We start from the raw sequence: 56596 nt of genomic DNA on the forward strand, positions 1-56596 counted from the left end.
TCCGCGACCTGGCCGGCATGATGCTCGAGCTGGCCGCCGAGTACCCGGAATACGCGGCCGGCGCGCAGAAGGTGCAGATCGTCGAGACCAGCTCGGGCGCCTACTACGGCGCCGGCTACCAGGACGTGCAGAACCGCGTGCCGAAGATCAAGAACACGATGCAGGACCTGGACTGGGCGCCGACCACCAACATGGCCGACGCCCTGCGCGGCATCTTCGATGCCTACCGCGGCCAGGTCGGCGTCGCACGCGGCCTGGTCGAGTGAACCATCCCCGGCACAGCAGTGCCGACGGGATGACCTATATCCGTCGCGACCCGGTGACTGCTCGTGTCATCTACAAGGCGCAGGTCATCCTCCGCATCCTCGGTCCGGGTGCGGCGCGCGCCTTCATGAGGACCATGAGACTGGACGCCGCCCTGATCGAGCGCGTGCTGGGGGCGCAGCAGCACGCGCTGCGGCGCTAGGATGCCGGACCGGCGGCGCCGGCAAGGAAAGCCCACAGCGGCGAATCCTCGCGCGTCGCCACGTTCAGCCGCATGCGCGTGGACGGCAGCTGGTCCGGCGAAAACAGGCTGCCCGGCGCCAGCAGCAGGCCCTGCTCCATGGCCTGTGCCGCCATTACGCTGGTATCCCTGCCGGCATCGACCCACAGGAACATCCCTGCCGAAGGCAGGCTCTCCAGCTTCAGTCCCAGCTCTTCGATGCGGCGGATGGCCTTCGGCCGCGCGCCGTCCAGGCGCGCGCGGATGCGCTCGAGGTGCTTGCGGTAGACGCCCTCCGCCAGGATCTTGTAGACCACCCGTTCGCCCAGATCGCTGGTGGTGAGGGTCGCCAGCATCTTGCGGTCGGCCAGGCGCAGCGCCAGTTCCTTCGAGGCCGCGATGAAGCCGACCCGCAAATTGGCCGCCAGCGACTTCGAGAATCCCCCCAGGTAGATCACCCGCCGCAGCTGGTCGAGCGGCGCCATGCGCGTGGCCGGCTGTGCCGACGGACCCGGGTGCAGGTCGCAATAGATGTCGTCTTCGACGATGACGAAGCCGTGTTCCTCGGCGATGCGCAGCACCTGGAAGGCCTTGGCTGCCGACAGCGAGGTCGAACTCGGATTGTGGAGCACCGAATTCACCACGAACAGGCGCGGCTTGTGCAGCGCCGCCAGTTCGGCCAGCTTCGCCACGTCGGGCCCATCTCCGAGGCGCGGGATGCCGACGACCTTCAGGCCCATGGCGGCAAAGGAGCCGAACATCAGGAACCAGGCGGGATCCTCGACGAACACGGTGTCGCCCGGCCGGCACAGCTCGCGCGCCACCAGGTCCAGGGCCTGGGTCACGCCCACCGTGGTCACGATCTGGTCCGGCGCGGCTTCGATCTCGAGTTCCGCCAGCTTGCGCTGCAGTTGCTGGCGCAGCGGCAGATAGCCCTGCGGCGCGCCATAGTTGAGCAGCATGGCGCCCGGCTGGCGGCCGATGGCGCGCAGGGCGCCGGCGATGCCGGGACCGTCCAGCCATTCGGCCGGCAGCACCCCGGCGGCGGAACTGGTCTGGCCCGGCGCCTGGCGGAACAGGTTGCGGATCAGCCAGACCACGTCCAGGGCCGGCGCCGGCGGCGCACCCGCCACCACCGCTTCCTTCAGGCCCGTGTTCAGCGGCGAACGCTCGCGCACGAAAAAGCCGGCGCCGCGGCGCGATTCCAGATAGCCCTGGGCCACCAGGCGGTCGTAGCTGGCCACCACCGTGAACGGCGAAACCCCGTGCGCGCCGGCGAACTGGCGGATCGAGGGCATGCGGGCGCCGGCGCGCAAGTGCTTGTCGTCGATGCGCGCGGCCACCGCGCGGACGATCTGGTCGGCCAGCGGCTCGCCGGAATCGCGTGAGATCCGGGCTTGAAACCCGGGGGCCTGGGAGACTGTGTTGGTCATTTCGCCATGACAGTGTGAGGGTTTATGCGGGTAACTGTATAGGTACTGTACTGCTCTTGAGGTCTAGCATAGCGCTGACCAGGTATTGACGCAATCGCCACAGGAGCCAATATGACACAGTCCACCCTCGCCTCACCTTCCTTGCAGGCGGCGCGCGACGAGCACCGCAGCGAAACCCGCGGCATGCTGCTCGGCCTGGCCGCGGTCGCCCTGTTCAGCCTGACCCTGCCCTTCACGCGCATGGCCGTGGCCGAACTCGACCCGCTGTTCGTCTCGCTGGCGCGGGCCGTCGGCGCGGCGCTGCTGGCCGGCGCCTGGCTGCGCTGGAAAGGCGCGCCGCGGCCGCCGCGCACAGCCCTCCCGGCGCTGGCCGTGGTGGCGCTGGGCTGCATCATCGGCTTTCCGCTGCTGACCTCGATTGCCATGCGCACCCTGCCGGCCTCGCACGGCGCGGTGCTGATCGGCGTGTTGCCGCTGTGCACCGCGCTGTACTCGGCGCTGCGCGGCCACGAGCGTCCTTCGGCCGGCTTCTGGGCGCTGGCCCTGATGGGTTCCGGCCTGGTGGTGGTATTCGCCCTGACCCAGGGCGGAGGCCGCCTCGAGCCGGCCGACTTGCTGATGTTCGCGGCGGTGCTGTCGGCCGCGGCCGGCTACGCGGAGGGCGGACGGCTGGCGCGCGACCTGGGCGGCCGCGAAACCATCTGCTGGGCGCTGGTGCTGGCGGCCCTGCCCAGCGCGGTGCTGCTGGCCGTGCTCGACCCCGGCCAGTTCGCGCGGCTGGGCGCGGTGGGCCTGCGCGCCTGGCTGGCGCTCGGCTACGTCACCGTGTTTTCGACCATCGTCGGCTTCTTCTTCTGGTATCGCGGGCTGGCGCTGGGCGGCGTGGCGCGGGTCGGCCAGGTGCAGCTGGTGCAGCCCTTCCTGTCGCTGGGCGGCGCCTGGCTGCTGCTGGGCGAGCCGCTGACCGCCGCCAATTGCGGCTTCGCCCTGGCGATCATCGGCGTGGTCGCAGCCGGACGCCGGATGCAGGTGCGCACGCGATGAGCCGGACGTAGCCGCGCGCAGTGGCAAGTCGTACAATACCGGCTCTTTATTACGTAATCTGGGGATTCCATGTCCGTCTACGACAAACTCAAAGAACTGAACATCACCCTCGCCTCGCCGGCCGCCCCGGCCGCGGCCTATGTCATGTATGTGCAGACCGGCAACCTGGTCTTCATCTCCGGCCACATCGCCAAGAACGCCGACGGCTCGCCGAACACCGGCCTGCTGGGCAAGGACAAGACCACGGCTGACGGCCAGGCCGCCGCGCGCTCGGTCGCCATCGACCTGATCGGCACCCTGCAGGAAGCCTGTGGTGGCGACCTGAGCCGCGTGAAGCGCATCGTCAAGGTGATGAGCCTGGTCGCCTCGACCCCGGAGTACAACGAACAGCACCTGGTCACCAACGGCTGCTCGGAACTGCTGGGCGAAATCTTCGGTGAGGCCGGCAAGCATGCCCGCTCGGCGTTCGGCGTGGCCTCGCTCCCGCGCGGCACCTGCGTCGAAATCGAGATGATCGTGGAAGTAGCGTAATCACGCAGGATGGGCACCCGTGCCCACCCTGCAAATTCCGGGGCGAGCCCACAAGGCAAGCTCCTTTTAACGAAGCCGCTCATCCAGCGTGCTTTATAATGGCCGACGCACCCCAGCCGTCCTTCTCCAGTGAGATCAGTATGAAAATCGAAAATCCCAATCCCATCCAGTGGCACTTCTCGGAACGCGCACAGCAGCTGCAAAGCTCGGCGATCCGCGAAATCCTGAAGATTACCCAGCGTCCGGAGATCATCTCCTTCGCCGGCGGCCTGCCGTCGCCCGCCACCTTCCCGGTCGAGCGCATGAAAGCCGCCTACGACAAGGTGCTGTCCGAAGCCGGCAAACAGGCCCTGCAATACGGCCCGACCGACGGCTACGCGCCGCTGCGTGAATGGATTGCGGCTTATCTGTCGACCCCGGACTGCAAGATCCTGCCCGAGCAGATCCTGATGGTGTCCGGCTCGCAGCAGGCCCTCGACCTGCTGGGCAAGGTACTGATCGACGAAGGCAGCAAGGTGCTGGTCGAGACCCCGAGCTACCTGGGCGCCCTGCAGGCGTTCTCGGTGTACCGTCCCGACTTCCACTCGGTCGAGACCGACGATCACGGCCTGGTGCCGTCCTCGCTCGAAGGCCTGGCCGAAGGCGCGCGCCTGCTGTACGCGCTGCCGAACTTCCAGAACCCGACCGGCCGTTCGCTGTCGATCGAGCGCCGCCGCGAGCTGGTCGAGACCTGCGCCCGCCTGGGCCTGCCGCTGATCGAGGACGATCCCTACGGCGCGCTGTCGTACAAGGGCGAGCCGATGCCGCGCATGCTGAACATGAACCCGGACGGCGTGATCTACATGGGCTCCTTCTCGAAGGTGCTGACCCCGGGTATCCGCCTCGGCTACGTGTGCGCCCCGCTGCCGCTGGTGCGCCGCCTCGAGCTGGCCAAGCAGGCCGCCGACCTCCACACCGCCCAGCTGACCCAGATGGTCGTGCACGAAGTGGTCAAGGACGGCTTCCTGAACGAGCACATCCCGACCATCCGCAGCCTGTACGCCAACCAGTGCCAGGTGATGCTGGACGCGATGGACGAGCACTTCCCAAACAGCGTGACCTGGACCCGTCCGGAAGGCGGCATGTTCATCTGGGTCGAGCTGCCGAAGCACATCGACGCCACCAAGCTGCTCGACCAGGCGATCGCCGCCCGCGTCGCCTTCGTGCCGGGCGCGCCGTTCTACGCCAACGATCCGGCCACCAACACCCTGCGCCTGTCCTTCGTGACCGTGCCGCCGGAGCGCATCCGTGAAGGCATCGCCGTGCTGGGCAAGCTGATCAAGGACCAGCTGTAATCTCCCCGCTTCGAGTGCGACTTTTGGTTGTCCTGGACGACCAAAAGTTGCGCCAAAGTCACAAATTTTTCTATCAAACAAGCAATACTTGCCCTCTGACAGTGCCCAACGATGTATGATTTTGAACGATCAATCATCGCGCAGCTTCACGAGGCACAGTATGCCCAACCTAGCCAGCGCGGGGCTGTCCACGCCCCGCAAGCCTGCCATTCTCATCGTCGACGACGCCGCGGACAATCTCGCCGTGCTGCGTACGATGATGCTGCGCCAGGGTTACCAGACCTTCGTCGCCACCTCGGGTGAGCGCGCCCTCGAAATCGCCCGGCGCATCCAGCCCGACCTGGTGCTGCTCGACGTCGTCATGCCCGGCCTGAGCGGCCTGGAGACCTGCCGCCGCATGAAGGCCCACCCGGCCACGGCGCGCATTCCCGTGATCTTCATGAGCGCGCGCGGCGAGACGGAAGACATCGTCGCCGGCTTCGACATCGGCGCCGCCGATTACATCCCCAAGCCGCTGCGCATGGAAGAAGTCTGCGCCCGCGTGCGCGCCCAATTGCGCCTGACCGGCGGCAGCGACGCCCAGAAGGAACAGGCGGACCGTCTGCGCATGATCGTCGACAGCATGGACCAGGGCCTCCTGATCGTCGAACGCTGCGGCCGCATCCAGTACGCGAACCCGGCCTGCGACCGCTACCTGGGCCATGCCGCCGACGAGCTGGTGGGCCGCTCGCTGGCCGAGCTGCTGGCCCAGCAGGAGAGCCATCCCGACGACTGCGCCGCGATGGAAGCGGTCGGCCACGGCACCCGCGAAGTCCTGATCCGCCACCGCGACGGCGGCCTGCGCGCGATGGACCTGACGATGACGCCGATGCACGCGGCCGACGGCCTGTTCGTCGCCCTGCTGCACGACATCACCCACCACAAGCAGTCCGAGGATGCGCTGCAGCGTGCCGCCATGCTGGACCCGCTGACCAGGATCGCCAACCGGCGCCACTTCGACAGCTTCCTGGAGCGGGAATGGCAGCGTGCGATCCGCAACGCCCAGCCGCTGTCGCTGGTGGTGCTCGACGTCGACCACTTCAAGCTGTACAACGACACCCTCGGCCACGCCGCCGGCGACGTCTGCCTGCAGAAGGTGGCCCAGGCGCTGCAGGCGCACGCCCTGCGCCCGACCGACCTGGCGGCGCGCTACGGCGGCGAGGAATTCGTGCTGCTGTTCGCCGAGACACCGCAAGAGGCCGCGGCCCGCCTGGCGGAAGCGATCCGCACCACGGTCGAAGCCCTGCAGTTGCCGAACCCGCGCTCGCCGACCTCGCCCTGGATCACGGTCTCGGTCGGCGTCGCGACCATCGTGCCGACCCAGCTCGACCAGATCGGCCAGCTGTTCGTCTGCGCCGACCGGGCCATGTATGCGGCCAAGGGGGGTGGGCGGAACCGGGTCGAGACCGCGGTGGCGGGGGCGGCCTGGGATGCGGTTCGGAATGCGGCGATGATGTAAGCACGCCACCGTCGTTCCCGCGAAAGCGGGAATGACGTTCATGGGCCAACGACGTCAGCGGACCTGCGGATACCCCGTAATCTCCGCAATATCCCGATAAAGCGGCTGCAACTGCTTATACATCCGCTTGTACACCTGCCGGTACAGCCGGTCATAAATCGACCGGTGCTCCGCCACCGGCTCGAACACCCGCCCCACCCTGGTCATGGCCGCCACCGCCGCATCGAAATCGCGGTGCAGGCCCAGTCCCACCGCCGCATCGATGGCCGCGCCCAGGCCCGAGGTCTCGTAGACGTGGGGGCGCGCGGTCGGCAGGCCGAAGATGTCGGCGGTGAGCTGCATCGCGCAGTCGCTCTGGGAGCCGCCGCCGGACACCCTCAACTCGGTGATCGCCACGCCGCTGCGCTTCTCGATCCTCTCCTTCCCTTCGCGCAGCGCATAGGCCAGCCCCTCCAGGATGGCGCGGTAGACGTGGGCGCGGGTATGGACGTCGCCGAAGCCGATGATGCCGCCCTTGGCCTCGCGGCCCGGCACGCGGATACCGGGCGTCCAGTAGGGCTGCAGCATCAGGCCCATCGAGCCGGGAGGCACGGTGCTGGCCATGCGGTCGAACAGCTGTTCGGGCGCGACGTCTTCCGCCAGCGCGCGCAGCTGTTCGTGGTGGCCGAACTGCTCCTTGAACCAGTTGACCATCCAGTAGCCGCGGAAGACCTGCACCTCGTTGCTGTAGGCGCCGGGCAGCGCCGCCGGGTAAGGCGGAATGAAGGGCGTGACCTCGGTATAGCGCGTGCTGGTGGTGTTGATGGTGGCCGTGGTGCCGTAGCTCAGGCAGCCCACGTGGGGCTCGCGGCAGCCGGCGCCGATCACCTCGCAGGCCTTGTCGGCGGCGGCGGCCAGCAGCGGCAGGCCTTCCGGGATGCCGGTGGCCTGCGATGCGTCGGAAGTCACCGTGCCCAGGCGCTCGCCGGGCTCGACCAGCTCGGGCAGCATGTGGGGCTCGACCGCCAGCGCCTGCCACTTCCAGTCGTGGCGGGCGGCCCAGCGGCGGCGCTTGTAGTCGAATGGCAGATAGGCCACCTGCGAACCGCTGGAGTCGGCGAAGCGCCCGCACAGCCGCCAGTTCAGGTAGCCGGACAGCAGCAGGAACTTGTCGGTGGCCGCCCAGATGTCCGGCTGGTGGGCCTTGATCCAGTTGATCTCGGCCTCGCCGCGGAAGTAATCGATGGTGCCGTCCACGCGCGCCAGCTTGAACGCCGCCTGCCACCACCAGGCGATGCCGGGCCAGGTGTCCGTGCGGCGCTGGTCGAGCCAGGTAATGGCCGGCCGCAGCGGCTTGCCGTCCTTGCCGAGATTGACCACGGTGCCGCGCTGGGTGGTCACGGCCACGCCCTGCACCGCGGCCTTGTCGACGCCGGGCTGGCCCCACAGGCCATGGCAGGCCTTGCACAGCGCTTGCCAGTAATCCTCGGGATCGTGTTCGGCCCAGCCGGGCTGCTCGGAAAAATATGCATCCAGCATAATTTGCGACTTCGCCACGATATTCCCGTTCAGGTCGAACAGCAGCGCGCGCACGCTCTGGGTGCCGTTGTCGATGGCGAGGATGGTCGGCTGGGTCGTCATTGCGCTGTCTCCTGCGGCAGCCCGTAGTGGGAGTTCCACAGGGCAGCATAGTTTCGTTCTTCTTCTTGCCAACGCGCGTCGCTCCAGCCCAGCTCCGGCCGGCAGATCGCGCGGACGCGCGGCATCAGCGCGGCGCCGCCCTGCTTCAGCTGCAGGCCCAGGCGGGTGCGGCGCAGCAGCAGGTCGTCGAGGTGCTGCACGGCTTCCGCGCGCGCGGCCCAGCGCAGCTCCGCCCACAAGGTCTCGGTGCCGGGAATGAGCTCGAATTCGTCCGCGCCGGCGGCGACCAATAATGCGCCGGTGGCGGCGCCGTACCGGCCTTTCAAACGGCGAAGCCGGGCGCCGCACAGCCGCTCGTGGCAAGCCTCGGGCGGCGGCGCGAACACCCGGCAGGGCTGCAGCTGGTCGCGCCAATCCGGCAACTGGGCGCGCACGCTCGCAAGCGCGTCGAGGGCGATGGCGCGGAAGGTGGTCAGCTTGCCGCCGGCCACCGCCACCAGCCCGTCCTCGCTCCAGACGCTGTGCTCGCGCCCTTCGCGCGAGGCCTCGGCGTGGCCGCCCGCGATGACCGGACGAACCCCGGCAAAGGTCGACAGCATATCGCCTTCGCCGATGCCGAGCTGGGGAAACTGGGCCTGCACGGCCGCCAGCAGGTAATCGAGTTCGGCCCGCGTGATGCGCGCCTCGGCATCCAGCGGCTGGGCGTGATCGAGGTCGGTGGTGCCGACCAATGTGACGCCCTCCCAGGGATAGGCGAACACCGGGCGGCCATCGTGCGGGTGCATCAGGCTCACGGCCTGGGACAGCGGCAGGCGCCAGGCCGGCAAAATCAGATGGCTGCCGCGCAGCGGACGCAGGCGCGGTCCCTTGCCGTGCAGGGCGCCGGACCAGGCGCCGGTGGCATCCACGACCACGCGGGCGCGGACTTCATGGCCGGCATTTCCGATCCCGTCATGCAGCAACGCGCCGGCCACCCGCCCCTGGTCGCGGATCAGCGCGCGTGCGGCCACGTAGTTCAGCGCCGAGGCGCCATGATCCATCGCCTCGCCCAGCACGCGCAGCACGAGGCGCGCGTCGTCGGTCTTGGCGTCGGTGTAGACGATGCCGCCGGCCAGGCCTTTACGTTCGACATTCGGCGCCCGTTCGAGAAATTCCTCGGCGGCGAGCCAATGCCGCTCGCGCCTTCCGGCCAGCAGGTCGTAGATGGCCAGGCCGGCCAGGAAGCTGCGGCGGCCGCGCTGGCCCTCGTAATGGGCGAAGGCGAAGCCCTGCGGCTCGACCAGCCCGGGCGCGTCGCGCAGCAGGCTTTCGCGTTCGCGTACCGATTCGCGCGTCAGGTGCAGGTGACCATCCTTCAGGTAGCGCAGGCCGCCGTGCACCAGCTTCGACGAACGGCTCGAGGTGCCCCAGGCGAAGTCGCGCTGCTCGACCAGCATGGCGCGCAAGCCCCGGCGCGCGGCTTCCAGCAGGATGCCGGCGCCGGTGATGCCGCCGCCGATCACCAGCAGGTCCCACTCCTGCGCCATCAGGCCGGGCAAGGCGGCGCGGCCGTCCCTCCTCCATAGCGCCGTCATGGGCTCACCAGTTTGCCGGGATTCATGCAGCCGCCCGGATCGAACTGGAGGAACACGGTGCGCAGCGCCTCCATGCCGAGCCGGCCCTTCTCCGCCTGCAGCCAGGGCGCGTGGTCGCTGCCGACGCCATGCTGGTGGCTGATGGTGCCGCCACTGGCGACGATCGCTTCCGACACCGCGGTCTTGAGGCGGCGCCAGCGCGCCAGGTCGGCGTCGTAATCGCCGGCCAGGCGCCAGATGAAGGTCGTGTACACGCTGGCGCCCTGCGGATACAGGTGGGACAGGTGGGTGTAGGCATGCACCTGCTCGCCATCCGCGGCCAGGGCATCGGCGGCGGCCCGCTCGACCGCGCGCATGCCCGGCGTCACGCGCGGCCAGTCGAGGGCCGTCTCGACGGTATCGATCGCATACCCGCGTTCCCAGGCCGCGTTGCGCAGGTAGACGTTGCGGAAGCGGTTCTTCTTCCAGCGCTCGCCCAGGCCGCGGCCCGCGTGCACGCCCTGGAACCGGCGCGCGAGCGTCAAGGCCGCCGCCAGGGCCGCGCGCGCCTGCTTGCGAGCGCCGCTGGCGCCGACCAGCAGCATGCACTTGCCTTCGCCCGCGCCACGCAGCCGCAGCAGTGTCTCCAGCAGGGCCACCTGCCGGGGATGCCCGGCCAGGGTCAGCATGGTCGCCGTCTCCACCGGATTGGACAGGCGCAGCATCGACAGCCCGAGCCGCGCCTGCACGATCGCGCGCACCGCCGTCTCGGCGCGCTCCCAGTCCGGCAGGAACACGGCGTGGAAGGCTTCGAATTCCGGCACGGGACTGATGCGCACCGTGGCATCAAGGAGGATGCCGAGCCGTCCTTCGGAACCCAGCACCAGCTCGCGCAGGTCGGGGCCGGCGGCGGACGCCGGGAAGGTCGGCAGCTCGAGCCTGCCCTGCGGCGTCTCCATGCGGCCGCCGGCGAACAGCTGCTCGATGCGGCCGTAGCGCAGCGACTGCTGGCCGGAGGAACGCGTGACGATCCAGCCGCCCAGGGTCGAGTATTCGAAAGATTGCGGAAAGTGGCCGAGGGTATAGCCCTGGGCGCGCAGCTGGGCTTCGAGGTCAGGACCGGCGACGCCGGCGCCGAAGGTGGCCAGCAGGGATTCGCGATCGAGGCAGGTGAGCGCGCGCAGGCGTCCCATGTCGACCGACAGCGTCGGCCTGTCCCGCGCCGCATCCAGATGGCCGCAGACACTGGTGCCGCCGCCGTAGGGCACCACGGCCGCGCCGGCGTCGACGGCGAAGCGGATCAGGTCGCGCACCTCGTCCGCGCTTTCCGGAAAGGCCACGCCGTCCGGCGCCGCCTCGATCCGGCCGTAGCGCAGGCGCAGCCAGTCGGGCAGGCTCTGGCCCAGCGCATGGGTCAGGCGCACGGCCGGCGTGGTGTCGACCAGCGGATGCGGCGGCAGGCGCGAAGGCGCGAGCTGCGCGCACACGGCCTCGAAGGCGGCGTCACGCGGCACGCTGCCCGGTCCCAGCTTCTGTTCGAGGAAACGCAGCGCGCCCTCGCCGATCGGCACCTCGATCGTATCGTCTCCCCAGCCGTTCCATCGCCTCATGGTTCTCCCATTGCATAGTTTTATATTTTGCAAGAAGATAAGCCATTCGCCTCCCCACGTATTGCGGATTCATGCCAAGCGCTTGTTCGAACATGCCACCGGCCAAAGGCCCCCTGCTTGCCCGGGTCACCGGCTCCTACCTGCAGCCGCTGCTCGAGACCGCGGCCGCGTGCGGCGTCGATGCGCCTGCGCTGGCCCGGGCGGCCGGGCTGCATGAGGGCGCGCTCGGCCCGCTGCCGGAATCGCTGGCGGCAAGCGACTACATCGACCTGCTCGCGGCCGGCGCCGACCTGACGCGGGATCCGCACTTCGGCCTGCACGTGGGCGAACGGGTGCGTCTTGGCACCTACAGCGTCTACGGCCTGATCCTGCTGGCCTGCGCCGACTTCGCCCAGGCCCTCGAACAGACCCAGCGCTACGAGCAACTGGCCCACGACCTCGGACGCTCGCGGCTCGAAGTCGACGCCGCCACCGGACTGGCGCGCTACACCTGGATCAGCCACTTTCCCGGCGCCAACCGCCATCTGGCCGAAAGCGTGTTCGCCGGCATCCGCACCTTCGGCTCCTGGCTCGCCGGCCGGCCGCTGGCGCCGGTGCGGCTGGCCTTTGCGCATGCGAGCGATGCCGATCCGGCCGAGTACGCGCGGGTGCTGGGGATGGCGCCGGCGTTCGGCGCCGAGGCCCACCTCGCCTGCTTCGACGCCGCCCTGCTGGCGATGCCGGTGCCGAACGCTGACGCCGGCATGTATCCGGTGCTGCAGCAGCATGCCGAGCGGCTGCTGAAGGAGCGGAACAATGCGCGCGAGGAGGAGCGCGGGCGCCACGGCATCGTCGCCCAGGTGCGCGCCTGCGTGATCCGCAACCTGGCGAACGACCGCGTGCGCCTGGCAAGCATCGCCGATGAACTGGGCCTGTCGCAGCGCACCCTGCAGCGCAAGCTTTCCGAGGCCGGCGCCAGCTTCCAGCAGGTGCTCGACAGCGCCCGCCATGCGCTGGCCCAGGACTACCTGCGCCAGCGCGGCCTGTCGCTGGCCGACATCGCCTTCCTGCTCGGCTACCAGGAGCAGAGCGCGTTCACGCACGCCTTCCGCGAGTGGTCGGGGATGAATCCCGGGGCCTGGCGCGAGCGGGCGCTGGCGGGTCAGGTCTGACGCGGCGCCAGGCGGCGCAGGTCATCTACCGCAGGCACGATCGCCAGAAGGCACAGCACGCAGGCCAGCGGCAAGGTCGCCAGATAACCGGCATGCTTGAAGCCGAGCGCCCCCACCAGTCCCCCGCTGAAGAAACCCAGCAGCAGCGACAGCAGCAGGCGCAGGCGCGCATGGTTGGCCGCCACCCTGGGCTGCGCCGGGTCGCGGTTCCAGTACAACATGCGGCCCAGTTCGATGCCGATGTCGGTGACGATGCCGGTCATGTGGGTGGTGCGGATCTCGGCGTGCGAGATCTTGGTGATCAGCGCATTCTGCAGGCCCATCATGAAGCACAGCAGCATCACCGTGGCCGGCACGAACAGGGCGTCGACCCCGGCCAGGCGCGCGCCCAGCACGCCGAAGGCCAGCAGCAGCATCGCTTCGAACAGCAGCGGCAGCGCATACTCGCTGGCCAGGCGACGGCGCCGCCCGTAATTGACGGCGAGCGCGGTGCAGGCTGCCCCCGCCAGAAAAGACAGTACGGCGCCGAGTGCATCCAGCGCCAGGTCCCAGGCGCCGAGGGCCAGGTTGTCGGCCGCGGAGGAGATCGCCCCCGTCAGGTGCGAGGTGTACTGGTGAACGGCAAGGAAACCACCGGCATTGATGGCGCCGGCGACGAAGGCGAGCGCCACCCCGAGGTGGCGGTTGGCGCGCGGGCTGCGCGCATTGCCGAGAAGGCTGCGGGCGTAGTGGATTGGCACGTCGGTAATATTACCGCATTCCAAGCGAAAGCAGCATCAGGCCGGCCTCGCTATAATTGACCTTCTCGCATCGATCACCCGTCCTGGTATAGCCGTGAACCCACATCTCGAAAGACTGCACCCCTATCCCTTCGAAAAGCTGCGCCAGCTGTTCGCCGGCGTCACGCCGAATCCCGAGTACGTTCCCATCAGCCTCGGCATCGGCGAACCCAAACACCCGACCCCGGCCTTCATCCAGAAAGCCCTGACGCAGAGCATGACCGGGCTGGCGAACTATCCGAGCACGCACGGCGGCGATCCGTTGCGCACGTCGATCGCCGGCTGGCTGGAACGCCGCTACGGGGTGCCGGCGCTGGATCCGAACACGATGGTGCTGCCGGTGAACGGCTCGCGCGAGGCGTTGTTCGCGATCGCCCAGTGCGTGATCGATCCGCGCGCGGGATCGAATAACGGCGCGAACGGCAGCGCCCTGGTGATGTGCCCGAACCCCTTCTACCAGATCTACGAAGGCGCGGCCTACCTGGCCGGCGCCGAACCGTATTTCGTGAATTCGGTCCCGGCGCGCAACTTTGCCCCCGACTACGACAGCGTGCCCGACGAGGTCTGGGCCCGCGTGCAGCTGCTCTACCTGTGTTCCCCGGGCAACCCGACTGGCGCCGTGCTGACCCTGGACGACTGGCGCGAGCTGTTCGAACTGTCCGACCGCCACGGCTTCGTCATCGCGGCCGACGAGTGCTATTCCGAGATCTGGTTCGGCTCGACCCCGCCGCTGGGCGCGCTGGAGGCGGCCCACCAGCTCGGCCGCAGCGCCGGCCAGCGCCCCTACGCCAACCTGGTCGTGTTCTCGAGCCTGTCGAAGCGCTCCAACGTGCCGGGCATGCGCTCCGGCTTCGTGGCCGGCGATCCGGACGTGCTGAAGAAATTCCTGCTCTACCGGACCTACAGCGGCGGCGCGATGTCGCCGCCGGTGCAGGCGGCGTCCTGCGTGGCCTGGAACGACGAGGCCCACGTGCAGGAAAACCGCAACCTGTACAAGGAAAAGTTCAGCCTCATCACCCCGCTGCTCAAGCAGGTGATGGACGTCGAACTGCCCGACGCCGGCTTCTACCTGTGGGCCGACGTGCGCGCCAGCGGCCTGTCGGACACCGAGTTCGCACGCGGCCTGTACGCCGAATATAATGTGACGGTTTTACCCGGCTCCTACCTGGCGCGCGACGCGCACGGCAGCAATCCGGGACGCAACCGCATCCGCATGGCGCTCGTCGCCGGCGTGGACGAAGGACTGGAAGCCGCCAACCGCATCGTCCAGTTCTGCAACGATTTGAAGTCCTCCTGAAAACAGATCCGTAACCTGATAGATCCATCATGACCCAACAACTCCAGACCATCATCGACACCGCGTGGGAACAGCGCGCCGAAATCAGCCCGTCCAACGCCAGCGCCGAAGTGCGCGACGCAGTTGCGCACGTCCTTGCCGGCCTTGACGACGGCAGCCTGCGCGTCGCCCAGAAAGACAGCGGCAGCTGGGTCGTGAACCAGTGGATCAAGAAGGCCGTCCTGCTGTCGTTCCGCCTCGAGAACAACGTGCCCGTCGAAGGCGGCGGCCTGCAGTTCTACGACAAGGTGCCGACCAAGTTCGCCGACTACACCGCCGACGACTTCGCCAAAGGCGGCTTCCGCGTGGTGCCGCCGGCCGTGGCCCGCCGCGGCTCCTTCATCGGCAAGAACGTGGTGCTGATGCCGTCCTACGTGAACATCGGCGCCTACGTCGACGAAGGCACCATGGTCGATACCTGGGCCACCGTCGGCTCCTGCGCCCAGATCGGCAAGAACGTCCACCTGTCCGGCGGCGTCGGCATTGGCGGCGTGCTGGAACCGATGCAGGCCAACCCGACCATCATCGAAGACAACTGCTTCATCGGCGCCCGTTCGGAAATCGTCGAAGGCGTGATCGTCGAAGAAAACTCGGTGATCTCGATGGGCGTGTACATCGGCCAGTCGACCAAGATCTACAACCGCGAAACCGGCGAAATCAGCTACGGCCGCGTGCCGTCGGGTTCGGTGGTCGTGTCGGGTTCGCTGCCATCAAGCGATGGCAAGTACAGCCTGTACTGCGCCGTGATCGTCAAGCGCGTGGATGCGCAGACGCGTGCCAAGACTGGTATCAACGAGCTGCTGCGTGGCGTGTAATCCGCAACGCTGAATACGCCATTCCCGCGGAAGCGGGGCGTCGGGTCGGGCAATGCCCGGCACGACGGTGGCGTATTTCCCCACAGCGGGCTCTTCCGCCCACCGCAATCCTTCCACAACGGTTAGAATCCCCAAAACGCAAAAATTACCGCGAAGCAAGGGAGAGAGCCATGATGATGGAACGCCTGTTCCAGTTGATGAAGGAAAAGAACGCGTCGGACATGTTCTTCGCGGTCAATTCTCCCGTCCACATCAAGATCAACGGGAACCTCATCCCGATCAACCAGAACAAGCTGGAACCCGAAAACATCCAGGTCCTGCTGTCGGAAATCGCCTCGCCCGAACAGATGGCCGAGCTGGAGCGCGAGAACGAGCTGAACATGGGTATTTCGGTGCCCAATCTGGGCCGCTTCCGCCTGTCGGCATTCCGCCAGCGTGGCTCGATCTCGGCCGTGTTCCGCTTCGTGCCGGCGAGTATTCCGCCGCTGGCCGAGCTGGGCCTGCCGCCGGTGCTGTCCGAACTGATCATGGAAAAGCGCGGCCTGCTGCTGATCGTCGGTGCCACCGGCTCCGGCAAGTCGACCACGATCGCCTCGATGCTCGACCACCGCAACGAACAGCGCTCGGGCCATATCCTGACCCTGGAAGATCCGATCGAGTACCTGTTCAAGAACAAGAAATCGATCGTCAACCAGCGCGAGATCGGCAGCGACGCCGCCAGCTTCGACGTTGCCCTGCGCAACTCGATGCGCCAGGCGCCGGACTGCATCCTGATCGGCGAGATCCGCGACAAGGACACCATGGCCGCCGCCCTCGCCTACGCGCAATCCGGCCACCTGGTGCTTGCGACCCTGCACGCCAACAACAGCTACAACGCGCTGAACCGCATCATCAGCTTCTACCCGATCGAGAACCGCCCCGCCCTGCTGCAGGATTTGTCGTCGGCGGTGAAGGCCATCGTCTCGCAGCGCCTGGTGCGCTCGAAGGCCGGCGGCGCGCGCCAGGCGGCGGTCGAGATCATGGTTAATACCCGCTACGTCGCCGACCTGATCGAAAAGGGCGAAATCGGCCAGATCAAGGAAGCCATGGACAAGAGCCTGTCGCCGGGTTCGCAATCCTTCGAGAAGGCGCTGCTGGAACTGGTGCAGGCCGAGCTGATCACCCAGGAAGAAGCGCTGGCGAATGCGGATTCGGCCACCAATCTGCTGTGGCTCATCAATAATGGGCCGGACAGCCAGGGGGCCAAGGCGGAGGAGCAAGCCAAGCCGGCCGAGGAATCGGCAGGTCCCTCGTTCACGGAATTTACGCTCGACAACTAGCAGGCGCCGCTCGAGCTCAACTCTCAGGATCGTAGTAGAACTCGCGCAGCTCTTGTGCGCAGCGGCAGGCCGCAGCGATCCTGGCCGCCCATTCAAGGGCTACTGCCCGGGACGGCAGCTCGAGCACGCAAAAGCCGCCATCGAACTCTCTGGTCTGGCGGTAGGTCTCGCTTGTACAGCGCCCGTCCGCCGCAACGACGACCGGCGCGACCTCGGCGTTGATTCCTCCGCCAAACACGTAGACCCCGGCAGCCTTTGCCTCGCGGATGACCGCATGCGCCGCATCGCTAACGGCGGGCATGTCTTCGGCAGGAACATCCATTGCACTCGCAGGAAAGGAGATAAGAAACTTTGTCATGATTCGATGCTCAGTTGTGACAACGAAATGGATGAGCCATCGTCTGGGACATCATTACCGTTTATCCATCATAGGCCATGTGTGGCCGACCGCACGTAGCCATAAATACGCTCTTGCATAGATTAAGCATTGTTGGCCGAGTCAACATTCTCAAGCCTTTAATGCAAGGATCACATGGTTCTCACCCACCTGGCCAGACACTGGTACGCCAGAAGGAATTTTCCGTTTATTTCATGGGTCGCATGTATTGGACGCAGCCTGCGTGTAGTTCTGTTCTATCGCTTTCATCGACGATTGCTCGCCTTGGAAATCTATCGCAATTATGTCAGCGCGGCCCATGACGATGTATTCCATCATCTCAGCCATCGGAACTATCTCATCCGTGGTTTGACGCTCCGACAACGTGTTCAATGCGTCGCTACCCATTACCACTTTGACGAGGCGACATTCGACCGAGCCTTCAAGCGCGCCGTTTACGCCGATGGCGGCTTGGTGCTGTGGGAGCGTAATCTCGATGGCATTGCGGTTTCAATCAAACTCGAGATGGCGGCACGCTTGTGTGCCGAAGGTGACCTGACCATTTGTGCGTATGTCGACAAGCTTGCCCTGCACTGCCTGTCGTTCAGCTGGACTGAAGGCAGTTTCGTTGGTATCGATGCGCCAGTCGTACCGTTCGTCGTGCGCAATCAGGGACACCGGGCCGACGCTGCGGCCGCGCTCAAAAATTTCGAACGAGCATATCCAAACAACTCACCAAGCTTTTTCTGCATCGCGGCTCTGCAAGGGCTTGCCCTGGCGCTGGGAATGAATCAGGTAGTGGCGGTGAGGTCAACATGGCAATGTTCCTACACCGCCGCCGACGATAAGCATTTTGCCAACGCCTATGACGGACTGTGGCAAACTTTGGGCGGCGCACCGATGGGTGACAGAATCTTCTGCATCGCCTTGCCGTTTTATGTGAAGCCGCTATCGGAGATGGCTGCCAAGCATCGTAAACGCGCAAGAACGCGACGCGAGCATTGGGCGTCGATTTCAGAATCGGCGTACTCGACCTTGCGTGCCCATCTGGTGCAGAAGCGATCCGAACAAGGCTGAGTTGGGATGGCGTTCAGTGCACGGACAGGAATGTCGCTTGTCGGCTAAGGGCAAGCGGATCAGCTTGCAAAACCGACGCAGCCAGCCAGTCCGGCGACAGGCCCGGAATGCACTTGCTAAACTATCCTCAGTAGGTAGCGGGCTGTGCTATCCTTCGCGCCTTTCCTCAGTACCAATGCCATGAAAAAAACTCTCTACGGTATTCCGAACTGCGACACCGTCAAGAAAGCGCGCACCTGGCTGGCCGACCATGGCCAGGACGTCGAATTCCACGATTTCAAGAAGCAGGGCCTGTCCCGGGAAACCGTGGCCGCCTGGCTTGAACAAAGCGGCTGGGAAACCCTGGTCAACCGTAAGGGCACGACCTGGCGCAAGCTGTCCGACGAGCGCCGCGCACAAGTCGTCGACAAGGCCAGCGCACTGGAGTTGATGCTGGAGAATCCCTCGGTCGTCAAGCGCCCGGTCCTGGCCGGCGCCGGTCCGCTGCTGGTCGGTTTCTCCGCCGACCAGTACGAGCGGACTTTCGGAGACTGGCCGGCATGAAGACTTCGCGCACCCTGCAGCTGACCGAGGAGCTGATCGCCCTCGATTCGATCACCCCGCAGGACAAGGGCTGCCAGCAGCGCCTGAAGGAACTGCTGGCGCCGCTCGGCTTCGCCTGCGAGACCATCGAGTCGAACGGCGTCACCAACCTGTGGGCGCGCAGGGGTACGGCGTCGCCGGTGTTCGTGTTCGCCGGACATACCGACGTCGTGCCGTCCGGTCCGACCGAGCAATGGCAATCCCAGCCCTTCACGCCGACCCGCCGCGACGGCAAGCTGTACGGCCGCGGCGCATCGGACATGAAGACCTCGATCGCCGCGATGGTGGTGGCAAGCGAGGAATTCGTCGAGGCGCATCCCGGCCATGCCGGCTCGATCGCCTTCCTGATCACCAGCGACGAGGAAGGCCCGGCCGTGGATGGCACCGTGGTCGTCTGCGAGCTGCTGGAAGAGCGCGGCGAGACCCTCGATTACTGCCTGGTCGGCGAGCCGACCTCCAGCCACGTCCTCGGCGACATGATCAAGAACGGCCGCCGCGGCTCGCTGTCGGGCTGCCTGGTGGTCAAGGGCGTTCAGGGCCACATCGCCTATCCCCACCTGGCGCGCAATCCGATCCACCTGGCGGCGCCGGCCCTGGCCGAGCTCGCGGCGGAAAAGTGGGACGACGGTAACGAATACTTCCCGCCGACCAGCTGGCAGGTCTCGAACATCCACGCCGGCACCGGCGCCAACAACGTCATCCCGGGAACGCTTACGGTCGACTTCAACTTCCGCTTCTCGACCGCCAGCACGGCGGACGGACTGGAAGCGCGTGTGCACGCCATCCTCGACCGCCACGGCCTGGATTACGACCTGAAGTGGACCCTGTCCGGCGAGCCCTTCCTGACGCCGAAGGGCACGCTGTCCGATGCGATCTGCGGCGCCATCAAGCATGAGCTGGGCGTGAGCACCGAACTGTCGACCACCGGCGGGACCTCCGACGGGCGCTTCATCGCCCGCATCTGCCCCCAGGTGATAGAATTCGGGCCACCGAACGCCAGCATCCACAAGATCGACGAGCACATCGAACTGCGCTACGTCGATCCGCTCAAGAACATCTATCGCCGCACGCTGGAAGCGCTGCTGGCGCCCTCGCCGTCCGCGGCGTAACCGACTCTCTGCGAGATCATCGACATGGCCATGACCACGCCCAATTTCTGCACGCCGCGCGACCTGCTGCGTTACGCAGTCACCCGCTTCAACACCGCCAAGCTGTTCTTCGGCCATGGCAGCGCCGAGGCCCTCGACGAAGCCGCCTACCTGATCCTGCACACCCTGAAGCTCCCGCTGGACAAGCTCGATCCCTTCCTCGACGCGCGCCTGCTGCCGGAAGAAGTGCTGCAGGTGCTGGCCGTGATCGAGCGCCGCGTCAGCGAGCGCGTGCCGGCCGCCTACATCACCAACGAGGCCTGGCTGGGCAGCTATAACTTCTACGTCGACGAGCGCGTGCTGGTGCCGCGTTCCTTCATCGCCGAACTGATCCCGAACCAGTTCAGCCCCTGGGTGCAGGATCCGGACAGCATCGAGAACGTGCTCGAACTGTGCACCGGCTCCGGCTGCCTGGCGATCATGCTGGCCGACGCCTTCCCGAACGCCCTGGTCGACGCGGTCGACATCTCGAAGGACGCGCTGGCGGTGGCCGAGCGTAACATCCGCGACTATAAACTGATTGGCCGCGTGAACCCGATCGAGTCCGACCTGTACGAGAACGTGCCGTTCAAGAAGTACGACCTGATCATCACCAACCCGCCCTACGTGAACAGCGATTCGATGGGCAAGCTGCCGCCGGAATACCTGCGCGAGCCGCAGATCGCGCTGGCGGGCGGCGAGGACGGTATGGACCTGGTGCGCAAGATCGTCGACGGCGCCGCCGAACGCCTGACGCCGGAAGGCGTGCTGGTGGTCGAGATCGGCAACGAGCGAGAATATGCGGAAGCGGCCTTCGGCCATCTGGGTCTGACCTGGCTGACCACCAGCCAGGGGGATGATGCGGTGTTCCTGCTGACCGCCGAGCAGCTGGCACAATAATTTCGACCCTGTACGCTAGCACCGTCATCCCGTGACCAACGTCGCCCCCGCGACCAACGTCGCCCCCGCGAAGGCGGGGGCCCAAGTTCGCAGCGAACCATAAAAAACTTGGGTTCCCGCCTTCGCGGGAACGACGCTCTACCACTTAGTTCCCATGATCCGATTCTCCAACGTCAGTCTCATGCGCGGCACCAAGCCGCTGCTGGAAGACGCCGACCTCACCCTCAACCCCGGCGACAAGATCGGCCTGATCGGCGCGAACGGCGCGGGTAAATCCAGCCTGTTCGCCATGCTGCGCAGCGAACTGCACCCGGACCAGGGCGCGATCGACTTCCCGCAGCGCTGGCGCATGGCCTACGTGGCCCAGGAAACGCCGGCGCTGGACCGTCCGGCGATCGAGTACGCGATCGACGGCGACGCCAACCTGCGGACGCTGCAGGCCGAACTCGAGCGCCTGGAAGCGATGCCGCACAGCCACGACAACGGCATTGCGATCGGCCACCTGCACTCGGCGCTGGCCGACGCCGACGCCTACACGGTGCAGTCGCGCGCCGAACAGCTGCTGCTGGGCCTGGGCTTCTCGCTGGCGCAGATGCAGCAGCCGGTGGCCAGCTTCTCGGGCGGCTGGCGGATGCGCCTGAACCTGGCGCAGGCCCTGATGTGTCCGTCCGACCTGCTGCTGCTGGACGAACCGACCAACCACCTGGACCTGGACGCCATCATCTGGCTCGAGGACTGGCTGAAGCGCTACCAGGGCACACTGATCATCATCTCCCACGACCGCGATTTCCTCGACGAGATCGTCAACGTGGTCGTGCACATCGACGAGCGCAAGCTGAAGCGCTACTCCGGCAACTACTCGGCCTTCGAGCGCCAGCGCGCCGCCCACATGGTGCTGGCCCAGGCGGCCTTCGAGAAGCAGCAGCGCACCCGCGCCCACCTGCAGTCCTTCGTCGACCGCTTCAAGGCCAAGGCCACCAAGGCGCGCCAGGCCCAGAGCCGCATGAAGGCGCTGGCCAAGATGGAAGAACTGGCGCCGCTGCGCGCCGCCGCCGAGTTCTCGTTCGAGTTCCGCGATCCCGCCTCAAGCCCGAATCCGCTGCTGGTGATGGAAGACGTCGACGCCGGCTACCCGATCCTCGACGGCCACGGCGACAAGGTCGGCGGCAAGACCATCGTCCACCGCGTGAATTTCTCGCTGCAGACGGGCCAGCGCATCGGCCTGCTGGGCGTCAACGGCGCCGGTAAATCCACGCTCATCAAGACCATCGCCAACGAACTGGCGCCGCTCGCCGGCACCGCGACCCTCGGCAAGGGCCTGGTGATCGGCTACTTCGCCCAGCACCAGGTCGAGATGCTGCGCCACGACGAGTCGCCGCTGTGGCACCTGCAGAAGATTGCGCCGACCACGCGCGAGCAGGAGCTGCGCAACTTCCTGGGCGGCTTCAACTTCCCGGGCGATATGGTGACCAGCCCGATCAAGCCCTTCTCCGGCGGCGAAAAGGCGCGCCTGGCGCTGGCGCTGATCGTGTGGCAGCGCCCCAACCTGCTGCTGCTGGACGAACCGACCAACCACCTCGACCTCGAGACGCGCGAGGCGCTGACCCTGGCGCTGGCCCAGTTCGAAGGTACGCTGGTGGTGGTCTCCCACGACCGTCACCTGCTGCGCGCCACCACCGAGGAATTCATTATCGTTGCCGACGGCCGCCTGCAGCCCTTCGACGGCGACCTGGACGACTACAAGGACTGGCTGTTCAAGACCAAGCTCGCCAAAGGCAATGAGACCACCCCTCTGCCTGCGAAGGACGACAAGCCGGCTGCCGCGCCGGCCGTGGTGCCCGCCGTCGACCGCAAGGAACAAAAGCGCCTGGAAGCCGGGGAGCGCCAGCGCCTGGCCGCCCTGAAGAAGCCGATCGAGAACCGCATCAAGCGCCTGGAAGAGCAGATGGCCAAGCTCAACGCGCGCAAGTCGGACATCGACGCGCGCCTGCTGGAGCCTGCGATCTACGAGGCCGACAAGAAGGACGAGCTGAAGACGCTGGTGGCGGACCAGGCTTTCCTGGTGCGGGATCTGGGTACGCTGGAGGAGGAGTGGCTGGAATTGCAGGAGCAGCTGGAGGCGTTGGCGGCCTGAGTTGGCTGATGCCCGTTGCTCTCGGCGCCAGCCGTCGTTCTAAGCTTATGGGCTGAGGCTCAGGCCACCTGCCGCGCCGCCGGCCGTTTCACCGACATCAGCTTTTCGATATCCACCAGAATCAGCCGCCGCCCGCCGGCCTGCCCCAGCCCGAGCAGGTAATCGGGCCGTCCGCCGTCCGCCGCCGCCACCGGCAGCGGCGCGACCTGTTCCGGCGCCACGGTGACGACGCCGGTCACGCCATCCACCACCATCCCCATCACGCAGCTGCTCAGCCTGAGGATGATCACGTCGGTCAGCGGGTCCGGCGCGTCCGGCGTGGTGCCGCAGGCCACGCGCATGTCGACCAGGGGGATGATCACGCCGCGCGAGACGGCCACGCCGCCGATGATCTCGCCGCTCGCGGCGAAACGCTCGAGCGCCTTGAGCACACGAAGTTCCTGCACCCTGGCGAAGTCGATGCCGTATTCGAGTCCGCCGAGCGTGAAGCTCAGGAACTGAAGCGCTTGGGAACCGCGAGAAGTCGTCGTGTCATGCATGGCGCGTCCTTTCTTCAAGATTGTCATGCTAAGGCGGACGCCTCATTTCACTTTGAGTCCAGTCAACTTTTCCTGAAAGCAAAAGCAAGCTTGCTTTCGCCGGGCCCGCCCGTACAATGTCCGCCCATGTGCGCAAGCGAAACGAAGAGGAATTGATATGTACCGGTGGCTGCGACGCCTGATTTCCGGCTCACCCGCGCCCGCGCGGCCCGAGCCTGCCCCTGCGCCCTCCTCGATGCCCGATCCCGTACCGACCGCGCCGCCTCCGCCCGCTGCGCCGGCTCCCGCAGCCGCCGGCGTCACAGCGGCAGATGCGGGCGCGCGTCCGGCCCGGCCGCCGGTGCCGTTCGAGCTGCTCGACCGCGTCGGCGGTGCCTGGAACGCCTGGCTGTACGAGCGCCCCGACGAGGGCGGGCTGGAACTGAATCCCCAGGAAGCCCAGGTGCTGGAGACCTTGGCCGGCATCCTTTCCTCGCAGCAGTCGGGCGCCGCGCTGGTGCGCCGCATGCCGGGCCTGATCCCGCAGCTGCTGCAAAGCCTGCGCAGCGAGAGCTTTTCCGGCAGCGCGCTGTCGCGCACCATTTCCTCCGACGTGGTGCTGGTGGCGGCCGTGATCCGTCTCGCCAACAGCTGCTACCAGGGCACCGGCGCCACCGTCACCAGCGTCGAGCAGGCCGTGATCCTGATCGGCCAGGAAGGCCTGCGCCAGCTGATCACGACGGTCGCCTTCCGCCCCATCATCGACGTCAATTCCGGCTTTTACGTGCGGCGCCTGGCGCCGATCCTGTGGGAGCACTCGGAGCGCAGCGCGCTGGCGGCGCGTACGCTGGCGCCGAGCCTCGGCATCGAAGCCTTCGACGCCTTCCTGGCCGCCCTGCTGCAGAACGTCGGGCTGACGGTGGCGCTGCGCAGCATGGACCAGGCGACCAGGGGCGAGGCGCTGCTCGGTTCCGGCGTGTTCTGGGCCCAGCTGGGCCGCGACACGCGCCGGCTAAGCGTCAACATCGCGCGCGAGTGGAACTTCCCGGACAGCGTGGTGCGGGCGCTGGACGAACAAGGCGGCCTGCGCAAGGGGGCTGTGATGTCGCCGCTGGGGCGCCTGCTGATGCTGAGCGATTACCTGGGCAAGGTGAGGATGCTGGTCGAGCAGGGCGTGGTGGAGGAAGGGGATGCCGCGCTGTTTGGGGGGCTGCCTGAGGATGCGGCGACGTGTTACGAGTTGCTGGCTAAAACACGCGGCGCGTAATTGAGGCCGGCGGCTTGTAAACGTCGTCCCCGCGCAGGCGGGGACCCAAGTTTGCATGCGTTAACGTGATGCTGGCAGAACCTGGATCCCCCGCCTTCGCGGGGACGACGTTTTTGCGCTGCGTGAAACGCACGTGCAGCGACGGATCAGGGCTTCACCGACCCATCCGTCTTCGCCAGCTCCCGGTTCTGCTCATCCAGCCAGGCCTTCAGCGGCGCAAAATAATCCAGCATCGCCGTCGCATCCATCTTGTCTTCGCCGGTCACGGCCTTCAGCGCTTCCGGCCATGGCTTGCTCTTGCCCATCGCCAGCATCTGCTGGAACTTCGCACCCGCCTTCTTGTTGCCATAGACCGAGCAGCGGTTCAGCGGGCCGGTGTAGCCGGCTTCGCGGCACAGCGCGCGGTGGAACTGGAATTGCAGGATGGCGGCCAGGAAGTAGCGCGCGTACGGGGTGTCGCTGGCGACGTGGAACTTGGCGCCGGCGTCGAAGCCGTTGGCGGCGATCGGGGCCGGACGCGAGACGCCCTGGTACTGCTCCTTCAGCGCCCACCAGGCCTTGTCGTAGTCGGCCGGTTTCACCTGGCCGGCGTACACCTGCCAGCGCCACTTGTCGACCAGGTAGCCGAACGGCAGGAAGGCGACCTTCTGCAGCGCGGTGTACAGCAGCGGGCCGATGTCCTGGGACGGATCCGGCTCGCTCTTCATCAGGCCGATCTGCTTCAGGTAGGCCGGGGTGATCGACAGCGCCACGGTGTCGCCGATGGCTTCGTGGAAGCCGTCGTTGGCGCCGTTCTTGAACATCGGCGACTGCGCGCTGTAGGCCAGGTCGTAGTACAGGTGGCCCAGCTCGTGGTGGATGGTGCGGAAGTCCTCGGCGGTCGGGGTGATGCACATCTTCACGCGCACGTCGTCCTTGCCGTCCAGGTCCCAGGCCGAGGCGTGGCACACGACTTCACGGTCGCGCGGCTTGGTCAGCAGCGAGCGCTCCCAGAAGGTGGCCGGAAGCTGGCGCATGCCGAGCGAGGTATAGAAACCCTCGGCGTAGCGGGTCATCGCCACGGCGTCGGTCTTGCGCTCTTCCAGCAGCGCGGTCAGGTCCTCGCCGCCCTCTTTCGTGGCCGGCTTGAGCAGCGGGTACAGGTTGTCCCAGGTCTGGGCCCACATATTGCCCAGCAGGTGGGCCGGAATATTGCCGTTCTGCGGCACCACCGAGGCGCCATAGGCCTGGCGCAGCTTGTAGCGGGTATAGGTGTGCAGCGAATCGTAGAGCGGCTTGACCTGCTGCCACAGGCGCTCCATCTCGGCCGAGAAGGCCTCCGGGCTCATGTCGTAGCCCGAGCGCCACAGCGCGCCGGTGTCGGCATAGCCCATCGCACGGGCGCCCTTGTTCGACAGCTCGACATACTTCGCGTAGTCGTCCTTGTAGGCCGGCGATTGCGCATGCCAGCCGAGCCAGACTTCCTTCAGGCGGTTCAGATCGTGGCTGGTGGCCAGCACCTTTTCCAGCTCGCCGAGCGGCATGCAGGCCGGCGCGGCGGCACCGGCGGCGGCCGGCGGGCAGTACTTGGCCGAACCATAGGCACCGGTCATGTGGGCCGCCAGGCGGGCGTAGGCGCCACGATCGGCGGCGTCCGGCAGCATCAAAGTCTGCTGCATCAGCATCAGCTTGCGCGCGCTGGCTTCCGGCAGTTTCAGGTCCTTGTAGCGGCGCGACTTCAGGGCGGTCTCGCCGCTCAGGGTCAGGAAGCCTTCGTTGGCCTGGGCCGTCATGGTCTGGGTGTCGAGCGTGATGAAATTCTCGGCCACCCACTCGGCGCGCTGGGCGTCCAGGCCTAGCTGCTCGAGCTTCTCCTCGGCGTCCTTGATGAAGCGCTCAGCCTCGGCGACGGTCGGTTTGCCCTGGGCCTTGACGGGTGTCGCCTTGGCGGTGGCTGCGTTGGCGCCGGCCGGCAGCGCCAGGACGGCGCCCGCCACCAGCGTCGCGATCAGGCTGCGGCGGCATGTCGTATGCATGGTCTTCAAGCTGTCTCCTCTCTGTTCTCTTGGGATTCGTCAGGCCGTCGCGGCCTGCTCGCTGCTCCATGCAAAGCTGCCCTGCGCGCCGGAGAACAGCAGCTCCCCGGTCTGCGGCCCGCGCAGGCGCGCCTTGATGTCGCGCGGGGCAATGATATACGGACTGCCGGACGCCGGGCTGAATCCGAGCACGCGTACCAGGGTGTCGCCCTGCACCCGGTGCACGGTAACGGCGGAGGTGCAGGCGGCGTCGCGGCGCTGGCGCTCGAGGTCGGCCAGCACCTTGCGGCCCTGCTCCAGGTCCGTATCCAGCTGCTTGATTTTAACGGACACCTCGCCGATCGCCTTCAGCGCCGGCGCCATGTCCTGCGCCATGCGCTGGAACTGGCGCCCCTGCTCGGGGGTGAAGCTGATCTCGTTCTTGCGAACGCGCGAGGCCAGCATCAGGTAGCGGCGCACATCCGGCTGCGCCGTCAGCCCATCCATCCGCGCCTTGTGCTGGACCGCCAGCTGCTCGAACTGGGCCAGGCGCGCGCCCACCGCCGCGATCACTTCCTCGACCTGGGCGCCTTCCGGCAGCAGCGCGTAGACCAGCATCTCGCCCTGCTTGCGCGGCATCGCGAATTCGACCGTCACGCGGCGGCCGGCAATCGCGCTGCCCTCGGCCTGGCCGATGTGCACTTCGTCGCCGATCACCTCGCAGTTGACCGCATGCGCGATCGTGACGCGGGTGCCGGACACCACGCAGTTCTCGGCGCGTTCCAGCACCACCGCGCCGTCCTCGGCCTGCAGCACGGCGCCGGAGGCCACGCCGCACACACGGATGTCGCCGCGCCGGTTGTGGGCGCTGCCGCCGACCAGATTGGCATGCAGCAGGATGGTGCCGCCGCGCGAGACCAAGCGCCCGAACACGTCGGCGTGCACGGTGATGCTCTCGCCCTCGATGACGCGCATTTCCTGCACCTCGCCGAATTCCTCGTAATCGCCCGTCAGCTGCAGGTTGCCGGTGGTCTTGGCGCTGACGCCGTCGCGGCTGACGATCTTGGCACCCACCGAAATCCGGCTGGTCGAGGAGTCGACCGTCAGGAAGCCAGCCTGCTGCGAGACCAGGAACTCGCCTTCCTTCAGGCGCTCGACCTTCGTGCCCTCGCCGGCATATTCGCCGAGGTCGAGGTCCCGCCCGGGCTTGGCCGTCAGCTGCGCACCCGCCATCTCGAAGCCGGGCTCGCCTTCGGTGAGCGGGATCTTCTGCAGCAGGCGTACGCCGGGCTGGATCTGCGGGAAGCGGTTCTGGAAGCTGCCCAGGTCGAGTTTCCCGTTGGGCAGCTGGCGCGGCGCATCGTTGCGGTGGATGTCCTCCGAGACTTCGGCGATGCGGGCATCCTGGCCCGGCACCGGATCGAGACGGCGCGCCACGGTGATGCGATCGGCCTTGCCGGTGGCGATGGCGGCGCGCACGGCGTCGAGGTCGACCCCGAAGCGGATACCCTTGAGCCAGATGTCGGCGACGAACTCGTCGAGGTCCAGGCGGGCCGGCATGCCAGGACCGTCGGGGTTGGCGGGATCGGGCAGCCAGACCGGCTCGAAATAGTATTCGGCGCATCCGCCGCCGATCTTCACCGAGCGGTAGAGTTCGCGCCGGGCGGGATCGAAAGGCAGGATGTCGGCGGCGATGCGGGCCTGGACCGTGCCGTCCGCCGCTTTCGGCAGCGCGGGGCCGTAGTCGAACAGGGCCTTGAGCAGGACCGGGTAATCGATACCGGAGAGGTAATGGCCGCCGCGCAAGATGCTGTCGATGGCGGCGACCAGGGTCGTGCCGAGCACGGCGGGATCGGCGTAGACGCCGTCATGGCGCTTGGCGATGCAGTGCTCGGGGCCGGTGGCGGCGAAGCGGGCCGCCTGTGCTTGCGCCGGCGCTGCGGCAGAATCCGTAGGCACTTGATACTCCCAGTCCAGGTTACCTACCCCGGCAAGGCTTGGGCCAAGGTATAGACTGGGTAGCGTATCACGTTGCAGACGCTAAATAAACATCTGGCAACTAGATTGCATCAAAGAAATAACCCGGCGTGGAGCAATCAACGCTTGGGCGGGTACAGATCCATGCCCGCTTCGTTGATCTGGCGGCGCAGGTCGCGCCGTTCGTCGGGCGTCATGCGAGGGCTGCGGCGCGACTCGCGCTGCTCCTGCTGGAGCTGCTGCTGTTGTTGCTGCTGCTGGTATTGCTGCTGCAGGCGGCGCTGTTCCTCGTAGGCACGGACGTCGTAGCGCGGGTCGCGGTCCTGCGAGATGTGCCCGCGGCCGGACTGCTGCATCGACGGGTCGTCGCGGCGGTCGAGCTGGCGGTCGCCATACTGCTGGGCGAACGCGGTCCCGGCACCGCCGATGACCAGGGCGCACGCCAGCGCACTGCGAAGCGCGCAGCGGGCGATCCGCCCTGCCTTCGTTCCTGCGTAGTGGTGAGTGACGCTGTTCATGGTGTGCCTCTTCCGCGATGCCAAGTAAGGGGATAAGCTGTGATTCAGATTCGGTTTCAGTTTCAGTTTCGACTTGAGGCCAGTGTAGGTGGATTCCACTGGTGGTATAAGGCCAAATGGGTAAAGTTTGTAACACAATGTAATGCCTCAGCAATATCTCCCGTTCGCGAAGCCATATGAAGTTACCATAGCGACATTAATCTGACAAATCCTGACAGACTCATGAATGCAACTACCCCGAATAACGCAGGCCAGAACAGTGGCCATTCCGCGAAAATCATGGTGGTCGACGACGACGTGCGCCTGCGCGACCTGCTGCGCCGTTACCTGACCGAACAGGGCTTCCAGGTCGTGACCGCGGAAAGCGCGCCGGCCATGAACAAGCTGTGGCTGCGCGAGCGCTACGACCTGCTGGTGCTGGACCTGATGCTGCCCGGCGAGGACGGCCTGTCGATCTGCCGCCGCCTTCGCGGCGCCGGCGACCAGACCCCGATCATCATGCTGACCGCCAAGGGCGAGGATGTGGACCGCATCGTCGGCCTCGAGATGGGTGCCGACGACTACCTGCCGAAGCCCTTCAACCCGCGCGAACTGGTGGCCCGTATCAACGCGGTGCTGCGCCGCAAGGGCCCGGACGAGATCCCCGGCGCGCCTTCCGAGACCCCGCAGACCTTCGAGTTCGGCGACTTCGTGCTCGACCTCGGCACCCGCACGCTCAAGAAGAACGGCGAGACCGTGCCGCTCACCACCGGCGAATTCTCGGTGCTGAAGGTGTTCGCCCGCCATGCGCGCCAGCCGCTGTCGCGCGAGAAGCTGATGGAACTGGCGCGCGGCCGCGAGTACGAGGTGTTCGACCGCTCGCTCGACGTCCAGATCTCGCGCCTGCGCAAACTGATCGAACCGGATCCGTCCAGCCCGCTGTACATCCAGACCGTGTGGGGCCTGGGCTACGTGTTCATCCCCGAAGGCCAGCCGCGCTGAGTGTCCCAGGCGATGTTCGAAGCACCCCGCGCGCGCCTGCTCGGCCGCATGAAGAGTGGCCTGTTCTGGCGCACCTTCCTGCTGCTGTCCTTCCTGACCACGCTGTCGATGGCATCGTGGATCGGGATGATCAACGTATTCCAGCGCGGCCCGCAGGCCGAGCAGACCGCCGAGCTGCTGGTCTCGGTGGTCACCCTCACCAAGGCCGCGCTGACCCACTCGGCGCCCGACCTGCGGCGCGAACTGCTGTTCGAGCTGGTGTCCAACGAAGGCATCCGCATCCTCACGCTGGAACCGGACGACAAGGTCGAGCCGCCGCCCTCGAACGCGCTGATGCCCGAGATCGCCGCCATGGTGCGCGAGCGCCTCGGCAAGGACACCCGCTTCTCGCGCAAGGTGAACGACATGCCGGGCTTCTGGGTCAGCTTCGACATCGACGGCGACAAGTACTGGCTGATGCTGGAACGCGACCGCCTGGCCGGCCTCACGCGCGTGCAGTGGCTGGGCTGGGCCACCGTGGTGGGCGCCCTGTCGCTGCTGGGCGCGGCCCTGATCTCGACCCTGATCAACCGGCCGCTGGCGCGCCTGACCGCCGCCGCGCGCGCGATCGCCCAGGGCAAGCGCCCCGCCGCCCTGCCTGAAAAAGGCTCGAAGGAGATCATCGAGGCCAACCGCAGCTTCAACCAGATGGTCGACGACCTGCAACAACTCGAGAAGGACCGCGCGATCATCCTCGCCGGCATCTCGCACGACCTGCGCACGCCGCTGGCGCGCATGCAGCTGGAGGTCGAGATGGCCAACCTGTCGCAGGAAGCGCGCGACGGCATGCAGTCCGACATCGCGCAGATGGACGCCATCATCGGCCAGTTCCTCGACTTCGCGCGGCCGACCGAGGCCGCCACCTTCGTGCCGGTCGACCTGTCCGAGCTGCTCGAAGACTGCGCCCACACGGCCGACCGCCTGCCGGACGTGCGCACCGCCACCTCCATCGAGCCGGGCATCGAGGTGCCGGCCAACGCCACCGACCTGCGGCGCGTGATCAACAACGTGATCGAGAACGCCCGCCGCTACGGCAAGACGCCGGGAAGCGACGTGACCGAGATCGACATCGCCTGCCACGTGAAGATGACGGGCCACGGCCGCCGCGCCGTGGTCGAGATCGGCGACCGCGGGGTCGGTGTGCCGGACGACCAGATCCAGCAGCTGATGCGCCCCTTCACCCGCCTGGACAGCGCGCGCGGCCAGGCCAACGGCGCCGGCCTCGGCCTGGCGATCGTCGAACGCGTGATCAGCCGCCACAACGCCGAGCTGCTGGTGCGCAACCGCGAAGGCGGCGGGCTGGTGCTGCAGTTTGCCTTCCCGCTGGCGGCCTGACCCTCCGCTATACTGTCGCCTTTCGATCCAACCGAACGAAGGGCTGACAGACATGACCGACACCCAACTCCAGTACGCCGACGTCGAACAGGCGGCCGCCCGCATCGCCGGCGCGGCCCACCGCACCCCGGTGCTGACCTCGCGCACCGCCGACGCGATGGCGGGCGCGCAGCTGTTCTTCAAGGCCGAGAACTTCCAGCGCATGGGCGCGTTCAAGTTCCGCGGCGCCTGCAACGCCATCGCCAGGTTCAGCGAGGCGCAGCGCCAGGCCGGCGTGCTGACCTTCTCGTCCGGTAACCACGCGCAGGCGATCGCCCTGTCGGCCAGACTGGCCGGGATTCGCGCCACCATCATCATGCCGAAGGACGCGCCGGAGCTGAAGGTGCGCGCCACCCAGGGCTATGGCGGCGAAGTCATCTTCTACGACCGCTATACCGAGAACCGCGAAGAGATCGGCGCCCGCCTGGCGAAGGAGCGCGGCATGACCCTGATTCCGCCCTACGACCATCCGGACGTGATCGCCGGCCAGGGCACCGCCGCCAAGGAATTGTTCGACGAGGTCGGCGAACTGGACCTGCTGCTGGTGCCGCTGGGCGGCGGCGGCCTGCTGGCCGGCAGCGCGCTGTCGGCCTCGAAGCTGTCGCCGAACTGCCGCGTGATCGGCGTCGAGCCGGAAGCCGGCAACGACGGCCAGCAGTCGCTGCGCAGCGGGAAGATCGTCGACATCGGCGTGCCGCAGACCATCGCCGACGGCGCCCAGACCAGCCACCTCGGCCATCACAACTTCGCCGTGATCCAGCGGCTGGTGTCGGACGTCGTCACCGTCAGCGATGCCCAGCTGGTCGAGACCATGAAGTTCTTCGCCGAGCGCATGAAGACCATCGTCGAGCCGACCGGCTGCCTGGCCGCCGCGGCCGCCCTCCATGGCGCGGTGCCGGTGGCCGGCAAGAAGGTCGGCATCCTGATCAGCGGCGGCAACGTCGACCTGGCGCGCTTCGCCAGGCTGGTGGCCGTCTAATTTACGCAAGCGGGGCAAATGCGAGGAACAGGCGGTAAAAGCGCCTGTAATCGTGGCTTAGAAAACAACGCCGCCCCGCTATTCTTCTTCCCAATTTGTCATCCACAAAAGGGAAGAAGATGTTCTCAGGGTTTATCCATCTCTCGCCAGCAGCAGTCATGATTGCGATGGCGGTCTCGTTCGCGCTGACCACCGCCGCGAGCGAGCTGTATCTGCACCGCTCGCGCACGCACCGGGCCATCACCTTCCATCCGCTGCTGTGCCAGTTCTTCCGGATGTGGATGTTCCTGACCACCTTCGGCCTGACCACGAAGGCCTGGGTGGCCGTGCACCGCAAGCACCACGCCAAGACCGACACCGCCGAAGATCCGCACAGCCCGATCGTCCACGGCCTCTGGGCGATCCTGACCAAGGGCGTGCTCTTTTACCGCAAGGCGGCCCTGAATCCGGAGGTGATCAAGACCTACGGTGTCGGCGTCAAGGACGACTGGATGGATACCCACCTCTACACGAAGCACCGCATGAAGGGCGCCTGGTTCTTCCTGCTGGCGGAGATGGCGCTGTTCGGCATCGAACACGGCTTCTACATCTGGCTGTTCCAGCTGTCGGTATCGCCGATCTGGGCCGCCGGTTTCGTGAACAGCTTTTTCCACGTGGTCGGCTACCGCAACTTCGAGACGCGTGAGCATTCGCGCAATTTCTTCCCGATCGGCATCATCTTCTGGGGCGCGGAACTGCATAACAACCACCACGCCTACCCCGCCTCGGCAAAGACCTCGATGCGCTGGTGGGAATTCGATGCCGGCTGGCTGGCGATCCGCGTGCTGGCCTTGTTCCGCCTGGTGACGATCAACCGCGTCGAGAACGGCATTGTCGAACAGGGCGCTGCGGCCAACCTCCCGGGCACCGGCATCAAGGCCTGAACGCGTTAAGCCGCGCACAGTCGGGCTGGCTTACGAAGCGTAGAGTGAACCTGCAGCATCACTCTTACAAGGAGGCCACAATGAACAACTTGCACAAGCTTCTGATCGCCAGCCTGATCGCCGGTTCCGTCGGCAGCATCGCCGTCCCGGCGGTCGCCGATACCATCATCATCCGCGAAGCCCCGCCGCCGCCGCGCGCCGAGCGCACCCCGCCGCCGCGCCGCGGCCATGTGTGGGCGCCAGGTCACTGGGAATACCGCCGCGGCCATTACGTCTGGGTGCGCGGCAGCTGGCTGCGCGAACGCCACGGCTATGCCTACAACGCCCCGACCTGGGTGCAGCGCGACGGCAGCTGGGTAATGGAACGCGGCGGCTGGCGCCGTGGCGACCGTGACGGCGACGGCATCCGCAACGGCCGCGACCGCGATCGCGACGGCGACGGCGTACCGAACCGCTACGACGCCCGTCCCAACAACCCGAACCGCAGCTGAGGTCTAGTCGGGAGCCGTGGCAAGGTTGACGGTGAACACGCTGCCCTTGCCCGGCCCCTGGCTGTAGGCACTGACCGTGCCGCCGTGCAGCATGACGATGTTGTGCACCAGGGCCAGGCCGATGCCCAGTCCGCCCTGGATCGACCCCGGCATGCGTTCGGCCCGCGTGAACAGCTCGAACACATGGGGCAGCAGCCTGGGCTCGATGCCGACGCCGTCGTCGCGCACGGCGATGCGCACCGCCGGCGCCTGGCGCATGACCGACAGCAGGATCCTGCCGCCGGGCGGCGTGTACCTGATTGCATTGTCGAGCAGGCTGACCAGCACCTGGACCAGGCGCCTGGCGTCGCCGATCACGGCCGGGCCGCGTCCCGGCCCATCCTCTTCCTGCTCCACCACCAGCGCATGAGCGCGCGCCCCGGCCGCCGGCCGCACCTGCTCGACGGCGGCGGCGACGATGCCGGCCACCTCGACTCTCGAGCGTTCCAGCTGGATCTGGCCGCGCGTGACGCGCGAAACGTCCAGCAGGTCGTCGACCAGGGCGCCCAGGTGCTGCACCTGGCGGCCGATCTCCTGGCCGGCTTCCAGCACCCGCGCGTCGGCGGCGTGCGCCGACTGCAGCGTCGCCATCGCCTTCGAGATCGGCTCCAAGGGATGGCGCAGCTCCTGCGCCAGCATCGCCAGGAACTCGTCCTTGCGCCGGTCCTGCTCCTGCAGCGAACCATACAGGCCCGCATTCTCGAAGCCGTTCGCGGCGATCGACGCCAGCTGCGCCAGGATGGCTTCGTCTTCTTCCGTGAACCCGCCCTGCTTGTCCCAGGCCTCGATCAGGCCGATGTTGCGGCCCTTGCGGTCGACCAGCGGCACGGCCAGGCGGGCGCGCATCGGTGCGGGCTCGGCGCCGTCGTCGGCGCGCGAGACCGCCTTGATGGCCTGGCGCACATGCGGCCCTTCGCTCAGCGACACGCCGGCATGGCGCACGCCGAGGATCAGGCGCACCTCCTCCACCAGCGCGCCGGCGATGTCCTTCGAGGACAGCGCGGTGTGCAGGGTGCGCGAGGCCCGCGCCAGCTTGTCCAGCAGCGCCGAGTTGCGCTTCTCCAGATCCAGGCGCTGGGCCAGCTCGGCCAGCGCCATGACCTTCTCGTGGATGTCGGTGTTGGCGCCGATCCATTCGCGCACCGCACCGTTCGGGTCGAGGATCGGCACGCTCTTCACCGCGGTCCAACGCCAGGCGCCATCGGCCCGGCGGACCCGGTACTCGGTCGCGAATTCAGTGCGCGATGCCACGCTGGCCTGCCACAGGTCGCGGGCGCGCTCGCGGTCGTCGGGGTGGATGGCGGCCAGCCAGCCGAAGTCCCTTCCTTCTTCATAGGACTGGCCGGTGAAGGCCCGCCACGAGGGCGAGTCTTCGCGCACCCGGCCGTCCGGCGCACCGGTCCAGACGATCTGCGAAGTCGCCATCACCAGCGAGCGGAAGCGCTCCTCGCGCAGGCGCAGGGCGGTTTCCGCCTCCACCTGCTCGGTGATGTCTTCGTGCATCAGCATGACTTCGACCACCGTGCCGCGCTCGTCGATGATCGGGTGGGCGCGCGCCCGGATCCAGCGCACGTGCGCCACCCCGCCCAGCAGCGCGGTGTCGAATCGGATCGGCGGAATCTCGACCGACTCGCCGGCCAGGGCGCGCCGCAGATAGCCGGTGACGCCGCTGGCGACCAGCTGCGGATCGGTCAGGACATTGAGCGCCCCGCTGAGGAAAAGCTCCTTGAGCGGCGAGCCCTCGTGGATCTGGAACAGCGTTTCCCAGGCCTTGTTGACGCCCAGCGTCCTGCCGTCCGGGGCCAGGATCTGGATGCTGACCGGGGCCTGCTGGAACAGCGCCTGGAAGCGCTGCTCCTGGCTGGCGCCTGGCCCGGGACCGGCACCGGCACCGGACGATGCCGCGGAACTGAAGTCGTTTTGCATGTCGTTTTACCCGATGGCGTCGAGAGTCACCGTGAACACGCTGCCCAGACCTGGCCCTTCGCTGTGGGCGGCGACCGTGCCGCCGTGCAGGCCGACGATGTTGCGGACCAGGGCCAGGCCGATGCCGAGGCCGCCCTGGGCACGGTCCGGCGTGCGTTCGGCCTGGGTGAAGAGGCCGAATACATGCGGCAGCAGCCTGGCGTCGATGCCGATGCCGTTGTCGCGGATGGCGATCGCCACCCTGCCCTCGCCGCAGCCGACCGAGAGCGCGATGCGGCCGCCGCGCGGCGTGTACTTGGCCGCATTGTTCAGCAGGTTGACGATCACCTGCACCAGGCGGTTGGCGTCGCCGGTCACGGCGGCGCCGGGCGGCACCTCGCCGATCGCGAGCGCGTGCTCGCGCGCCTCGAACTGGGGCCGGGCCTGCTCGACGGCGCTGGCGACGATGGCGCCGACCTCGACCCGCTCGCGCTCCAGCTGGATCAGGCCCCGGGTCACGCGCGAGACGTCCAGCAGGTCGTCGACCAGCGAGGTCATATGGCGCACCTGGCGGCCGATCACTTCGCTCGCCCTGGCGACCCGTTCCTCGCCGGCGTGGCCGAGCTTGAGCATCTCCGCCGCCGCCGCGATCGGCGCCAGCGGGTTGCGCAGCTCGTGCGCCAGCATGGCCAGGAATTCATCCTTGCGCCGGTCCTGCTCCTGCAGCGAGGCGACCAGGCGCGCGTTCTCGAAGCCGGTCGCCGCGATCGCGGCAAGCTGCACCAGGATGGCTTCGTCCTCGGCCGTGAATTCGCCCTCGGCCTTGTCCGAGGCCTGGATCACGCCGATATTTTTTCCCTGGCGGTCGATCAGCGGCACCGCCAGCCAGCCGCGCATCGGCGGATGCTGCGCCGCATGCGCGCCGAAGCCCTTCCACAGCCGGTGCGCCAGCAACTCCTCCTGGGTCAGGCGCATCGTCCGGTTGCTGCGACAGACTTCGGCATAGATCCCGCTGCCGTCCGGCGCCGCGTCGTAGCTGCGATAGCGCGCATACTTGTCGGACAGCGACACCGCATTGATAGCCTGCGCCAGGTTCGTGCCGTCGTTCAGCGACACCACCGCCTGGTGCACCTCGAGGATGGCGCGCACCTCTTCCACCAGCGCCTCGGCGATGGCCTTGTCCGACAGCGCCGAATGCAGGATACGGGTGGCCTGGGCGACCCTGGCCAGCAGGGCCGAGTTGCGCTTTTCGCGCTCCAGCCGGTGGGCCAGCTCGGCCTGGGCCATGACCATGTCGTGGATGTCGGTGTTGGCGCCGATCCATTCGCGCACGGTCCCGTCCTCATCGGTGACCGGCGCGCCCCGCACCGCCGTCCAGCGGTAGCCGCCGTCGGCGCGGCGCAGCCGGTACTCGGCCTCGAACACGGTGCGGTGCGCCACGCAGTGCAGCCACAGGCGCTCGATGCGCTCGCGGTCGTCCGGGTGCAGGGCCTCGAGCCAGCCAAGGGCCTTCCACTCGTCATAGGACTGGCCGGTGAAGGCGCGCCATGAGGGCGAGTCCTCGAGCACGCGGCCGTCCGGCGAGGTGGTCCAGACGATCTGCGAGGTCGCCATCACCAGCGAACGGAAGCGCTCCTCGCGCAGGCGCAGCGCGCGCTCGGCCTCGACCCGGTCGGTGATGTCCTCGTGCATCAGCAGCACGTCGAGCACGGCGCCGCTGTCGTCCTTGATCGGATGGGCGCGCGCGATGACCCAGCGCGCATGCTGGACGCCGCCCTCGAGCTGGCCGACGTCGTAGCGGATCGCCGGGATCTCGACCGACTCGCCGGCCAGCGCCCGCCGCAGATAGGCGTGGACGCCCTTGGCGACCAGCTGCGGATCGGTCAGCACGTTGTACTGGCCGAGCACGAAGCGCTTCAGCTCCGAGCCCTCGTGGATCTGCCACAGCGCCTCCCAGGCCTTGTTGACGCGCAGGGTGCGGCCGTCGGGCGCAAGGATCTGCAGGCTGACCGGGGCCTGGCGGAACAGTTCGCGAAAGCGCAGTTCCTGGCTGGCGGCGTTGTCGGGGGTGGTCGGCATGTCGGGCATCATGTCACAGTTTCCCGCTGAGCGCACGCGGGAGGCTTGTCAAAGCAACATTCGTTCACGGTGAGTCAGCGAACAGAGAGCGGCGGGCGCGGCGGGCAGGATGGGAACCAGGTAAAGGAGAACATCATGAAGCGTCCAGTTACACTGCTGAGCATCGTTGCCGCTGCCGCCTGCGCGGCATCGATGGCAACCCCGGCCGCGCTGGCCGGCAACGAGATCGTCAAATGCGTCGACGCGGGCGGCCACGTGACCCTGACCGACCAGCCCTGCGAAGCCGGCAGCGCCACCGTGAGGCTGTCGAGCGAAACACCGCCGCCGCAGCGCCACGTGCTCCCGGCCACCGAGCTGCGCCACGAAGGATGGAAACGGCCGCAGGAACCCAAGGCGGCCCCGCTGTCGCGCGACGTCGCTACCCTGAAGGCGGCGCGCCGCATGCTGATGCTGCAGGAAGCTCGTCCGCGTCTGGCCGGGCTGAACTGAAACTGCCTGGTGCGGCTCGGCTTGCTTAGTGCAGGTCCCGCAAGGGCATCAGGTCGGGGAGTTCCGGCTCATTGGCCGACGCGCCCAGCGTGCGCACCAGCTGCAGCACCTCTTCGCTCTTGATGAAGCTCGCCGACGAGCTGGCCGCCAGCAGTTTCTCAGGGGGCTGGGAACGCGCGATCGCATAGCCCTGCACGTAGTCGACGCCGATCTCGGCCAGGGTCCGCACCGTGTCGGCATCCTCGGCCCACTCGGCGATCGTCTTCATGCCCAGGTTCACCGCCAGGCTGACGATGGCCTCGACGATGGCGACGTTGGCCGGGTGCGCATTGATGTTGACGATGAAGTTACCGTCGATCTTCAGCACGTCGGCCGGGAGTTCCTTCAGGTAGGAGAAGGAGGTATAGCCGGCGCCGAAGTCGTCCAGCGCCACCTTCACGCCGAAGGCCCGCACCTGGTCGATGAAGCGGCGCGTGTTGTCGAGATCGTGCAGGGCCACGCTTTCCGTGATCTCCATGCACAGGCGCCCCGCCACATGCTCGTAGCGCGACAGGATCTCGAGCGTGTCCTGCACGAAGCGCTCGTCGTTGAGCGAGGCCCCCGACAGGTTCATGCAGACGAAGCGCGTATTGCGCAGCGAGTCCACGTGCTCCTCGATCCAGGCCAGGGTGCTCGACAGCACCCAGCGGTCGATCACGCCCACGCGTCCGCTCTTCTCGGCGGCGGCGATCAGCGGGCCGGCCGGCGACACCCGTCCGTCCTCTTCGCGCATGCGCAGCAGCACCTCGAAGTTCAGCGATTCGTGCGGCGAGCGCAGCGACATGATCGGCTGCATCTCCAGGAACATGCCGTCGGTGGCGTTCGGGCCGTTCAGGCGCGCCACCAGGTTCAGTTCGGCCTCGCGCTCGTGGAAGGCGGAAGAGCCGCGCTTGTACACCACCAGCCCTTCGCTATTGCCTTCCTTGGCTTCGCGACAGGCACGGTCAGCGGTCGAGATCGCATCCTTCATCTCCATGCCCGGCGCCACTTCGATCAGGCCGACCGAGCCGCGCACGTGGAAGGCCTTGTCGCCGACGCGGTAGGGTGAGCCGCCGATGCGGTCGACGATGCTGCGGCAGATCAGCGAGGCCATCGAGATCGCCGTGTCCGGCATCACGATCACGAATTCGTCGCCGCCCACGCGGCCGACCTGCTGGTTGCCGGCCAGGGTCATCGATACCCGGTCGCATACCTGCTTGAGGACTTCGTCGCCGGCGGCGTGGCCGAACAGATCGTTGATCAGTTTGAAGCGGTCGAGGTCGAGGTAGGCCAGGGTCAGCGGACGGCCCGGCGCCGTGGTCGCGGCGACCGTCTCGAACAACTTTTCGATCCCGCGCCGGTTGTAGACCTTGGTCAGCGGGTCGTTGTTGGCCATGAAGCGCAGCTGTTCGGTGGCCTTGGTCTTTTCGGTGATGTCCTCGAGCACGCCTTCGATGCGGCCATGCGCCAGGGTGGCGCGCACCAGGAAGCGGCGTTCGCCCTCGCGCGGGTCGATCTCGAGTTCGACGCTGAGCTGGGATTGCACCTGCTCGCGCAGGTAGCTCCAGGTGGCGTCGCTGAAGAATTGCTGCCAGCGGGTGCGGCCCACCACCACCGCCTCGCAGTCGAGCATGCGCAGCAGGGCCGGATTGGCGGACAGGAAGCCGCCGTACTGGTCGAGCGTAAACAGGCCCACCGGCATCGCTTCGTACGCGTGTTCGAGTTCGGCCTGGACCGCGATCCGCTTCTTGGTTTCCAGGCGCATCTGCTCGGCGATGGCCAGCGCCGCCAGCAGGCTGGACGCCAGCGCCGCGGTCACGCTGTTGACCAGGCCCAGCATCTCGCGCACGCCGAGCGCGGCGGCGACCACCTCGGCCAGGCCGGACAGGAAGGTCACGCCGAAGGACGCCGCGAACCACATCGCCACCCGTGCCTGGTCGCGCAGCATCAGGTTGATCAGGCCGGCCGTCATCAGGGTCAGGCCGGACGAGGCCACCACCCACATCGCCGGCAGGTAGTAAGCGAAAGGCAGCACCAGCGAAAGCGGCAGCAGCGCCAGGGCCAGCCATTGCATCAGGCGCAGCGGCCTGGCGAAGCGGGACTTCGCGAGGTCGGCGCCGAACAGGGACATGTACAGCGTCAGGGTCGAGATCGAGTACAGCGCCGTGGTCACCGCCTTGCTCGGCACCAGCCAGCTGGCCGGCAGCGCCTGGCCCAGCCACTGGATATCCCAGCCGGCCGAGATCGCGCCCACGCGCAGGTTCAGGATCAGCCAGGCCGCGAACTCGAGGTAGAGCAGCTGGCGGTTGATCAGCGCGGTGATCAGGATGAACAGGCTCAGCACGATCATGCCGCCGTCCAGCAGGCCGGACTTGCGGTGGAACTGCTGGATCGACAGGGTCATCTCGCTGGCCGGCCACTGCACGGCGCTCAGTCGCGCCGGTCCGGTAAAGCGCGCGCGGCACAGTACCTCGGCCGGCGTGAACGGCGTGCGCAGCACGAAGCCGGCCTTGGCGGCCGTCATCGCGCCGCTCGCCCCTTCGTGCGAAGCGCTGCCGAGCGACACCAGGGTCGCCGCATCCCAGCAGCTGACGTCGACCGCGTGGCGCGACGGGAATTCGACCACATGCGGTCCGCCGGGTATGTCCCGGGTACGCAGGGAGAACCAGACCGGCGCTTCGGAGAGGTGGGTTTCGTAGCGGTCGGTGGCCGGCGCATGCGCCAGCTCGCGCAGCGCGCTGGCCGGATCCAGCCGGGCGCTTGCATCGCTGAGCACCCGCAGCGGCAGGGTGACGTCGCCGCTGGCGACGTAATGGCTATTCCAGGAAGCGTAGGCGACGACCGAGACCAGCAGCACGCCCAGCGGCACGAAGTAGACCGACAGCAGGCGCATCATGGCCTGCAGTAGACGGTCGAAGACTCCGGACACCGGTATTCGTGCTGGACTGGAGGGCTGTGGCATAAATTGTATCGATCGGGCAGGCAGGCGCCGGCATGCTGATGCGGGCGCATGAAATTTCCCTAAGGATACATCCTGCCGATGATACGGTCATGGAATATTTTACTCAGACTAGGCGAACTGGGGCATATGCATCGGCACGCCCCCCTCGCTGTGCAGGCCGTGTGGTTGCAAAACCACGTTGCGGGGTGACGCCGCCGATGTCGATGTCCGGATGATGGGTTTCGCGGAAGAACTTCAGCAGCGGATGGTTGGCGGCGCGCCAGCGCTCCTCGGCGGTGGCGATCTCGAAGGCCATCACGCGGTGCGGGATATTCCCGGTGTTACGCAGCGGTACCATTTCCTTGTCGCCGAAGACATCCTTGAACAGCAGTTGTTCGTACTGGCGGTCGACCGGGCTGCGGCCCGCGACCACGGCGAATTCGGTGCCACTTAATTCCCAGTAATCGAAAAATGCTTTCATCAGTGCAACTTTGACCATATGGCCGATACGGCCCTCGCCCACGCCCAGGCGCTCCACTTCGCACAGGGCGCGGCCCTGCAGCCAGTCGGGCAGCGCCACCGATTCCTCGAGGTGCAGCGGACGGAAGATATTGGTCTGCAGGCGCGCGGTGCCGATCGGCGAGCCGTCCAGCTTGGACTCGGCCAGCAGCACGACGGTGTCTTCTTCGTAATCGCAGGCTTCCGGCACACTCAGGGTGCGGGCGAACTCGGGAACGTGGCGCGCATAGGCGGCATGGCGAATGCGGACTGCCTTCCGCAGGCCATCCTCGGTCTCGACACGGCGGACGGTGAACGGCAGGCGTTCGATCTTCATGCCTGCCCGCGGGTGCACGGCGGACACGGCGGCGGGGATGCGCATTTCCATGACAGGATTCCTTGATTGGCTAGACAACGGTTTTTCGTTTTGACCATTATCAATCGTTCAAAAAAATCCTAAGCCTTGAGGAAAGGCGCTTTTTACCCCCTTTTCACGCGTTCCCGAACACCCGTTCGATTCATGGACAGGCTTACATGAAGCGGGCCGTGCCGGCCACGCGGATCGAGCTGCCGGGCGCATTCCCTATATCCGCATGGAGGCGCGAGCGCATGCCCATGTCCTCGCCCTGCACCACGTCGATCGCTCCGCCGTGTGGCCAGCCGAGGTCGCGCAGATAGCCGGCCAGGGCCGCGGTGCCGGCCCCGGTGGCCGGGTCTTCGTAGACGCCGCCGATGGCGAAGGGGTTACGGGTATGGAGCAGGCGCGCGCTCTCGGCCCACACCAGCACGATGGTGACCAGGCCGTGGGCCTGCATCAGGGCGCGGCCGGCCTCGAGCTCGTAGCGCATCGCCGACAGCAAATCACGGCTCGCCAGGCCCAGCACCAGGTGGTCGTTGCCGGCATGGGCCAGGCCGGGTGGAATGCGCGGGTCGAGGTCGGCCTCGCTGTAGCCGAACAGGTCAAGCGCCGCGGCCACCAGCCGCGGGTCGGCCGGCTGGCTGCGGGTCGGCGGCGACTGCAGCGCCGCGGCGACCATCGCGCCCTCGCGCCGGCTTTCGACCGTGATCCTGGCCTGGTTCAGGGCCAGCGGATAGACGCCGTCGCCGAACTCGCGCGCCAGCGCGGCGCCGAGGGCGATGGTGGCGTGGCCGCAGAACGGCACCTCGGCCGCCGGCGAGAAGTAGCGCACGCGAAAACCCTCGCCCCCCTCTTCCTTCACCGCGAAGGCGGTTTCCGAGAAACCCACTTCATGCGCCAGGCGCTGCATCTCGGCGTCCGGCGGCATGGCCGCGCCGATCCAGACGCCGGCCGGGTTCCCGCCCTCCTCGCCGTCGGAAAAGGCGGCAATGCGCAGCACCTGGGTGGACGATAGTCTCATGGGGCTCTCCTCGAACTGGTTGAAAGAAGAATAATGATAATGCCGGCTTGACGGCGGCGCCGGGCCGGCCTATATTTAGACATCCATCTAATTAGAAAAGAATCGAATATGACGGGCAAGCTCACCGCCGCGTTCAAGGCCATCGCCGATCCGACCAGGCGCGAAATCCTGCACCTGCTGCGCAAGGAAGAGATGACGGCCGGCGACGTCGCCGCCCACTTCGACATGACCAAGCCGACCATGTCGCACCACTTCGCGGTGCTGAAGGATGCCGGCCTGGTCAGCAGCCGGCGCGAAGGCCAGACCATCTGGTACGCGCTGAACACGACCGTCCTGGAAGACGTGCTGTCCTGGACGATGGACATGGCGCGCGGCGGCGCGCGCGATTGACATAAAGGGAGACAAGAATGACGAAGAAGCGCTTTCTGTGGTGGTCGATTCCGGTGCTCGTGCTGGTGCTGACGGCGACCGCGCTGGTCTACCGCGACCTGCCGGACATCATCCCCATCCACTGGAACGCGGCCGGCGAAGCCAACGGCTACGGCGCGCGTATCACCATCTTCCTGCTGCCCCTCATCACGGGCTTGATGATGCTGCTGTGGCCCGTCCTGCCGACGGTCTCGCCGGACAAATTCCGGGTCGAGGGCTTCAGCGATACCTGGTGGTTCAGCGGCCTGGTGATGGTCGCCCTGCTCGCCTATGTGCAGGGCGTGCAGCTGGCGGTGCTGGCGCACGGCGCGCTGGACATCGGCCGTGCCCTGCTCGGCGGCATCGGCATCGCCTTCGTCCTGCTGGGGAATGTACTGGGCAAGGTGAAGCGCAACTTCTGGCTCGGCGTGCGCACGCCGTGGACCCTGGCCAGTGACCGGGTCTGGTATTCGACCCACCGGCTGGCCGGCAAGACCATGGTGACGGGCGGCCTGGTGGTACTGGCCGCCGCGCTGGCCGGCTTGCCCCCGTATGTGTCGACCGCCGCGCTGCTGGCGGGGGCGCTGGTGCCGGTGGTTTACTCGCTGGTGTATTACAAGCGGCTGGAGCGCGCCGGCGGCGCGTGAGCGTGGGCACGGGTGCCCACGATCGCAAACGGATCAGAATCCCGGCGGGCGCTCGCCCGCCACACCCGCGGCCTTCTCCAGCGCCAATCCCACCCGCCCAATCGTGCCCTCGTCGAACAGGCGTCCGATCAGGGTCACGCCATGCGGGACGCTGCGCGGCGGCGAGAATGTCGGCAGCGGTTGCGCCGGATCCGGCGCCCAGTCGCTGCGCGCCTGCGTCACCTCGACCTGCCCGGTACGCAGGGTCAGCGAGGGGTGGCCGGTGAAGTTCGAGATCGTCAGCATCTCGTCGCGCAGCGAAGGGACGAGAAGCAGGTCGACCTGGCTGAAAATGCGTGCCATCTCCAGCGCCACCTTCCTGCGCATGCGGTCGGCCTGCACGAAGTCCACCGCCGACAGGAAGCGCGCCTCGCGGAACAGGTTCGGCCAGGCATCCGGCACCTGGGCTTTCAGCTGGTCGACGCGGTGGTCCAGCGTGATCTCCTCGAAGGCCGCCGCCGCTTCGGCGAACAGCACCGCGTTCAGCGACTGATACGGCCAGTCCGGCAAGGTCACCGGCACCGGGTTCAAGCCCAGCTTCTTCAGGTTCTCCAGCGCGGCGCGGTCGGCATCAAGGGCCGGCGCCTCCTTCATCCAGTCGGCAAAATAGCCGACCTTCAGGCCCGCCACCTTCGCGTTCGCGTCGTAGTCCAGCTTCGCGGGCACGCCGGCGACGTCGCCGGGGTCGGTGCCGGAGATCGCCTTCAGCACCAGCATCGCATCCTCGACGCTGCGCGTCATCGGCCCCAGCTTGTCGAGCGACCAGCACAGGGTCATGGCGCCGGTGCGCGGCACCCGGCCATAGGTCGGGCGCAGGCCGGTGACGCCGCAGCGCATCGACGGGCTGATGATGCTGCCGCCGGTCTCGCTGCCGATCGAGAACGCGACCAGGGCGGCGGCGGTGGCCGCGCCCGGGCCGGCGCTGGAGCCCGAAGCGCCCTCTTCCAGCAGCCATGGATTCATGGTCTGGCCGCCGAACCAGACGTCGTTCAGCGCCAGCGCGCCCAGGCTCAGCTTGGCGATCAGCACGGCGCCGGCGGCATCCAGCTTCGCCACTACGGCCGAGTCCTGGGCCGGCACGCGGTCGCGATTGAATTCCGCGCCCCAGGTAGTGCGGATGCCCTTCGTATCCAGCAGGTCCTTCACGCCGTACGGAATGCCGTGCAGCGGGCCGCGGTATCTGCCGGCGGCGATTTCCTTGTCCGCCAGGCGGGCGCGCGCCAGCGCATGCTCTTCGGTCAGCGTGATCACGCTGCGCAGCTTGCCGTCGTAGCGCTTGATGCGGTCCAGGTAGATGCGGGTCAGCCGTTCGGACGTCAGCGCACGCGTCTCGATCCAGCGCGAGAGTTTCGCGACCGGGGCATAGGCGATGTCCTCGTCGTTCTTCGGCAGCGGGCCGGCATCGCTGCGGCTGCGCACGAAGCGTTCGCGCACGGGTCCACCCGTTGCGCCCACGGCCGCCGCTTTCGCCCCGACTGTCGCCGGGGACCAGACCGTGGCCGGGGCGATACCGTCCTCGATCGCCAGCTTGCGCGGACCGGTGCGCCGCTCCATCGTCGAGGCCAGCGACACCCGCCAGCTGCCGGCCGCCATCTGGCGTTCGGCGGGCGTCATCGGCACCTGCATCAGCTTTTCGGCTTCGGCAAAGGTGGCGGGCGTGACTTCCGGGCCGACCGCCGGGGTGGCGCCGAAGGTCGGCGGCGCACCAGGGGTATCGGCCACTTGCGGGACGGGTTCGGAACGGGCGGCGCCGGCGACGGCGAGCAGGCCGAGCGGCGCATTGATCAGGAACTGGCGGCGTTGTGTCATGACTCCTCTGCGGTTGGGTGACGGACTTGGAGCGTTGCGCGCTCTTGTCCGCCGATCCTAACCGATGCTCGTGTGCGGAACAACAAGCCGGCCCCAGCGAATCACAAGCGCCCGAAAACGAGGCTGGCGTTCACGCCGCCGAAGCCGAAGCCATTCGATATCGCGTACTCGGTCGCTATCGCGCGGGCCGCTCCGGCGACGATGTCGACGCCGTCCGCCGCCGGGTCCGGCCGGGCCAGGTTCAGTGTCGGCGGCGCCAGCTGGTCGCGCAGCGCGAGCACGGTGAAGATCGCTTCCACGCCGCCGGCTGCGCCCAGCAGGTGGCCGGTGGCCGACTTGGTGGCCGAGACGGCCGGGCCGCGGCCCGCGCCGAATACGGTCCTGATCGCGGCAAGCTCGCTGGCATCGCCTGCCGGGGTCGAGGTCGCATGGGCGTTCAGGTGCCCGATCATGGCCGGGGCGATGCCAGCCTGGCGGATCGCGGCCTGCATGGCGCGCCGGCCGCCGGCGCCGTCGTCCGGCGGCGAGGTCATGTGATGGGCGTCGCCGCTGGTGCCGTAGCCAAGCAGTTCGGCGATCGGCACGGCGCCGCGCCGCAAGGCGTGCTCGAGTTCTTCGATGACCAGGATGCCCGCGCCCTCGCCCATCACGAAGCCGTCCCGCTCCAGGTCGAACGGCCGCGAGGCCGCCGCAGGGTCGTCATTGAAGCCGGTCGACACCGCCCTGGCGGCGGCGAAGGCGCCCAGGCTGACGCGGTCGATGCAGGCCTCGGTCCCGCCGCAGACGGCGATATCGGCCTCGCCGGCCCTGATCAGGCGCGCGGCGTCGCCGATGGCCTGGGCGCCGGCGGCGCAGGCGGTGACGGGCGCACCGATGGGACCGCGCAAGCCGTGGCGGATCGAAATCTGTCCGGCCGCCATATTCGCCAGAAAGCTCGGCACGGTGAAGGGTGAAAGGCGCTTCGGGCCACGCGCATCGAGGATGCGCACCGCGTCCGTGATCGTGCCGAAGCCGCCGACGGCGGAAGCCACGATGGTGGCCGTCCGTTCGCGCTCCTCGTCGGTCTCGGGCCGCCAGCCGGCCTGCTCCAGCGCCTCGCCGGCCGCCGCCAGGGCGAACAGGCTGAAACGATCCATCTTCTTCAGATCCCGGGTTTCGGCCACCAGCCCGGCGTCGAATCCCCATGGCCGGTCCGGCGCCAGCGCCGGCACCAGCCCGCCGACCTTGCACGGCATCCCGTCCGCCAGCGCCTCGTTCAGGGGAACCAGTCCCGAACGGCCCTGCAGCAGATGGGCCCAGGCGGTCCCGACTCCACATCCCAGAGGCGATACCATGCCCATGCCGGTCACGACGATGCGTCTCGTAATCAAAGCGATGCTCCCATGTGTTGATGAGCGATGCAGCCGGCGATGCGCAAAGCACGCCAATGGCACGTTGCCGAGCCCGCCTCAAGGCAGCATCATTCCGTTGAAGCGAGGAGAAGTATAGGCAAGTGAGCCGGGAATAATTGCCCCGTCACGCCAACTTATATGCAAAGTACGCCATAATCACGAACCATGAACCTGCCCTTGCCAAGCGCCGTCACGGTGTCGGCCCGCGTCCTGCACGAGATGCTGCATGCCTTGCGCGGCAGCCGCGGCAAGGACGTGGCCGCACAGGCGCTGGCCAGCGCCGCCATTCCGCGCTCGCTGCTGCACCGGCCCGGCGCGCGCATCACCCGGCAACAATACGGGGCGCTCTACCGCGCCATCGCGGCGACGCTCGACGATGAAATGCTCGGCCTGTGGTCGAGGCCGATCCGGAGCGGCACCCTGAAATACCTGATGCTCAGCCTGCTCGACGCACCGACCGTGCTGGTGGCGCTGAACCGTTTCGTCCGTTTCTGGAACCTGCTGCTCGACGACTACCGCCTGCACCTCGCGACCAGGAACGAAACGGTCGGCATCGCCCTGCTGGAGAGGACGCCGGATACCGAGGTCAAGCCACTCGGCCATGCGCTGATGATGAAACTGGTCCACGGCATCGTGTCGTGGCTGCTCGGCCGCGACGTCACGCTGCTCCGGGCCGAATTCCGCTTTCCTGAGCCCAGGCATGTCGAGGATTATGTGTTCATGTTTCCGGGCGACGTCAGCTTCGATGCGGCTGCCACCGGCATGTCCCTCGCCTATGCGGATTGCGCGTCCGCGTTCAAACGCGAGAAGCACGAGCTGTGGGCCTTCCTGAAACGCGCCCCCGAAGACTGGGTATTCCGCCAGGCGGAAGGCGGCACCGTCACCGCGAAAGCGCGCGCCTATCTCGAGCAGGCGCTCTCCCGGCCGGCCACGATCGACGGCCTTGCCTCGGCCTTGCATATGTCGGTCCGTACCCTCAACCGCCGCTTCGCCGAAGAAGGGACGCACTTCCAGCAGGTGAAGGATGGATTGCGGCGCGACGTCGCGGTGCACCGGCTGACACATTCGAACACGCCGGTGGCGGCGCTGGCCTTCGACCTCGGATTCGCCGATGCCACAGGTTTTTGCCGCGCCTTCAGGCACTGGACCGGCAGCAGTCCTCTTGAATACCGCAACGGTGCGCGCCGGGCGGATGTCATTCACTATCCCGATTTTCCAGCTCCGGATAGTGCCGGAAGATCCCCTCCTCATTGAAAGGCAGCCGCCGCTTCGATTTCAGATAGGCCGCGATTCGCGGCCGCTTCGCCACCCGCTCGCGCAGCGCGCCGAGCAGAGGATAGCTCGCATCGATCCGCGCCATCGTCGCCGGAAAGGCATAGCGCAGGCCCTCGACCAGCTGGAACAGCGACAGGTCGGCATAGGTGAGCGTGGCGCCGGTCAGGTAGTCCTTCGGCTCCGGCCGCGCAAGGACGCCTTCGAAGTAGTCGAGGAATTTCGGGATGCGCGTCTCGATGAAATCGGCCGAACGGCGCTTCGCTTCCGGACGCTGGTCTTCGTAATACAGCGAGGTCGCGATCGGGTGATGGGTGTCGTGGGTTTCGGCGACCAGGTCGGCGATCGTCAGCTGCAGCTGGTGCACCCATAAGCCACCGGCCTCGTCCGTGGGCGCCAGGCCATGGTGCTGGCCCAGGAAGAGCAGGATGTTCGCCGTCTGGCCGATGGTCAGCCCGCCCGCCCTCAGGAAGGGCGGCGCGAACGATGGATGGTCGGGACCATCCATCGCCGCCAGCATGCGTGCCATGCCGCCCGGTTCGCGGGCCACGTCGACGTAGTCGACCCCGGCTTCCTCCAGCGCCAGCCGCACGAATTCGCCGCGGCCCTGGATCGTCGGCCAGTAAAAAAGTTCGTACACCATGCGACGCTCCTCATCTTATTCGGGATGACTCAATTATTCATTAGGATTTCGATGTTCGGCGCGGCAATCGTGCTAGTCTTGCGACTGGCAACCTCTGCCTGACAAAAAATCAACAAGAGACATCGTGATCACGAATAAGAAAACCCCAGGGATGCGTTATCGAGCGTGGCGATCTTGACCTGCTTGGCATTTTATTTCCGTTGAGCAAGATCACCGTGCCGCCAAAGCCGGTGAGCCAAGATAGAACCACCCCGATAATGAATGCCCGGAGCGCACCATGATTTTCGCTCACCTCACCAAGCACTGGATGGCCCGCCGCAGCCAGTACAGCCTGACCTCCTGGATCCTCTGCATCGCGCGCAGCCTGCGCGTGCTGGCCTATATGCGCGACCATCGCGCACTGTGCCAGCTCGGCGTCTACCGCAACCACGTGGCGCTGCCGTCGAACGACGACCCCTTCCACCACCTCAGTCACCGCGACTACCTCATCAAGGGCCTGTCGGCGCGGCGCCGCGTGCAGGCGGTCCTGAGCCACTACCGCTTCGAGGAAACCACCTTCAACGACGCCTACAAGCAGGCCGTCTACGGCGCCCGCTGCCTGCCGCTGTGGCAGATCGATGCCGACGGCAGCAGCTTCATGATCCAGCTCGAAATGGCGTCGCGCAGCAATGCCGAGGGCGACCTGACCCTGGCCCTGGTCGCCGACGGCAAATGCCTGCACCGCCTGTCCTTCAGCTGGCTGGAAGGCCACATGGTCGGCGTCGATGCGCCGGTGGTGCCCTTCATCGCCCGCAATCAGGGCCGCTGGGTCGATGCCGGCGCCGCCTTCGAAGCCTTCGAGCGCGTATTCCCGAACAATTCTCCCAGCTTCTTCTGCTTCGCCGCGATGCAGGGCGTGGCGCAGGCGGTCGGCATCGACCAGGTCGTGGCCATCCGCAGCGAAGACCACATCGCCTACGACCCCGACCCGGAAAAGCACTTCGCCAATGCCTACGACGGCTTCTGGAAAATCCTGGGCGGCGAGGAAATGCCGGGCAAGCAGGGCTACCGGATCGCCCTGCCCTTCTACGTCAAGCCGCTGTCCGAAATGCCGTCCAAGCACCGCAAGCGCGCCGCCCAGCGCCGCGAACACTGGCGCCTGATCTGCGAATCCGCCCGCACGACGCTGCAGCGCCACCTGCTGCATGCCCGCGCCCACGTCGAGCATGCGGCGCCGGTGCTGGAGCCGGCGCAGGTCTGAACTCCGGCGGCGGACCGCCCGCCAACGCGCTTTTCCCGCTTGCGCGATAATCCCCCTCCTCTGCAACCCGAGGGGGATTTTTATTTTGCTTAACTTCGACTTCCACAATCCTACCCGCATCCTGTTCGGCGAGAACCAGATCGAGCACCTGGCGCAGCTGGTCCCTGCCCGCGCGCGCGTGCTGGTGCTGTACGGCGGCGGCAGCATCCGCGCCAACGGCACCTACGACGCCGTGATGGCCGCCCTGGACGGCCGTACCATCTTCGAATTTGGTGGCATCGAGCCGAACCCCAGCTACGAGACCCTGGTCGAGGCCATCGCCGTGGTCAAGCGCGAGAACATCGACTTCCTGCTCGCGGTGGGCGGCGGCTCGGTCATCGACGGCACCAAGTTCGTTGCCGCCGGCAGCCTGCTGGATGCCGACCCGTGGACCATTCTCGAACAGCGCGCAAAGAACGTGAGCGCGGCCCTGCCTTTCGGCGCGGTGCTGACCCTGCCGGCCACCGGCTCCGAGATGAACTCCGGCAGCGTGATCACCAAACAAGCCACGCAGGAAAAATTCGCCTTCATGTCGCGCCTGGTGTTCCCGCAGTTCGCCATCCTCGACCCGACCCGCACCTATACCCTGCCGGCACGCCAGGTCGGCAACGGCATCGTCGACGCCTTCGTCCACATCATGGAGCAGTACATGACGGTGCCGGCCGATGCCAAGGTGCAGGACCGCTTTGCCGAGGGTCTGCTGCAGACCCTGGTGGAAGAAGGTCCGCGCGCGCTGGCCGAGCCCGACAACTACGCGGTGCGCGCCAACCTGATGTGGACCGCGACCCTGGCCCTGAACGGCCTGATCGGCGCCGGCGTGCCGCAGGACTGGTCCACCCACATGATCGGCCACGAACTGACCGCGCTGTACGGCCTGGACCATGCACAGACCCTGGCGCTGGTACTGCCGGCCATGCTGCGCGAACGCCGCGATGCCAAGCGGGCAAAGCTGCTGCAGTACGCGGCGCGCGTATGGGGCCTGCGTGACGGCGACGAAGATGCGCGCATCGAGGCGGCCATTGCCCGCACCGAGGACTTCTTCCGCGCAGTCGGCGTGGGTACCCGCTTTGCCGACTATGGCCTCGGCAAGGATGTCGTGCCGGCCGTCGTCGCCGCCCTGGAAGCGCACGGCATGACGAACCTGGGCGAAAGCGGCGAGGTCACGCTGAACGTGAGCCGCAATGTTCTCGAGCGCTGCACCTGATGTAGACGCACGGTGGGGTGCGCGGACAGCCGTGCACCCCGCTTTGTTCTGGCAAGCCAGACTGGCACTCGATATCGCCAAAGTTCAATTGCTCATGAACATCGCCTGCATCGCCTGGGACTCCCCGCGTATCACCGGATGGATGCGCGGCAAGCGCATCGACGCCGTGGTCTGGACCGCCCTGCCCGCCAAATTCGACGGCGCCAGCGGCCGTGCGCCGACGGCCGGGGAAGCCGTCGCCTGGCTCGGCAGTCTGCGCGGCGACGAGCGCGCCAAGGCCGAGGACTACATCCGCCGCACACCCGCCCACATCGACACGCCCTACCGCCGCCTCATCGAAGCCCGCCTGGGCTGGCGGCCGTTGCGCGAAGCCTACATAACGCAAAGAAGCTGAGCGCCATCCGGCGAGCATTGCCAGACTCGCCACGCTCGCCCGCATCCGTGCTACACTCGCGCCTTCGCTAGGGGTCCTGGAAGCCGATCTGCTTCCGGGTGAGAGATACCCTTCGTACCTGATCTGGATAATGCCAGCGAAGGAAAGCGCAACGCGGTGCCGAACGGCGCCCACTCCAGTTTGCCCTTCCCCGAGCCGGCGCGAAGACGAGCAAACAATGAAACCACAACTGAAGTACCCGATCCTCGCCTGCGCCATCGCGCAAGCCTTCTCCCTCAACGTCCATGCGCAGGAACAGAACGGCCAGCCGATCGCCGAAGTGGTCGTGACCGGCGCCCGCGCCGGACTGGAACGCGCCGCCGTCGGCGGCTTCTCCGAATCCTCGCTGTGGGAAACCCCGGCCTCGATCAGCGCGATCGACCGCACCCGGATGCAGGACCTGTCGATCCGTAATGCCACCGAGGCGATGCGCTACGACGCCTCGGTCAGCGACGCCTACAACGCGGTCGGCTATGCCGAACAGTTCTCGATCCGCGGCTTCGCCCTCGACAACAACTACAGCTACCGCAAGGATGGCTTCGCGATTCCGGGCGACACCCAGATCCCGCTGGAGAACAAGGAACGCATCGAGGTGCTGAAGGGCCTGGCCGGCCTCACCGCCGGCGTCGCCACCCCGGGCGGCATCGTCAACTACGTGACCAAGCGCCCGACCAATACCCCGCTGCGCTCCGCCACCGTCGAAGTGAGCGAGCGCGGCACCCTGTACGGCACGGTCGACCTGGGCGGCCGCTTCGACGACCGCCGCTTCGGCTACCGCATCAATGCCGCCGCCGCCGACCTGCATTCCTATGTGCGCGGCGCCAACGGCGACCGCCAGTTCGTGTCCGGCGCCTTCGACTGGCAGATCAGCCCGGACGCCCTGTTCCAGGTCGACTTCGACTACCAGCACAAGGCCCAGCTCACCGCACCCGGCTATCAGCTGATCCGCAACGAGGTGCTGCCGTCCGGCGTCTCCGCCAGGCTGCTGCTCAATGACCAGCCCTGGGCCCGTCCGGTCGATACCCGCGACACCAACCTCGGCCTGCGCTTCGAGTACAAGCTGGCGGACGGCTGGAAAGCGCTGGTTGCCGCCAACAAGCACTGGTTCAAGCGTAACGACTACACCGCCTTCCCCTACGGCTGCAGCAACGAGGGCGCGGGCTACTATCCGGGCTTCTGCTCGAACGGCGACTACGACGTCTACGACTACCAGAGCGAGGGCGAGCGCAAGACACCGTGGGGCCTGCAGGCGATGCTGCAGGGCCGCTTCGCCACCGGCGCGCTGCGCCATGAGCTGACCGTCGGCGCCTCGTATTCGGAGCGCCACGACAGCTTCGGCGACTATGTCTACGACCTGGTCGGCTACAGCAATATCTGGCATCCGCTGGACACCCCGCACGCCGGCCCGGACCGCGTCACCGGCCCCGTGTTCGAACGCCGCAGCGACCAGGAGAGCGCGCTGTTCGCCCAGGACATCGTGACCATCACCCCGCAGCTGACCCTGCACGGCGGCCTGCGCTACGTCGAGACCAAGCGCCGCGACTGGGAAGACGACCGTCCGGTCGTGCACACCGCCGGCTACGTGGATAGCAAGGATTCCTTCCTGCTGCCGAGCGTCGCCCTGGTCTACAACCTGAATCGCGACTGGAACGTCTACGGCTCCGTGAGCCACGGCCTGCAGCACGGCGGCATCGCGCCGATGGAAACCTCGAACGAGAACCAGGTGCTGGAACCGGGCCGCTCGAAGCAGTTCGAACTGGGCGCCAAGGGCTCCGTGCGCGGGGTGAACCTGTCGGCCTCGCTGTTCCAGATCCGCCAGGGCCTCGAGTACACGGACCCGAACCGCACCGTGGCCGTGGTGGTCGACGGCGACACCGTGCAGCGCCATCCCTACGTGCGCGGCGGCCGCGAGACCCACCGCGGCATCGAGCTGTCGGCGGACGGCAAGCTGGCTTCCAACCTGCAGGCCGGCCTGTCGCTGATGGCCCTGAACACCCGGCAGGACGGCACCGGCGATCCGACCATCGACGGCAAGCGCGTCACCGACGTCCCCGGCGTCAAGTCGACCGCCTGGATCGAGTACGCCGTGCCGCAAGTGCCCGGCCTGAAGGTCGACGCCAACTGGCAGTACTCGGGCAAGAAGGCCTTCGATGTCGAGAACCGCGTGTTCGTGCCCGACTACCACGTGTTCGGCCTCGGCGCCGCCTGGGCCATGAAGCTGGGCGTGACGAAAGTGACGCTGCGCGCCCGCGTCGACAACCTGTTCGACAAGTTCTACTGGCGCGACGTCACGCCGGCGCTGGGCGGCTACCTGCTGCCGGGCGCGCCGCGCACCTTCCGCGTGTCGGGGCAGTTCGACTTCTGATCGCGAAGCTCAGGGAGGACCGAGCAGGTCCTCCACCTGGCGCAGCCGCTGCGCCAGGTCTCCCTCCAGCAGCGTGAACGGGATGCACCGTTCGCGCAGCACCGCCAGCAGGCAGTCGTGCACCTGCTTCCTCACCTCTTTCGATTCGCGCTGCAGGCCGTCCGGCACCCAGGGAAGGTCCAGGCCCGCCACCAGGGTCGCCGCATAGTCGTGCGCGGCTTCCATCTCCAGCAGTTCCACCGGCACCCGGCCCCAGTAGATGCGGCTGTAGACCGCCGTCATCAGCGGCGTGGTGTCGCAGAACAGGAAACGCCGCGCATCCTTCGATGCGGCCAGGGCATCCTCGCGCCCGCGCTGGGCGCGCGCGATCGCGGGCTGGTCCTCTTCGCGCGGCACCCGCTGCTCCGTCTCGACGAACTCGCGCAGGTACTCCGGCACCCACAGCGTGCCGTAGCGCGCCGCCAGCGCCGGCGCCAGGGTCGACTTGCCGGTCGACTCGGCGCCGAGAATCGCGATCCGCGCCGGTAGCGAGCCGCGCGTCATCGCGCCCCCTCGCGCGCCGCACGCGCCCAGGCGCGCAGGCCCAGCGCCGCCATCCCCACGAACACCGCGTACAGGATCGCGGTCAGGTGCAGGTCCTTGTAGACGTACAGGCCGACGTACAGGATATCGACCACGATCCACACATGCCAGTTCTCGACCTTCTTGCGCGCCGCCAGCAGGGTGCCGAGCAGGCTGCCGGCGGTGAGGAAGCCATCCATGTGCGGCACGTCGGTGTCGGTGTAAGCGTGCAGGAACCACGACAGGATATAGAAGCCCAGTCCCCATCCGGCCAGCGACCAGATCCAGCCCTTCGCGTCCAGGCGCGTCACCACCAGCGGCTTGTCATCTTCGCCCGTACCGCGCAGCCATTCGTACCAGCCCCACACTGCAGCGGCGATGAAGACCGCCTGCAGGCCGGCGTCGCCGTACAGGCGGGCCTCGAAGAACACGACGCCGTAGGTGGCGGACGACACGATCGCGAACAGCCAGGCCCAGTGGATGCGGCGGATGTTGAGCAGCACCGTGACGATGGAGAGGACGAAGGAGATGAGTTCCAGCGGGGTCGTCGGGAAGCCGAGGAAGGTGAGCGGGTCGTTCATAGCGGTCGATTATCGAAGCTGGAGCGCGATTGCGCAAGCCGAAGGCGTGACAATTGGTGAGTCATTTGGGGGTTCATACATACATAATGAGCGGATCGTCCCGCCGGGACCGAACGGAGCCATCATGACGCTGCGATCCCTGTTGTTGTGTACCTTCCTGCTGGCCGCCAGCGCGGCGCCCGCCCTGGCCGCGCCCACCGTGCCGCTCGCCGCCTTCGTCTACGAAGACCAGTTCTCGCATCCGCGCCTGGCGCCGGACGGCAAGCACATCGCGATCACGGCGCGGGTCCCGGACGGCGACCGTTTCGTTCCCGTCGTGACCTTCTACTCGGTGCCGGAAATGACGATGACGGGCGCGATCCGCATGCCCGCCTTCGAGGTGCCGCTCGATTACCAGTGGCTGACGAATACGCGGCTGGCGATCACCAAGGGCATCGAACTGGGCTCGCGTGAAAAGCCGGTTCCCACCGGCGAGGTGCTGGCCGCGGAACTCGACGGCGGCAAACAGGAATACCTGTACGGCTACAAGATGCGCAACAGCTCCAGCCGCGGCAGCCGCTACGGCGCCGACGAAGGATATGGCTACATCGAAGACATCCCGCGCAGCCGCAACGGCCACCTGTTCATCGCCTCCCACGCCTGGGAAGGCAGCCACAGCTTGCTGTACGACGTCGATTCGCGCAGCGCGGTGCGCAGCCTGGTGGCCGACCTGCCGCTGTCGGACCTGGGCTTCGTCATCCAGAACAACGGGGTGCCGCGTTTCGCCTTCGGTGCGAACGACAGCGCGGAACGGGTCCTGATGCGCTTCGACGATGCCGGCAAGCGTTGGCGCAAGGCCGACGCCCAGCTCGG

At 67.2% G+C, this 56596-nt stretch carries 48 protein-coding genes, 2 pseudogenes and 1 riboswitch (1 of these 51 cut by a window edge); of the genes and pseudogenes, 30 read left to right on the top strand and 20 right to left on the bottom strand.

Features of this window, described 5'->3' with window-relative positions:
- A pseudogene (locus AC1DOP_RS09745) lies at window positions 1-266 on the top strand (bifunctional UDP-4-keto-pentose/UDP-xylose synthase); the annotation flags it as partial.
- A 29-nt stretch (window positions 267-295) separates the two neighbouring features.
- The gene (locus AC1DOP_RS09750) at window positions 296-466 is read left to right on the top strand and encodes a hypothetical protein (protein WP_442123702.1); all 171 of its coding nucleotides are present in this window, start codon (window positions 296-298) and stop codon (window positions 464-466) included.
- Here the strand turns inward: AC1DOP_RS09750 and AC1DOP_RS09755 are convergent.
- On the bottom strand, window positions 463-1917 hold the full coding sequence (locus AC1DOP_RS09755; protein ID WP_477250865.1) for an aminotransferase-like domain-containing protein: 1455 nt from the start codon (window positions 1915-1917) through the stop codon (window positions 463-465). The genes AC1DOP_RS09750 and AC1DOP_RS09755 overlap by 4 nt on opposite strands.
- 111 nt (window positions 1918-2028) lie before the next feature.
- Between AC1DOP_RS09755 and AC1DOP_RS09760 the strand changes: the two genes are divergently transcribed.
- The 4 genes from AC1DOP_RS09760 to AC1DOP_RS09775 all read left to right on the top strand — a co-directional run bounded on the left by AC1DOP_RS09760 (window position 2029) and on the right by AC1DOP_RS09775 (window position 6324).
- The gene (locus tag AC1DOP_RS09760) at window positions 2029-2961 is read left to right on the top strand and encodes a DMT family transporter (RefSeq protein WP_442123704.1); all 933 of its coding nucleotides are present in this window, start codon (window positions 2029-2031) and stop codon (window positions 2959-2961) included.
- A gap of 69 nt (window positions 2962-3030) precedes the next feature.
- Window positions 3031-3492 carry a RidA family protein gene (locus tag AC1DOP_RS09765; RefSeq protein WP_442123705.1) on the top strand — a complete coding sequence of 154 codons (462 nt, stop codon included), beginning with the start codon at window positions 3031-3033 and terminating at the stop codon, window positions 3490-3492.
- Between the two features lie 140 nt (window positions 3493-3632).
- Window positions 3633-4826 carry an aminotransferase-like domain-containing protein gene (locus AC1DOP_RS09770; protein ID WP_442123706.1) on the top strand — a complete coding sequence of 398 codons (1194 nt, stop codon included), beginning with the start codon at window positions 3633-3635 and terminating at the stop codon, window positions 4824-4826.
- A gap of 160 nt (window positions 4827-4986) precedes the next feature.
- Window positions 4987-6324 (top strand): diguanylate cyclase, encoded by a 1338-nt coding sequence (locus AC1DOP_RS09775; protein WP_477250866.1) that lies wholly within the window; start codon window positions 4987-4989, stop codon window positions 6322-6324.
- 54 nt (window positions 6325-6378) lie between these two features.
- Here the strand turns inward: AC1DOP_RS09775 and AC1DOP_RS09780 are convergent, their stop codons facing one another.
- The 3 genes from AC1DOP_RS09780 to AC1DOP_RS09790 are packed head-to-tail and all read right to left on the bottom strand — an operon-like array spanning window position 6379 to window position 11107.
- A complete protein-coding gene (locus tag AC1DOP_RS09780) occupies window positions 6379-7944 on the bottom strand; it encodes an FGGY-family carbohydrate kinase (protein WP_477250867.1) in 1566 nt (521 codons plus the stop codon).
- A complete protein-coding gene (locus tag AC1DOP_RS09785; RefSeq protein ID WP_477250868.1) occupies window positions 7941-9518 on the bottom strand; it encodes a glycerol-3-phosphate dehydrogenase/oxidase in 1578 nt (525 codons plus the stop codon). The genes AC1DOP_RS09780 and AC1DOP_RS09785 overlap by 4 nt, the downstream gene beginning before the upstream one ends.
- On the bottom strand, window positions 9515-11107 hold the full coding sequence (locus tag AC1DOP_RS09790; protein ID WP_477250869.1) for an FAD-binding oxidoreductase: 1593 nt from the start codon (window positions 11105-11107) through the stop codon (window positions 9515-9517). Before AC1DOP_RS09790 ends, AC1DOP_RS09785 begins: the two co-directional genes overlap by 4 nt.
- A 92-nt stretch (window positions 11108-11199) precedes the next feature.
- Here AC1DOP_RS09790 and AC1DOP_RS09795 point away from each other — a divergent pair, with 92 nt between their 5' ends.
- On the top strand, window positions 11200-12258 hold the full coding sequence (locus AC1DOP_RS09795; RefSeq protein ID WP_477250870.1) for an AraC family transcriptional regulator: 1059 nt from the start codon (window positions 11200-11202) through the stop codon (window positions 12256-12258).
- On the opposite strand, the pseudogene AC1DOP_RS09800 reads toward AC1DOP_RS09795, so the two are convergent.
- Window positions 12255-12998: pseudogene (locus AC1DOP_RS09800) on the bottom strand (YoaK family protein); the annotation flags it as partial. The gene AC1DOP_RS09795 and the pseudogene AC1DOP_RS09800 sit on opposite strands and share 4 nt — an antisense overlap.
- Before the next feature lie 94 nt (window positions 12999-13092).
- Between AC1DOP_RS09800 and dapC the strand changes: the two are divergent.
- The 3 genes from dapC to AC1DOP_RS09815 all read left to right on the top strand — a co-directional run bounded on the left by dapC (window position 13093) and on the right by AC1DOP_RS09815 (window position 16507).
- Window positions 13093-14334, top strand: a complete 1242-nt coding sequence (gene dapC, locus AC1DOP_RS09805) for a succinyldiaminopimelate transaminase (protein WP_442123712.1) — start codon at window positions 13093-13095, stop codon at window positions 14332-14334.
- Between the two features lie 29 nt (window positions 14335-14363).
- The gene (gene dapD / locus AC1DOP_RS09810) at window positions 14364-15188 is read left to right on the top strand and encodes a 2,3,4,5-tetrahydropyridine-2,6-dicarboxylate N-succinyltransferase (protein ID WP_442123713.1); all 825 of its coding nucleotides are present in this window, start codon (window positions 14364-14366) and stop codon (window positions 15186-15188) included.
- Window positions 15189-15358: 170 nt separating this feature from the next.
- On the top strand, window positions 15359-16507 hold the full coding sequence (locus AC1DOP_RS09815) for a PilT/PilU family type 4a pilus ATPase (RefSeq protein ID WP_442123714.1): 1149 nt from the start codon (window positions 15359-15361) through the stop codon (window positions 16505-16507).
- Window positions 16508-16523: 16 nt separating this feature from the next.
- Here AC1DOP_RS09815 and AC1DOP_RS09820 read toward each other — a convergent pair whose 3' ends face one another.
- A complete protein-coding gene (locus AC1DOP_RS09820; protein WP_442123715.1) occupies window positions 16524-16865 on the bottom strand; it encodes a YciI family protein in 342 nt (113 codons plus the stop codon).
- 174 nt (window positions 16866-17039) lie between these two features.
- Here AC1DOP_RS09820 and AC1DOP_RS09825 point away from each other — a divergent pair, with 174 nt between their 5' ends.
- The 5 genes from AC1DOP_RS09825 (at window position 17040) to AC1DOP_RS09845 (ending at window position 22703) form a co-directional block, all read left to right on the top strand.
- The gene (locus AC1DOP_RS09825; protein WP_477250871.1) at window positions 17040-17960 is read left to right on the top strand and encodes a DUF535 family protein; all 921 of its coding nucleotides are present in this window, start codon (window positions 17040-17042) and stop codon (window positions 17958-17960) included.
- A gap of 180 nt (window positions 17961-18140) precedes the next feature.
- Complete coding sequence (locus AC1DOP_RS09830) at window positions 18141-18503, top strand: ArsC family reductase (RefSeq protein WP_442123717.1); 363 nt, start codon at window positions 18141-18143, stop codon at window positions 18501-18503.
- Window positions 18500-19651 (top strand): succinyl-diaminopimelate desuccinylase, encoded by a 1152-nt coding sequence (gene dapE, locus AC1DOP_RS09835; protein WP_442123718.1) that lies wholly within the window; start codon window positions 18500-18502, stop codon window positions 19649-19651. Before AC1DOP_RS09830 ends, dapE begins: the two co-directional genes overlap by 4 nt.
- 30 nt (window positions 19652-19681) lie before the next feature.
- Window positions 19682-20569 carry a 50S ribosomal protein L3 N(5)-glutamine methyltransferase gene (prmB, locus tag AC1DOP_RS09840; protein WP_442123719.1) on the top strand — a complete coding sequence of 296 codons (888 nt, stop codon included), beginning with the start codon at window positions 19682-19684 and terminating at the stop codon, window positions 20567-20569.
- Between the two features lie 154 nt (window positions 20570-20723).
- Window positions 20724-22703: an ATP-binding cassette domain-containing protein gene (locus tag AC1DOP_RS09845; RefSeq protein WP_477250872.1), complete on the top strand. Its 1980-nt coding sequence runs from the start codon at window positions 20724-20726 to the stop codon at window positions 22701-22703.
- Between the two features lie 59 nt (window positions 22704-22762).
- On the opposite strand, the gene AC1DOP_RS09850 is transcribed toward AC1DOP_RS09845, so the two are convergent.
- The gene (locus tag AC1DOP_RS09850; RefSeq protein WP_477250873.1) at window positions 22763-23269 is read right to left on the bottom strand and encodes a chemotaxis protein CheW; all 507 of its coding nucleotides are present in this window, start codon (window positions 23267-23269) and stop codon (window positions 22763-22765) included.
- Window positions 23270-23399: 130 nt separating this feature from the next.
- Between AC1DOP_RS09850 and AC1DOP_RS09855 the strand changes: the two genes are divergently transcribed.
- A complete protein-coding gene (locus AC1DOP_RS09855) occupies window positions 23400-24488 on the top strand; it encodes an HDOD domain-containing protein (RefSeq protein WP_477250874.1) in 1089 nt (362 codons plus the stop codon).
- Window positions 24489-24634: 146 nt separating this feature from the next.
- On the opposite strand, the gene AC1DOP_RS09860 is transcribed toward AC1DOP_RS09855, so the two are convergent.
- The 3 genes from AC1DOP_RS09860 to AC1DOP_RS09870 form a co-directional block, all read right to left on the bottom strand.
- Entirely contained in the window at window positions 24635-26503 is a 1869-nt protein-coding gene (locus AC1DOP_RS09860; RefSeq protein WP_477250875.1) for a M2 family metallopeptidase, read from the bottom strand.
- 39 nt (window positions 26504-26542) lie between these two features.
- Entirely contained in the window at window positions 26543-28441 is a 1899-nt protein-coding gene (locus tag AC1DOP_RS09865) for a flagellar assembly protein A (RefSeq protein ID WP_477250876.1), read from the bottom strand.
- Between the two features lie 137 nt (window positions 28442-28578).
- Window positions 28579-28977: a hypothetical protein gene (locus tag AC1DOP_RS09870; protein ID WP_442123725.1), complete on the bottom strand. Its 399-nt coding sequence runs from the start codon at window positions 28975-28977 to the stop codon at window positions 28579-28581.
- A gap of 222 nt (window positions 28978-29199) precedes the next feature.
- On the opposite strand from AC1DOP_RS09870, the gene ompR reads away from it, so the two are divergent.
- The 5 genes from ompR (at window position 29200) to AC1DOP_RS09895 (ending at window position 33764) form a co-directional block, all read left to right on the top strand.
- Entirely contained in the window at window positions 29200-29958 is a 759-nt protein-coding gene (gene ompR, locus AC1DOP_RS09875; RefSeq protein ID WP_442123726.1) for an osmolarity response regulator transcription factor OmpR, read from the top strand.
- A 12-nt stretch (window positions 29959-29970) separates the two neighbouring features.
- Window positions 29971-31332, top strand: a complete 1362-nt coding sequence (locus AC1DOP_RS09880) for a sensor histidine kinase (RefSeq protein ID WP_442123727.1) — start codon at window positions 29971-29973, stop codon at window positions 31330-31332.
- Window positions 31333-31384: 52 nt separating this feature from the next.
- Window positions 31385-32350, top strand: coding sequence for a threo-3-hydroxy-L-aspartate ammonia-lyase (locus AC1DOP_RS09885; RefSeq protein ID WP_442123728.1), 966 nt, complete (start codon window positions 31385-31387; stop codon window positions 32348-32350).
- Between the two features lie 158 nt (window positions 32351-32508).
- The gene (locus tag AC1DOP_RS09890; protein WP_477250877.1) at window positions 32509-33273 is read left to right on the top strand and encodes a fatty acid desaturase; all 765 of its coding nucleotides are present in this window, start codon (window positions 32509-32511) and stop codon (window positions 33271-33273) included.
- A gap of 80 nt (window positions 33274-33353) precedes the next feature.
- Window positions 33354-33764, top strand: a complete 411-nt coding sequence (locus tag AC1DOP_RS09895) for a YXWGXW repeat-containing protein (RefSeq protein ID WP_477250878.1) — start codon at window positions 33354-33356, stop codon at window positions 33762-33764.
- A gap of 3 nt (window positions 33765-33767) precedes the next feature.
- On the opposite strand, the gene AC1DOP_RS09900 is transcribed toward AC1DOP_RS09895, so the two are convergent.
- Together AC1DOP_RS09900 and AC1DOP_RS09905 are read right to left on the bottom strand one after the other, a co-directional pair.
- Window positions 33768-35729 carry a sensor histidine kinase gene (locus tag AC1DOP_RS09900; RefSeq protein WP_477250879.1) on the bottom strand — a complete coding sequence of 654 codons (1962 nt, stop codon included), beginning with the start codon at window positions 35727-35729 and terminating at the stop codon, window positions 33768-33770.
- Between the two features lie 6 nt (window positions 35730-35735).
- Window positions 35736-37787, bottom strand: coding sequence for a PAS domain-containing sensor histidine kinase (locus AC1DOP_RS09905; protein WP_477250880.1), 2052 nt, complete (start codon window positions 37785-37787; stop codon window positions 35736-35738).
- A 135-nt stretch (window positions 37788-37922) separates the two neighbouring features.
- On the opposite strand from AC1DOP_RS09905, the gene AC1DOP_RS09910 reads away from it, so the two are divergent.
- Complete coding sequence (locus tag AC1DOP_RS09910) at window positions 37923-38276, top strand: DUF4124 domain-containing protein (RefSeq protein ID WP_442123733.1); 354 nt, start codon at window positions 37923-37925, stop codon at window positions 38274-38276.
- Window positions 38277-38301: 25 nt separating this feature from the next.
- Here the strand turns inward: AC1DOP_RS09910 and AC1DOP_RS09915 are convergent, their stop codons facing one another.
- The 3 genes from AC1DOP_RS09915 to AC1DOP_RS09925 all read right to left on the bottom strand — a co-directional run bounded on the left by AC1DOP_RS09915 (window position 38302) and on the right by AC1DOP_RS09925 (window position 43112).
- The gene (locus AC1DOP_RS09915) at window positions 38302-41223 is read right to left on the bottom strand and encodes an EAL domain-containing protein (protein ID WP_442123734.1); all 2922 of its coding nucleotides are present in this window, start codon (window positions 41221-41223) and stop codon (window positions 38302-38304) included.
- Window positions 41224-41359: 136 nt separating this feature from the next.
- Window positions 41360-42121, bottom strand: coding sequence for a hypothetical protein (locus AC1DOP_RS09920; protein WP_442123735.1), 762 nt, complete (start codon window positions 42119-42121; stop codon window positions 41360-41362).
- A 142-nt stretch (window positions 42122-42263) separates the two neighbouring features.
- Entirely contained in the window at window positions 42264-43112 is an 849-nt protein-coding gene (locus AC1DOP_RS09925) for a PhzF family phenazine biosynthesis protein (protein ID WP_477250881.1), read from the bottom strand.
- A 108-nt stretch (window positions 43113-43220) separates the two neighbouring features.
- On the opposite strand from AC1DOP_RS09925, the gene AC1DOP_RS09930 reads away from it, so the two are divergent.
- Window positions 43221-43502 carry an autorepressor SdpR family transcription factor gene (locus AC1DOP_RS09930; protein ID WP_442123737.1) on the top strand — a complete coding sequence of 94 codons (282 nt, stop codon included), beginning with the start codon at window positions 43221-43223 and terminating at the stop codon, window positions 43500-43502.
- A 17-nt stretch (window positions 43503-43519) separates the two neighbouring features.
- On the top strand, window positions 43520-44167 hold the full coding sequence (locus tag AC1DOP_RS09935; protein ID WP_477250882.1) for an SdpI family protein: 648 nt from the start codon (window positions 43520-43522) through the stop codon (window positions 44165-44167).
- A gap of 33 nt (window positions 44168-44200) precedes the next feature.
- Here the strand turns inward: AC1DOP_RS09935 and AC1DOP_RS09940 are convergent, their stop codons facing one another.
- Together AC1DOP_RS09940 and fabF are read right to left on the bottom strand one after the other, a co-directional pair.
- Window positions 44201-46015, bottom strand: coding sequence for an amidase (locus AC1DOP_RS09940; RefSeq protein ID WP_477250883.1), 1815 nt, complete (start codon window positions 46013-46015; stop codon window positions 44201-44203).
- A 101-nt stretch (window positions 46016-46116) separates the two neighbouring features.
- Window positions 46117-47385: a beta-ketoacyl-ACP synthase II gene (gene fabF / locus AC1DOP_RS09945; protein ID WP_477250884.1), complete on the bottom strand. Its 1269-nt coding sequence runs from the start codon at window positions 47383-47385 to the stop codon at window positions 46117-46119.
- 186 nt (window positions 47386-47571) lie between these two features.
- Here fabF and AC1DOP_RS09950 point away from each other — a divergent pair, with 186 nt between their 5' ends.
- Window positions 47572-48660: an AraC family transcriptional regulator gene (locus AC1DOP_RS09950; RefSeq protein ID WP_442123741.1), complete on the top strand. Its 1089-nt coding sequence runs from the start codon at window positions 47572-47574 to the stop codon at window positions 48658-48660.
- Here AC1DOP_RS09950 and AC1DOP_RS09955 read toward each other — a convergent pair.
- Window positions 48602-49321, bottom strand: coding sequence for a glutathione S-transferase (locus tag AC1DOP_RS09955; protein WP_477250885.1), 720 nt, complete (start codon window positions 49319-49321; stop codon window positions 48602-48604). The two genes, AC1DOP_RS09950 and AC1DOP_RS09955, sit on opposite strands and share 59 nt — an antisense overlap.
- A gap of 277 nt (window positions 49322-49598) precedes the next feature.
- On the opposite strand from AC1DOP_RS09955, the gene AC1DOP_RS09960 reads away from it, so the two are divergent.
- From AC1DOP_RS09960 to AC1DOP_RS09975, 4 genes are all read left to right on the top strand, one after another.
- Window positions 49599-50561, top strand: coding sequence for a DUF535 family protein (locus AC1DOP_RS09960; protein WP_442123743.1), 963 nt, complete (start codon window positions 49599-49601; stop codon window positions 50559-50561).
- A gap of 85 nt (window positions 50562-50646) precedes the next feature.
- Window positions 50647-51804: an iron-containing alcohol dehydrogenase gene (locus AC1DOP_RS09965; protein WP_442123744.1), complete on the top strand. Its 1158-nt coding sequence runs from the start codon at window positions 50647-50649 to the stop codon at window positions 51802-51804.
- A gap of 94 nt (window positions 51805-51898) precedes the next feature.
- Window positions 51899-52198: a hypothetical protein gene (locus AC1DOP_RS09970; protein WP_442123745.1), complete on the top strand. Its 300-nt coding sequence runs from the start codon at window positions 51899-51901 to the stop codon at window positions 52196-52198.
- 59 nt (window positions 52199-52257) lie between these two features.
- Window positions 52258-52360: riboswitch (TPP riboswitch) on the top strand.
- A 55-nt stretch (window positions 52361-52415) separates the two neighbouring features.
- Window positions 52416-54602, top strand: coding sequence for a TonB-dependent siderophore receptor (locus AC1DOP_RS09975; protein WP_477250886.1), 2187 nt, complete (start codon window positions 52416-52418; stop codon window positions 54600-54602).
- Between the two features lie 9 nt (window positions 54603-54611).
- Here AC1DOP_RS09975 and AC1DOP_RS09980 read toward each other — a convergent pair whose 3' ends face one another.
- Both AC1DOP_RS09980 and pnuC read right to left on the bottom strand, forming a co-directional pair.
- Complete coding sequence (locus AC1DOP_RS09980; RefSeq protein ID WP_477250887.1) at window positions 54612-55145, bottom strand: AAA family ATPase; 534 nt, start codon at window positions 55143-55145, stop codon at window positions 54612-54614.
- On the bottom strand, window positions 55142-55744 hold the full coding sequence (gene pnuC / locus AC1DOP_RS09985; RefSeq protein WP_442123748.1) for a nicotinamide riboside transporter PnuC: 603 nt from the start codon (window positions 55742-55744) through the stop codon (window positions 55142-55144). Before pnuC ends, AC1DOP_RS09980 begins: the two co-directional genes overlap by 4 nt.
- A 124-nt stretch (window positions 55745-55868) precedes the next feature.
- On the opposite strand from pnuC, the gene AC1DOP_RS09990 reads away from it, so the two are divergent.
- Window positions 55869-56596, top strand: the 5' portion of a protein-coding gene (locus AC1DOP_RS09990; protein WP_477250888.1) for an alpha/beta hydrolase family protein. The gene runs 1225 nt beyond the window's last position; the window shows 728 of its 1953 coding nt (coding positions 1-728); the start codon lies at window positions 55869-55871; its stop codon lies off the right edge, out of view.

The sequence above is a fragment of the Massilia sp. 01N410 genome, assembly GCF_056399665.1.

Excerpts from the sequence above, each read along its gene's own strand:
- AC1DOP_RS09750 (WP_442123702.1), top strand. The coding sequence starts at position 296 with ATGACCTATATCCGTCGCGACCCGGTGACTGCTCGTGTCATCTACAAG.
- AC1DOP_RS09755 (WP_477250865.1), bottom strand. The coding sequence starts at position 1,917 with ATGACCAACACAGTCTCCCAGGCCCCCGGGTTTCAAGCCCGGATCTCA.
- AC1DOP_RS09760 (WP_442123704.1), top strand. The coding sequence starts at position 2,029 with ATGACACAGTCCACCCTCGCCTCACCTTCCTTGCAGGCGGCGCGCGAC.
- AC1DOP_RS09765 (WP_442123705.1), top strand. The coding sequence starts at position 3,031 with ATGTCCGTCTACGACAAACTCAAAGAACTGAACATCACCCTCGCCTCG.
- AC1DOP_RS09770 (WP_442123706.1), top strand. The coding sequence starts at position 3,633 with ATGAAAATCGAAAATCCCAATCCCATCCAGTGGCACTTCTCGGAACGC.
- AC1DOP_RS09775 (WP_477250866.1), top strand. The coding sequence starts at position 4,987 with ATGCCCAACCTAGCCAGCGCGGGGCTGTCCACGCCCCGCAAGCCTGCC.
- AC1DOP_RS09780 (WP_477250867.1), bottom strand. The coding sequence starts at position 7,944 with ATGACGACCCAGCCGACCATCCTCGCCATCGACAACGGCACCCAGAGC.
- AC1DOP_RS09785 (WP_477250868.1), bottom strand. The coding sequence starts at position 9,518 with ATGACGGCGCTATGGAGGAGGGACGGCCGCGCCGCCTTGCCCGGCCTG.
- AC1DOP_RS09790 (WP_477250869.1), bottom strand. The coding sequence starts at position 11,107 with ATGAGGCGATGGAACGGCTGGGGAGACGATACGATCGAGGTGCCGATC.
- AC1DOP_RS09795 (WP_477250870.1), top strand. The coding sequence starts at position 11,200 with ATGCCACCGGCCAAAGGCCCCCTGCTTGCCCGGGTCACCGGCTCCTAC.
- dapD (WP_442123713.1), top strand. The coding sequence starts at position 14,364 with ATGACCCAACAACTCCAGACCATCATCGACACCGCGTGGGAACAGCGC.
- AC1DOP_RS09815 (WP_442123714.1), top strand. The coding sequence starts at position 15,359 with ATGATGATGGAACGCCTGTTCCAGTTGATGAAGGAAAAGAACGCGTCG.
- AC1DOP_RS09820 (WP_442123715.1), bottom strand. The coding sequence starts at position 16,865 with ATGACAAAGTTTCTTATCTCCTTTCCTGCGAGTGCAATGGATGTTCCT.
- AC1DOP_RS09825 (WP_477250871.1), top strand. The coding sequence starts at position 17,040 with ATGGTTCTCACCCACCTGGCCAGACACTGGTACGCCAGAAGGAATTTT.
- AC1DOP_RS09830 (WP_442123717.1), top strand. The coding sequence starts at position 18,141 with ATGAAAAAAACTCTCTACGGTATTCCGAACTGCGACACCGTCAAGAAA.
- dapE (WP_442123718.1), top strand. The coding sequence starts at position 18,500 with ATGAAGACTTCGCGCACCCTGCAGCTGACCGAGGAGCTGATCGCCCTC.
- prmB (WP_442123719.1), top strand. The coding sequence starts at position 19,682 with ATGACCACGCCCAATTTCTGCACGCCGCGCGACCTGCTGCGTTACGCA.
- AC1DOP_RS09845 (WP_477250872.1), top strand. The coding sequence starts at position 20,724 with ATGATCCGATTCTCCAACGTCAGTCTCATGCGCGGCACCAAGCCGCTG.
- AC1DOP_RS09850 (WP_477250873.1), bottom strand. The coding sequence starts at position 23,269 with ATGACAATCTTGAAGAAAGGACGCGCCATGCATGACACGACGACTTCT.
- AC1DOP_RS09855 (WP_477250874.1), top strand. The coding sequence starts at position 23,400 with ATGTACCGGTGGCTGCGACGCCTGATTTCCGGCTCACCCGCGCCCGCG.
- AC1DOP_RS09860 (WP_477250875.1), bottom strand. The coding sequence starts at position 26,503 with ATGCATACGACATGCCGCCGCAGCCTGATCGCGACGCTGGTGGCGGGC.
- AC1DOP_RS09870 (WP_442123725.1), bottom strand. The coding sequence starts at position 28,977 with ATGAACAGCGTCACTCACCACTACGCAGGAACGAAGGCAGGGCGGATC.
- ompR (WP_442123726.1), top strand. The coding sequence starts at position 29,200 with ATGAATGCAACTACCCCGAATAACGCAGGCCAGAACAGTGGCCATTCC.
- AC1DOP_RS09880 (WP_442123727.1), top strand. The coding sequence starts at position 29,971 with ATGTTCGAAGCACCCCGCGCGCGCCTGCTCGGCCGCATGAAGAGTGGC.
- AC1DOP_RS09885 (WP_442123728.1), top strand. The coding sequence starts at position 31,385 with ATGACCGACACCCAACTCCAGTACGCCGACGTCGAACAGGCGGCCGCC.
- AC1DOP_RS09890 (WP_477250877.1), top strand. The coding sequence starts at position 32,509 with ATGATTGCGATGGCGGTCTCGTTCGCGCTGACCACCGCCGCGAGCGAG.
- AC1DOP_RS09895 (WP_477250878.1), top strand. The coding sequence starts at position 33,354 with ATGAACAACTTGCACAAGCTTCTGATCGCCAGCCTGATCGCCGGTTCC.
- AC1DOP_RS09900 (WP_477250879.1), bottom strand. The coding sequence starts at position 35,729 with ATGCAAAACGACTTCAGTTCCGCGGCATCGTCCGGTGCCGGTGCCGGT.
- AC1DOP_RS09905 (WP_477250880.1), bottom strand. The coding sequence starts at position 37,787 with ATGCCGACCACCCCCGACAACGCCGCCAGCCAGGAACTGCGCTTTCGC.
- AC1DOP_RS09910 (WP_442123733.1), top strand. The coding sequence starts at position 37,923 with ATGAAGCGTCCAGTTACACTGCTGAGCATCGTTGCCGCTGCCGCCTGC.
- AC1DOP_RS09920 (WP_442123735.1), bottom strand. The coding sequence starts at position 42,121 with ATGGAAATGCGCATCCCCGCCGCCGTGTCCGCCGTGCACCCGCGGGCA.
- AC1DOP_RS09925 (WP_477250881.1), bottom strand. The coding sequence starts at position 43,112 with ATGAGACTATCGTCCACCCAGGTGCTGCGCATTGCCGCCTTTTCCGAC.
- AC1DOP_RS09930 (WP_442123737.1), top strand. The coding sequence starts at position 43,221 with ATGACGGGCAAGCTCACCGCCGCGTTCAAGGCCATCGCCGATCCGACC.
- AC1DOP_RS09935 (WP_477250882.1), top strand. The coding sequence starts at position 43,520 with ATGACGAAGAAGCGCTTTCTGTGGTGGTCGATTCCGGTGCTCGTGCTG.
- AC1DOP_RS09940 (WP_477250883.1), bottom strand. The coding sequence starts at position 46,015 with ATGACACAACGCCGCCAGTTCCTGATCAATGCGCCGCTCGGCCTGCTC.
- AC1DOP_RS09950 (WP_442123741.1), top strand. The coding sequence starts at position 47,572 with ATGAACCTGCCCTTGCCAAGCGCCGTCACGGTGTCGGCCCGCGTCCTG.
- AC1DOP_RS09955 (WP_477250885.1), bottom strand. The coding sequence starts at position 49,321 with ATGGTGTACGAACTTTTTTACTGGCCGACGATCCAGGGCCGCGGCGAA.
- AC1DOP_RS09960 (WP_442123743.1), top strand. The coding sequence starts at position 49,599 with ATGATTTTCGCTCACCTCACCAAGCACTGGATGGCCCGCCGCAGCCAG.
- AC1DOP_RS09970 (WP_442123745.1), top strand. The coding sequence starts at position 51,899 with ATGAACATCGCCTGCATCGCCTGGGACTCCCCGCGTATCACCGGATGG.
- AC1DOP_RS09975 (WP_477250886.1), top strand. The coding sequence starts at position 52,416 with ATGAAACCACAACTGAAGTACCCGATCCTCGCCTGCGCCATCGCGCAA.
- AC1DOP_RS09980 (WP_477250887.1), bottom strand. The coding sequence starts at position 55,145 with ATGACGCGCGGCTCGCTACCGGCGCGGATCGCGATTCTCGGCGCCGAG.
- pnuC (WP_442123748.1), bottom strand. The coding sequence starts at position 55,744 with ATGAACGACCCGCTCACCTTCCTCGGCTTCCCGACGACCCCGCTGGAA.